Source organism: Brevundimonas sp., from assembly GCF_050729455.1.
Lineage (GTDB): Bacteria > Pseudomonadota > Alphaproteobacteria > Caulobacterales > Caulobacteraceae > Brevundimonas.
This window is the reverse complement of sequence record NZ_JBOHLI010000004.1, coordinates 53,771-109,304: the sequence shown is the minus strand read 5'-3', so window position 1 is coordinate 109,304 and position 55,534 is coordinate 53,771. Positions and strand designations below refer to the sequence as shown.

General features: G+C 68.2%; 53 protein-coding genes. 17 read left to right on the top strand and 36 right to left on the bottom strand.

Going from position 1 to position 55,534, the window contains the following annotated elements:
• Nucleotides 1-225 precede the first annotated feature (225 nt).
• Nucleotides 226-1,002 (top strand): PhoH family protein, encoded by a 777-nt coding sequence (locus ACREEF_RS02445; protein WP_431564026.1) that lies wholly within the window; start codon nt 226-228, stop codon nt 1,000-1,002.
• Nucleotides 1,003-1,061: 59 nt separating this feature from the next.
• Here the strand turns inward: ACREEF_RS02445 and ACREEF_RS02440 are convergent, their stop codons facing one another.
• The 7 genes from ACREEF_RS02440 to ACREEF_RS02410 all read right to left on the bottom strand — a co-directional run bounded on the left by ACREEF_RS02440 (nt 1,062) and on the right by ACREEF_RS02410 (nt 11,205).
• Nucleotides 1,062-2,291: a cation:proton antiporter gene (locus ACREEF_RS02440; RefSeq protein ID WP_431564022.1), complete on the bottom strand. Its 1,230-nt coding sequence runs from the start codon at nt 2,289-2,291 to the stop codon at nt 1,062-1,064.
• 1,121 nt (nt 2,292-3,412) lie between these two features.
• Nucleotides 3,413-4,861, bottom strand: a complete 1,449-nt coding sequence (locus ACREEF_RS02435; protein ID WP_431564021.1) for an ABC transporter permease — start codon at nt 4,859-4,861, stop codon at nt 3,413-3,415.
• Nucleotides 4,858-5,838, bottom strand: a complete 981-nt coding sequence (locus ACREEF_RS02430; RefSeq protein WP_431564020.1) for an ABC transporter ATP-binding protein — start codon at nt 5,836-5,838, stop codon at nt 4,858-4,860. Before ACREEF_RS02430 ends, ACREEF_RS02435 begins: the two co-directional genes overlap by 4 nt.
• A gap of 102 nt (nt 5,839-5,940) precedes the next feature.
• Nucleotides 5,941-6,534 carry a M23 family metallopeptidase gene (locus ACREEF_RS02425; protein WP_431564019.1) on the bottom strand — a complete coding sequence of 198 codons (594 nt, stop codon included), beginning with the start codon at nt 6,532-6,534 and terminating at the stop codon, nt 5,941-5,943.
• A 274-nt stretch (nt 6,535-6,808) separates the two neighbouring features.
• Nucleotides 6,809-8,611, bottom strand: coding sequence for an autotransporter domain-containing protein (locus ACREEF_RS02420; RefSeq protein WP_431564018.1), 1,803 nt, complete (start codon nt 8,609-8,611; stop codon nt 6,809-6,811).
• A 98-nt stretch (nt 8,612-8,709) separates the two neighbouring features.
• On the bottom strand, nt 8,710-10,599 hold the full coding sequence (serA, locus tag ACREEF_RS02415) for a phosphoglycerate dehydrogenase (RefSeq protein ID WP_431564017.1): 1,890 nt from the start codon (nt 10,597-10,599) through the stop codon (nt 8,710-8,712).
• An 84-nt stretch (nt 10,600-10,683) separates the two neighbouring features.
• Nucleotides 10,684-11,205 (bottom strand): hypothetical protein, encoded by a 522-nt coding sequence (locus tag ACREEF_RS02410; RefSeq protein WP_431564016.1) that lies wholly within the window; start codon nt 11,203-11,205, stop codon nt 10,684-10,686.
• A gap of 187 nt (nt 11,206-11,392) precedes the next feature.
• Here ACREEF_RS02410 and ACREEF_RS02405 point away from each other — a divergent pair, with 187 nt between their 5' ends.
• Nucleotides 11,393-12,328: an Hsp33 family molecular chaperone gene (locus tag ACREEF_RS02405; RefSeq protein ID WP_431564015.1), complete on the top strand. Its 936-nt coding sequence runs from the start codon at nt 11,393-11,395 to the stop codon at nt 12,326-12,328.
• Here the strand turns inward: ACREEF_RS02405 and ACREEF_RS02400 are convergent.
• The 7 genes from ACREEF_RS02400 to ACREEF_RS02370 all read right to left on the bottom strand — a co-directional run bounded on the left by ACREEF_RS02400 (nt 12,325) and on the right by ACREEF_RS02370 (nt 19,866).
• Complete coding sequence (locus ACREEF_RS02400; protein ID WP_431564014.1) at nt 12,325-13,044, bottom strand: CPBP family intramembrane glutamic endopeptidase, BDIM_20840 family; 720 nt, start codon at nt 13,042-13,044, stop codon at nt 12,325-12,327. The genes ACREEF_RS02405 and ACREEF_RS02400 overlap by 4 nt on opposite strands.
• 100 nt (nt 13,045-13,144) lie before the next feature.
• A complete protein-coding gene (phoB, locus tag ACREEF_RS02395; RefSeq protein WP_114817985.1) occupies nt 13,145-13,834 on the bottom strand; it encodes a phosphate regulon transcriptional regulator PhoB in 690 nt (229 codons plus the stop codon).
• A gap of 40 nt (nt 13,835-13,874) precedes the next feature.
• The gene (phoU, locus tag ACREEF_RS02390) at nt 13,875-14,624 is read right to left on the bottom strand and encodes a phosphate signaling complex protein PhoU (protein WP_431564013.1); all 750 of its coding nucleotides are present in this window, start codon (nt 14,622-14,624) and stop codon (nt 13,875-13,877) included.
• Between the two features lie 10 nt (nt 14,625-14,634).
• The gene (gene pstB / locus ACREEF_RS02385) at nt 14,635-15,507 is read right to left on the bottom strand and encodes a phosphate ABC transporter ATP-binding protein PstB (protein WP_431564012.1); all 873 of its coding nucleotides are present in this window, start codon (nt 15,505-15,507) and stop codon (nt 14,635-14,637) included.
• A gap of 5 nt (nt 15,508-15,512) precedes the next feature.
• Nucleotides 15,513-16,823, bottom strand: coding sequence for a phosphate ABC transporter permease PstA (gene pstA / locus ACREEF_RS02380; protein WP_431564011.1), 1,311 nt, complete (start codon nt 16,821-16,823; stop codon nt 15,513-15,515).
• The gene (pstC, locus tag ACREEF_RS02375; protein WP_431564010.1) at nt 16,816-18,246 is read right to left on the bottom strand and encodes a phosphate ABC transporter permease subunit PstC; all 1,431 of its coding nucleotides are present in this window, start codon (nt 18,244-18,246) and stop codon (nt 16,816-16,818) included. The genes pstA and pstC overlap by 8 nt, the downstream gene beginning before the upstream one ends.
• Before the next feature lie 123 nt (nt 18,247-18,369).
• Complete coding sequence (locus tag ACREEF_RS02370) at nt 18,370-19,866, bottom strand: sensor histidine kinase (protein ID WP_431564009.1); 1,497 nt, start codon at nt 19,864-19,866, stop codon at nt 18,370-18,372.
• 146 nt (nt 19,867-20,012) lie between these two features.
• Here ACREEF_RS02370 and ACREEF_RS02365 point away from each other — a divergent pair, with 146 nt between their 5' ends.
• Nucleotides 20,013-22,301, top strand: a complete 2,289-nt coding sequence (locus ACREEF_RS02365) for a response regulator (RefSeq protein WP_431564008.1) — start codon at nt 20,013-20,015, stop codon at nt 22,299-22,301.
• 10 nt (nt 22,302-22,311) lie between these two features.
• Here the strand turns inward: ACREEF_RS02365 and ACREEF_RS02360 are convergent, their stop codons facing one another.
• Together ACREEF_RS02360 and aceA are read right to left on the bottom strand one after the other, a co-directional pair.
• Nucleotides 22,312-22,521 (bottom strand): hypothetical protein, encoded by a 210-nt coding sequence (locus tag ACREEF_RS02360; RefSeq protein ID WP_114817991.1) that lies wholly within the window; start codon nt 22,519-22,521, stop codon nt 22,312-22,314.
• A 16-nt stretch (nt 22,522-22,537) separates the two neighbouring features.
• A complete protein-coding gene (gene aceA, locus ACREEF_RS02355; protein WP_207822746.1) occupies nt 22,538-23,815 on the bottom strand; it encodes an isocitrate lyase in 1,278 nt (425 codons plus the stop codon).
• A 155-nt stretch (nt 23,816-23,970) separates the two neighbouring features.
• Here aceA and ACREEF_RS02350 point away from each other — a divergent pair, with 155 nt between their 5' ends.
• Nucleotides 23,971-25,401, top strand: coding sequence for a helix-turn-helix domain-containing protein (locus tag ACREEF_RS02350; RefSeq protein WP_431564007.1), 1,431 nt, complete (start codon nt 23,971-23,973; stop codon nt 25,399-25,401).
• Nucleotides 25,402-25,594: 193 nt separating this feature from the next.
• Here the strand turns inward: ACREEF_RS02350 and ACREEF_RS02345 are convergent, their stop codons facing one another.
• The 3 genes from ACREEF_RS02345 to ACREEF_RS02335 form a co-directional block, all read right to left on the bottom strand.
• Nucleotides 25,595-26,428: a universal stress protein gene (locus tag ACREEF_RS02345; protein ID WP_431564006.1), complete on the bottom strand. Its 834-nt coding sequence runs from the start codon at nt 26,426-26,428 to the stop codon at nt 25,595-25,597.
• An 80-nt stretch (nt 26,429-26,508) separates the two neighbouring features.
• A complete protein-coding gene (locus tag ACREEF_RS02340; protein WP_431564005.1) occupies nt 26,509-27,978 on the bottom strand; it encodes a hypothetical protein in 1,470 nt (489 codons plus the stop codon).
• A gap of 35 nt (nt 27,979-28,013) precedes the next feature.
• Nucleotides 28,014-29,003, bottom strand: a complete 990-nt coding sequence (locus ACREEF_RS02335; protein ID WP_431564004.1) for a helix-turn-helix transcriptional regulator — start codon at nt 29,001-29,003, stop codon at nt 28,014-28,016.
• Between the two features lie 93 nt (nt 29,004-29,096).
• Here ACREEF_RS02335 and ACREEF_RS02330 point away from each other — a divergent pair, with 93 nt between their 5' ends.
• The gene (locus ACREEF_RS02330; protein WP_431564003.1) at nt 29,097-29,336 is read left to right on the top strand and encodes a hypothetical protein; all 240 of its coding nucleotides are present in this window, start codon (nt 29,097-29,099) and stop codon (nt 29,334-29,336) included.
• Nucleotides 29,337-29,408: 72 nt separating this feature from the next.
• On the top strand, nt 29,409-29,984 hold the full coding sequence (locus ACREEF_RS02325; protein ID WP_431564002.1) for an HdeD family acid-resistance protein: 576 nt from the start codon (nt 29,409-29,411) through the stop codon (nt 29,982-29,984).
• On the opposite strand, the gene ACREEF_RS02320 is transcribed toward ACREEF_RS02325, so the two are convergent.
• From ACREEF_RS02320 to ACREEF_RS02270, 11 genes are all read right to left on the bottom strand, one after another.
• Nucleotides 29,962-31,437 carry an amidohydrolase family protein gene (locus ACREEF_RS02320; RefSeq protein ID WP_431564001.1) on the bottom strand — a complete coding sequence of 492 codons (1,476 nt, stop codon included), beginning with the start codon at nt 31,435-31,437 and terminating at the stop codon, nt 29,962-29,964. The genes ACREEF_RS02325 and ACREEF_RS02320 overlap by 23 nt on opposite strands.
• Nucleotides 31,438-31,472: 35 nt before the next feature.
• A complete protein-coding gene (locus ACREEF_RS02315; RefSeq protein WP_431564000.1) occupies nt 31,473-31,886 on the bottom strand; it encodes a DUF1801 domain-containing protein in 414 nt (137 codons plus the stop codon).
• Complete coding sequence (locus ACREEF_RS02310) at nt 31,879-32,271, bottom strand: cupin domain-containing protein (protein WP_431563999.1); 393 nt, start codon at nt 32,269-32,271, stop codon at nt 31,879-31,881. The genes ACREEF_RS02315 and ACREEF_RS02310 overlap by 8 nt, the downstream gene beginning before the upstream one ends.
• Before the next feature lie 496 nt (nt 32,272-32,767).
• The gene (locus ACREEF_RS02305) at nt 32,768-34,186 is read right to left on the bottom strand and encodes an NAD(P)(+) transhydrogenase (Re/Si-specific) subunit beta (protein WP_431563998.1); all 1,419 of its coding nucleotides are present in this window, start codon (nt 34,184-34,186) and stop codon (nt 32,768-32,770) included.
• A gap of 33 nt (nt 34,187-34,219) precedes the next feature.
• The gene (locus ACREEF_RS02300) at nt 34,220-34,597 is read right to left on the bottom strand and encodes a hypothetical protein (protein ID WP_431563997.1); all 378 of its coding nucleotides are present in this window, start codon (nt 34,595-34,597) and stop codon (nt 34,220-34,222) included.
• An 11-nt stretch (nt 34,598-34,608) separates the two neighbouring features.
• Nucleotides 34,609-34,893, bottom strand: a complete 285-nt coding sequence (locus ACREEF_RS02295) for a hypothetical protein (RefSeq protein ID WP_431563996.1) — start codon at nt 34,891-34,893, stop codon at nt 34,609-34,611.
• The gene (locus tag ACREEF_RS02290) at nt 34,890-35,216 is read right to left on the bottom strand and encodes an NAD(P) transhydrogenase subunit alpha (RefSeq protein ID WP_114818003.1); all 327 of its coding nucleotides are present in this window, start codon (nt 35,214-35,216) and stop codon (nt 34,890-34,892) included. The genes ACREEF_RS02295 and ACREEF_RS02290 overlap by 4 nt, the downstream gene beginning before the upstream one ends.
• On the bottom strand, nt 35,216-35,440 hold the full coding sequence (locus tag ACREEF_RS02285) for a hypothetical protein (protein ID WP_431563995.1): 225 nt from the start codon (nt 35,438-35,440) through the stop codon (nt 35,216-35,218). Before ACREEF_RS02285 ends, ACREEF_RS02290 begins: the two co-directional genes overlap by 1 nt.
• Nucleotides 35,437-36,570: a Re/Si-specific NAD(P)(+) transhydrogenase subunit alpha gene (locus ACREEF_RS02280; protein ID WP_431563994.1), complete on the bottom strand. Its 1,134-nt coding sequence runs from the start codon at nt 36,568-36,570 to the stop codon at nt 35,437-35,439. Before ACREEF_RS02280 ends, ACREEF_RS02285 begins: the two co-directional genes overlap by 4 nt.
• Nucleotides 36,571-36,800: 230 nt before the next feature.
• Nucleotides 36,801-37,049, bottom strand: a complete 249-nt coding sequence (locus ACREEF_RS02275) for an aa3-type cytochrome c oxidase subunit IV (protein WP_431563993.1) — start codon at nt 37,047-37,049, stop codon at nt 36,801-36,803.
• Between the two features lie 94 nt (nt 37,050-37,143).
• Nucleotides 37,144-38,484, bottom strand: coding sequence for a serine hydrolase domain-containing protein (locus ACREEF_RS02270; RefSeq protein ID WP_431563992.1), 1,341 nt, complete (start codon nt 38,482-38,484; stop codon nt 37,144-37,146).
• Between the two features lie 102 nt (nt 38,485-38,586).
• On the opposite strand from ACREEF_RS02270, the gene ACREEF_RS02265 reads away from it, so the two are divergent.
• The gene (locus tag ACREEF_RS02265) at nt 38,587-39,405 is read left to right on the top strand and encodes a universal stress protein (protein WP_431563991.1); all 819 of its coding nucleotides are present in this window, start codon (nt 38,587-38,589) and stop codon (nt 39,403-39,405) included.
• A 4-nt stretch (nt 39,406-39,409) separates the two neighbouring features.
• Here ACREEF_RS02265 and ACREEF_RS02260 read toward each other — a convergent pair whose 3' ends face one another.
• Nucleotides 39,410-41,209, bottom strand: coding sequence for a M3 family oligoendopeptidase (locus ACREEF_RS02260; protein ID WP_431563990.1), 1,800 nt, complete (start codon nt 41,207-41,209; stop codon nt 39,410-39,412).
• Between the two features lie 83 nt (nt 41,210-41,292).
• Here ACREEF_RS02260 and ACREEF_RS02255 point away from each other — a divergent pair, with 83 nt between their 5' ends.
• The 4 genes from ACREEF_RS02255 to ACREEF_RS02240 all read left to right on the top strand — a co-directional run bounded on the left by ACREEF_RS02255 (nt 41,293) and on the right by ACREEF_RS02240 (nt 45,431).
• Nucleotides 41,293-41,766: a DUF1203 domain-containing protein gene (locus ACREEF_RS02255; RefSeq protein WP_431563989.1), complete on the top strand. Its 474-nt coding sequence runs from the start codon at nt 41,293-41,295 to the stop codon at nt 41,764-41,766.
• A gap of 64 nt (nt 41,767-41,830) precedes the next feature.
• Nucleotides 41,831-43,648, top strand: a complete 1,818-nt coding sequence (locus tag ACREEF_RS02250; protein ID WP_431563988.1) for a DUF4153 domain-containing protein — start codon at nt 41,831-41,833, stop codon at nt 43,646-43,648.
• Nucleotides 43,649-43,761: 113 nt separating this feature from the next.
• On the top strand, nt 43,762-45,213 hold the full coding sequence (locus tag ACREEF_RS02245; protein WP_431563987.1) for a sigma-54-dependent transcriptional regulator: 1,452 nt from the start codon (nt 43,762-43,764) through the stop codon (nt 45,211-45,213).
• Nucleotides 45,214-45,233: 20 nt separating this feature from the next.
• Nucleotides 45,234-45,431, top strand: a complete 198-nt coding sequence (locus ACREEF_RS02240; RefSeq protein WP_431563986.1) for a hypothetical protein — start codon at nt 45,234-45,236, stop codon at nt 45,429-45,431.
• A gap of 53 nt (nt 45,432-45,484) precedes the next feature.
• Here ACREEF_RS02240 and ACREEF_RS02235 read toward each other — a convergent pair whose 3' ends face one another.
• From ACREEF_RS02235 to ykgO, 4 genes are all read right to left on the bottom strand, one after another.
• Nucleotides 45,485-45,856 (bottom strand): hypothetical protein, encoded by a 372-nt coding sequence (locus ACREEF_RS02235; protein WP_431563985.1) that lies wholly within the window; start codon nt 45,854-45,856, stop codon nt 45,485-45,487.
• 209 nt (nt 45,857-46,065) lie between these two features.
• A complete protein-coding gene (locus tag ACREEF_RS02230) occupies nt 46,066-46,365 on the bottom strand; it encodes a hypothetical protein (protein ID WP_431564025.1) in 300 nt (99 codons plus the stop codon).
• A gap of 218 nt (nt 46,366-46,583) precedes the next feature.
• Nucleotides 46,584-46,859: a DUF2312 domain-containing protein gene (locus ACREEF_RS02225; protein WP_331032779.1), complete on the bottom strand. Its 276-nt coding sequence runs from the start codon at nt 46,857-46,859 to the stop codon at nt 46,584-46,586.
• A 221-nt stretch (nt 46,860-47,080) separates the two neighbouring features.
• Nucleotides 47,081-47,206, bottom strand: coding sequence for a type B 50S ribosomal protein L36 (ykgO, locus tag ACREEF_RS02220; RefSeq protein ID WP_006274063.1), 126 nt, complete (start codon nt 47,204-47,206; stop codon nt 47,081-47,083).
• Between the two features lie 299 nt (nt 47,207-47,505).
• Between ykgO and ACREEF_RS02215 the strand changes: the two genes are divergently transcribed.
• Complete coding sequence (locus ACREEF_RS02215; RefSeq protein ID WP_431563984.1) at nt 47,506-48,783, top strand: lytic murein transglycosylase; 1,278 nt, start codon at nt 47,506-47,508, stop codon at nt 48,781-48,783.
• 73 nt (nt 48,784-48,856) lie between these two features.
• Here ACREEF_RS02215 and cysS read toward each other — a convergent pair whose 3' ends face one another.
• On the bottom strand, nt 48,857-50,308 hold the full coding sequence (gene cysS, locus ACREEF_RS02210) for a cysteine--tRNA ligase (RefSeq protein ID WP_431563983.1): 1,452 nt from the start codon (nt 50,306-50,308) through the stop codon (nt 48,857-48,859).
• Nucleotides 50,309-50,436: 128 nt separating this feature from the next.
• Here cysS and folE point away from each other — a divergent pair, with 128 nt between their 5' ends.
• From folE to ACREEF_RS02185, 5 genes are all read left to right on the top strand, one after another.
• Nucleotides 50,437-51,054 carry a GTP cyclohydrolase I FolE gene (gene folE / locus ACREEF_RS02205; protein WP_431563982.1) on the top strand — a complete coding sequence of 206 codons (618 nt, stop codon included), beginning with the start codon at nt 50,437-50,439 and terminating at the stop codon, nt 51,052-51,054.
• A 199-nt stretch (nt 51,055-51,253) separates the two neighbouring features.
• On the top strand, nt 51,254-51,694 hold the full coding sequence (locus ACREEF_RS02200; protein ID WP_431563981.1) for a biopolymer transporter ExbD: 441 nt from the start codon (nt 51,254-51,256) through the stop codon (nt 51,692-51,694).
• Between the two features lie 137 nt (nt 51,695-51,831).
• On the top strand, nt 51,832-53,670 hold the full coding sequence (locus ACREEF_RS02195; protein WP_431563980.1) for a gamma-glutamyltransferase family protein: 1,839 nt from the start codon (nt 51,832-51,834) through the stop codon (nt 53,668-53,670).
• A 64-nt stretch (nt 53,671-53,734) separates the two neighbouring features.
• Nucleotides 53,735-54,601 carry an alpha/beta hydrolase family protein gene (locus ACREEF_RS02190; RefSeq protein WP_431563979.1) on the top strand — a complete coding sequence of 289 codons (867 nt, stop codon included), beginning with the start codon at nt 53,735-53,737 and terminating at the stop codon, nt 54,599-54,601.
• A 43-nt stretch (nt 54,602-54,644) separates the two neighbouring features.
• Entirely contained in the window at nt 54,645-55,502 is an 858-nt protein-coding gene (locus tag ACREEF_RS02185; RefSeq protein ID WP_431563978.1) for an aldo/keto reductase, read from the top strand.
• Nucleotides 55,503-55,534 lie beyond the last annotated feature (32 nt).

Here is a 55,534-nt window from a genome sequence, read left to right as displayed (position 1 = left end):
CGATTCGAGGTCGCCATATCGGCCCCGGATCCGAAGCCGGATCAAGCCCGGTCCGGTCAGATACTGGAGAATGCGCGTGGCGTGTTCGCGACCAGTTCCGGGACGACGCCTCTGCTGCGGCGACGACCCCGCGACCGATCCGACCGGCCGCCGCATGAATCCGGCCCCCTCCTCCCCCACCGTCGTACGAGGCGAGTCCCTGTCGGGCTCGCCTTTTTTCATGCCCTGGAGGCGTTCATGACGAAGCGTTCGGCCATCAAGCATCAAGTCCGTGAAGGCGTGCTGGATTCGCAGCAGTTCCTGCAGGACGCCAAGGTCCGGCGATTGCCGCCGCGCAACGGCTGGTCGCCCTACCCTTCGAACGACGAACGCGACCAGGGCTACCTCAAGACGCTGAAGCCCAAGTCGGACGGTCAGGCCGAACTCATGGCCGCCGTCGACCACGCCAACCTGGTCCTGGCCCTGGGCCCGGCCGGCACCGGCAAGACCTATCTGGCCGTGGCCAAGGCGGTCGAGGCGCTGGAGGCGGGCAAGGTCGGCCGCATCGTCCTGTCGCGCCCCGCCGTCGAGGCCGGGGAATCCATCGGCTTTCTGCCCGGCGATATGGAGGACAAGCTGGCCCCCTATCTGCGCCCCCTCTACGACGCCCTGTCGGACCGTCTCAGCATGAAGCGGGTCAAGGCCCTGATGGCCGAGGGGCTGATCGAGATCGCCCCCATCGGCTATATGCGCGGCCGCACGCTGAACAATGCCTTCATCGTGGTGGATGAGGCGCAGAACTGCACCTACGTCCAGTTGAAGATGCTGCTGACCCGGCTGGGCTGGCACTCGACCATGGTGGTGACCGGCGACCCGCAGCAGTCGGACCTGCTGCCCGGCGTGTCGGGCCTGTCGGACATCGCCGAGCGACTGGAGGCGGTGCCGGAGATCGCCGTGGTCCGCCTGGCCGAACGCGACATCGTGCGCCACCCCCTGGTCGCGAGCATGATCGGCGTCCTGTAAGCCCCCCTGTCAGGACGCGGATGCGGAGGCCCGGCGAACGATCGTCGGGCCTCTTTTCGTTACATGACGTCGGCCAGGGTCGCCTTGGGCTCTTCCTTCCTGGGCGGCGCGGGGGTCCGCCCGCCGAGCCGGTCGATCAGGGCGAAGACGAAGGGATTCAACGAAATCGACAGCAGGGCCGCCGCCAGGACCAGGTCGTGGGTCTCGCGGCTCATCGCGCCCAGGGACACCGAGATGGCGGCCAGAATGAAGGAGAACTCGCCGATCTGGGCCAGGGCGGCCGCAATGGTCAGGCTGGTCGCCCGGTCCAGCTTGAAGGCCGTGGTGATGGCCAGCGCCGCCAGCGACTTGCCGACGATGACGATGCCCAGAACGCCCAGCACAGCCAGAGGCTCACGCACCAGAATGGTCGGATCGAACAGCATCCCGACCGAGACGAAGAACAGCACCGCGAAGGCGTCGCGCAGCGGCAGGGACCGTTCGGCCGCATTATGCCCAAGCGGCGAGCTGTTCAGCACCAGCCCGGCCAGGAAGGCGCCCAGAGCGAAGGAATGGAACAGGTAGTAGGCCACCCAGGCGATCCCCAGCGCAATGGCCAGCACCCCTAGGGTGAACAACTCCCGCGACTTGGTGTGGGCGATCCGAACCAGCACCCAGGGCAGGACCTTGGCGCCGACCACCAGCATGACGCTGACGAAGCCAGCGACCTTGATCAGGGTCCAGCCGATGGACCTGGCCAGTTCGGCGCCGCTCAGGGTTTCGCCCGGCTGGATGATGAGCAGAGGCATCATGACCAGGGCGATGACGATCACCAGATCCTCGACGATCAGCCAGCCCATGGCGATGCGCCCGGCGTCGCTCTTCAGCTGCTTGCGCTCCTCCAACGCCCGCAGCAGCACCACGGTCGAGGCCACCGACAGGGCGAAACCCATCAGCGTCGCTTCCAGGTCGCCCAACCCCATCAACCGACCGAGGCCCCAGCCCAGCGCCGTCGCCGCCCCAATCTGAACCAGGGCGCCGGGGATCGCGACCTTGCGCACCTTCATCAGGTCCGCCGCCGAGAAATGCAGCCCGACCCCGAACATCAGCAGGATGACGCCGATCTCCGCCAGCTGCGGCGCCAACTCCGTGTCGGCGACAAAGCCGCCCGTGTAGGGGCCGACCACGATCCCCGCCACCAGATAGCCGACCAGGGGCGACAGCTTCAGCCGATTGGCCAACATGCCGAACACAAAGGCGAGGACGAAGCCTCCGACCAGGGTGATGATCAGGCTGTCGGCATGGGGCATCGGCGCTCCTGTGGCAGGCGAAGGGATTCCTTGGGGTTGGAAACCTCAATTTGGGGGCGCAAGGCCGCCACGGCAAGGCTTACCCCTTGATTTTGCCGGGATGAAACCGATTCGACCTCATCAAACCTGCGTGCGCGACGACGGGTCGCGGAAGCTGGGACGCTGCGCCAATCCCTTCTCCCCTTGCGGGAGAAGGTGACCGAGCGGAGCGAGGTCGGATGAGGGGGTGCTGAACAGAAGGTCTGGGCTCCCCTCTTCCGGTGTTGCGAGACCCCTCATCCGTCTGCCTTCGGCAGCCACCTTCTCCCGCAAGGGGAGAAGGGCATCTTGGGTGCGCTATCGCCCTTTGGGCTGCTTGAGCGCGGGCGCCCGCCTCGCGAAATCGCGGGCGGTGGAGGGCTGGGCGGGGCGCCGGGGCTTCGCCCGGAGACAGATGTGTTTTACCGTTTCGACGAAGGCCGACGCCCCGCGCGAAGAGTTGGACATGAGCTCGGGGCAGGCGCCGTTCTTTGCGGCTACCCCCGGCGCCCATGACGGGCAGGCTGCACCGGCGTGCAGTCCTGGAACGGTCCGCGTAACCCCCGCGACCCTGACCGAGACCTCTATGGCGGACGGGTCGAACGCCCCGTCTCTAGGCCCCATCGGCGTCTGTCTTTCTTGTGGTCTAGCGCGCGTTCGCGCTGCTTGAGACCACGACACGCCCCGTCCTGAGACGTGACGTGGAGAACCGCTCGCCCGATCCGTCGCCGCCTTCCGCTGGGTGCTCCCTTGCCCGGCGCGCGCGATGGAGGACCAACAGCTCGACAAGACCCCCGTTCTCTCCGCTCCCGCCGCCGCTTCGGTTCGCCGGCCGAGCGAGCCCTCCCTTGCGACGGGACGAGGGAAGGATGGGGCAGGTTGCGGGTGGGGCGAGCGTATGGGGGCGAGCGAGGCGCGATCCCTTGCGATTACAAGGATTGGGACGCGTTGATGTGAAGGCTCAGCCCCTTTCACCGCTCGTCCCGGCGAAGGCCGGGACCCAGATCATAGGACGGGACGGTCGGTTTTGAAGGCGGGGTCGCGCCTTACAATCTGGATCCCGGCCTTCGCCGGGATGAGCGGCTGGAGGGAGTGAAAACCTCTCAGCTTTCCCCGCGCACCGCGCCGAGGAAGCTCTTCCAGTTCAGCTTCACGTCCGACAGGGCGCCGGCGCGGAAGGCCCGGCCAGCAACCCAGACCATCAGGGCGGCGAACAGGAACATTCCTATCAGGGCGCCGACGATCTCGATCAGCGGCGGACCGCTGGGCGCCCGGGCGGCCATGACGAAGGGGGTGAAGGGCGGGATCAGGCTCATGACCTTGACCACCGTCGCGTCCGGGGTGCGGATCGCCATCTGCATGACCAGCAGGGGGACGAACAGCACCATCATGATCGGGCCCATCAGGGTCTGGGCGTCGCGCGGCGTCTCGCAGAAGGCGCCGATGGCGGCGAACAGCACCGCGTACATCAGATAGCCCCCCACCATGAACAGCAGGAAGTAGATCAGCAGGCCGTTGCTCATCAGCACCGAACCGATGTCGCGCGCCATGTCCGGCGCGGCGGCGACCAGTCCGATCCCGCCCAGGCCGCCCCAGGCGACCAGCACCGTCACGGTCAGCAGGGCCACGCCCAGAACCTTGCCGGTCAGAATCTCGGTCGCCGACGCCGAGGACAGCAGGACCTCCAGGATCTTGTTCGACTTCTCCTCCATGACGCTGTTCAGCAGGATGGAGGCGCCGGTGATGATCAGCGACCACAGGATGAAGCCGACCGCCAGCCCGACCACGGTCGGCAGCTTGTCGCGGAAGGAAACCTCGCCGCCCGACGCCGCCTTGGGCGAGAAGACCGAAAGGTCAGGACGGAAGCGGTCCGTCTGGGCCACCACGGCCGGGTCGATGCCGCTGGCGGCGAAGACCTGATGGCGGTTGGCCTCCTTCAGCGCGTCGCGGACGGCGTCCTCGACCGCGTCGTCGGTGGCGCGCGCGGTCCAGACGCGGGCGCCGGGCTGGCCGTCCACCTCGGTCAGGAAGACGACGGCGCTCAGCTTCTGGCCGCCCTCGGGGACGTCCTCGCCGACATAGCGGCGGGCCAGGGCGTCGCGGGCCTCGCCCGGGGGGGCGGCGGCGATCTCGGCGGGAGGCGCGACCAGGGTCAGGCTGCGCTTCGGCGTCTCGAAGGCGGCGCCGGCGCGCGGCGCCTCGCGCTTCAACGCCGCGACTCCGGCCTCGAAACCTTCAGCCTCGGCGACCTTCCGCACTCGATTCCCGCCGGCCACGCCCGCCTCAGGGATGGCGGCCATGCGCAGGGCGCTGATGTCGCGGCGCGCCTGTTCGCTGTCCAGCGCCTGACGCACGGCCGTGGCCAGACCGGAGCCGGTCGGGGCCTCGTCGATTAGGGCCACCTGCCGCGTCGGCTCGGCGTTTTTCATCATCAGGGGAATGGCCCCGCCCAGCACCCCGAACAGCGGGAAGGCCAGCAGCGACAGCCAGAAGCCGACCGTCTTGGCGTAGGCCATGAACTCGCGGCGCGCGATCAGAAGGGTGCGGTTCATCGGACGGCCTCCGCCTTGACGACGTCTCGAGCGGCGTCTCTGGCGACGCTCTGATCCTCATCGGGATGATCGCCGGTCAGGGCGATGAAGGCGTCGTGCAGGGTCGGCTCCTTGATCTGGAAGCGACGCACGTCCAGCCCGGTCAGGAAGGCGGACTTCAGCGCCTCCTGCCCGCCGGCGCCCTGCGCCAGTCCGGCGCGGAGCGTGCGCACGCCGTCGCTGTCAGTCAGGACTTCGACACCGGAAACGCCCGGCAGAGCCGAAACGGCGGCGTGGTCCAGCGCCCCCTCCAATTCCAGGAAGCGCGGCGAGGTCGCCCTCGCCTCATCCACCGTGCCCTCGAACGCCTTGTTGCCGCGCGCCAGCAGCACCACCTTGTCGCACAGCCGCTCGGCGTGCTGCATGACGTGGGTCGAGAACAGGACGGTCGCGCCGTCGGCGGCCAGGGCCCGGATCATGGCCTCCAGCCCCTGCTGGTTCATCGGGTCGAGGCCGGAAAACGGCTCGTCCAGGATCACGAACTCGGGCCGGTGCACGACCGAGGCGATCAGCTGGACCTTCTGGGCCATCCCCTTGGACAGTTCCTTCATCTTCTTCTTCTGGGCGTCGCCGAGGCCCATCTGCTCCAGCATCTCGCGGGCGCGCTTGCGGCCCTCGGACGCAGGCAGGCCCTTCAGCCCGCCGAAGAAGGCGATGGCGTCGACCGGGGTCATCTTCTTGTAGAGGCCGCGTTCTTCGGGAAGGAAGCCGATGCGGTCGCGCACCTTGCGCCCGTCGTCGGCGCCGAGGATCTCGATCCGGCCGGAGGTGGCGGGCTGCAGCCCCAGGATCATGCGCAGGGTCGAGGTCTTGCCCGCGCCGTTGGGGCCGAGGAAGCCGCAGATCGTGCCCTTCTCAACCTGGAAGCTCAGGTCGGAAACGGCCTGAAAGCCGCCGTATCTCTTGCTGATCCCGTCCAGCGTCAGCGCCGCAGCCATGCCGTTTCCCCCGTGCAACCGTCAGGGGCGAAGCCTAACGGCGCGACGGGGGTAATGGAAAGGGTATTTTACATTACGGATTGGTCATGATCCGCAAGGCGGCTACTTCGGCGCGCTGACCTTCACGTCGAAGGCCCGACCGACGATCTTGGTCGGGTTCACCTGGCCGCCGTTGCGGCGCACCTCGAAATGCAGGTGCGGGCCGGTCGAATAGCCGGTCGAGCCGACCAGGCCGATCTGCTCACCCGAGGCGACCGTCTGCCCCGTACGCACGTCGATGCGGCTGAGGTGGCCATAGACGCTGCTCAGACCGTTCGGGTGTTTGACCTCGATGAAATTGCCGTAGCCGCCCGCCTGGAAGCCCGCGCGGACCACCCGCCCCTCGGCAGTCGTGAAGACGCTGGTGCCCGTGGGCGCGGCGATATCGACGCCCTTGTGGGCGCGGGCCCTGGCCTCGATGGCCAGCTTGCGCAGGCCAAAGGCCGAGTTGATGCGATAGCCCTTCACCGGGGTCTCGAAGGCGACCTTGCGGGTGACGGGGCCGGCGGGCTTGGCCACGGCCTTGACCGGCGGGGCGGCAGGGACGGACAGAACTTCAGCCTTGTCGGACGGCGGGCTGGCGGCGCCCAGGGGAGCGCCGGCCATGGCCAGGACTGCGGTGACGGCGACGACGCCGGTTTGGCCGAAACGGATCACGAACGGCCTCACGGCCGGGGGAAAAATACGCATACTATACAAAGGCTCCGGTCTCGCTCGATGAGCGGGAGGGGGCCGTCGTGTTCACGCGGAATAGGCAGCGCGGGTGGCGAGATAGTCAGTCGCCGACGGCCGTGTGTGACCGTCTTTTGCCATCACACCGGGACGCGAATGGGGCGCACGAGGGGCGACAAGGCGTCGCACCGTGGAACCCGGAACGAAAGAGGCCGCGCGACGTGCGCCGCGCGGCCCCTCCCCTGTTTTGCCGGACGCCCTACAGCGGCAGGGTCAACTGCACCCCACCCATGTGGCTGTCGGCCTGGTCGCCGAAGCGGCCCTTGTAGCCGATCGAGACCTTGAGACGGTCCATCACCGTGCCCTCGATGCCCGCCGCCGCCAGGAACTGGCCGCCCCAGGGCTGCTCGACCTCGCGCGCCAGGATTTTCGCGGGATTGCCCGATATGCCGGTGCGCACCGCGTCGCTGTCGTCGCTGAGCGAGTCGCGATAGCCGCCCTCGGCGTAGAAGTGGAAGCGGTCGATTCCGCCCTCGGCGCGCAGGGCGATCTCGGCCGTCGTGCCCTGAACCGAGCGGTCCTGATAGGCGTACTGGGCCGCCGGTCCCTGCTCGGTGAAGCCGTCCACGTCGCTGTTGATCCAGGCCAGGGCGGCGCGCGGCGACAGGGCGATCCCGCCCATGTCGAACCACATCCCGCCCTGCAGACGCGCGCCGGTCGAGACGCCCCGAGTCGAGCCGGTGTGAACCACCGGAGCCAACGAGGTCAGGCGGCTGATGTCGTTGAAGTCGTCCTGGGCCACGCCGGCCGCCGCATTGACGAACATATCGCCCGAACGCCAGCCGCCGTAGAGGTCGAGGCCGAACGTATCCAGTTCGACGTTCACGGCGCCCGCGTCCACGTCGGCGTTGCGATAGCTGCCGGCCAGACCGACCTTCATCGTCCCATTGCCCGACTCCAGCGCGATCCGCACGCCGTAGCCGTCCGAGGTCGCCTCGCCGATGGCGCCGCGCGCATCGGTCTTGGTCCGGTCCGCCAGGGCCGCCACCGAGATCGCGGTCCCCGCTGTCCAGGCCTCGCGGCCCGACAGGCTGGCGGTCGATCCGTCCAGCGCATCCTCGCGGTGCCGCCAGGCCGTCTCGCCCAGCACGGCGCTCTGCGTCCCCAGGTCGCCATAGTAGAGGTAGTCGTTGGCCAGGCGCGCCATGACCGCATGGCCCTTGGCGGTGGGGTGGACGCCATCCCAGTAGAAATAGTCGTTCGGATTGGCGCAAACCGTGGCGCCGTTGAAGCAGGGCTGGGTGACGTTGGTCACGCCGAAGGCGCTGGGATTGGCGGCGATGACGTCGCCGATCTTGAACAGGTCCATCATGATGATGTTCGAACCCGGCCGCGCCGCCGCCGTGGTGTTCAACCCGGTCAGGAGGGCGCCGTTGAAAGTGGTCACGGCGTAGTCGGCCAGGGGCGCGGCCGTCGTGTTCCGGAACTGCGGCGTCAGGCTGAGCTTGGGCAGGTTGGTGACCAGGATGGTCCCCGCCCCCGCCTGGGCCACGCCGTTGACGATGAAGTTGATGTCGGTCGCGGCGCCCAGCGCGACGGGCGCGATGCTGGCCGTCGGATTGGGCGAGGCGCCCGCCGCCGGCAGGCCCTGGAAGATGTTGTTGGCCCCGCCCAGGACGCTGACCAGATCATTGGCTCCGAACACGCCGCCGCGCGACTGATACTGGGCCAGTTGCAACCGCATCCCCATCGGCGAGGCCTGGCTGTCGGTGCGCGCGCCGCCGAAGGCGTAGTTGATGCTGCCCGTCACCGGCCCCATGAAGTTGGAGGCGTTGAAACCCAGCCGCTCGACGAAGACCGGCCCGTTGGAGAATCGCCCCTGGAAATAGGGCGGCGAGGCCGGGGTCGTCCCGCCCGTCGCCAGAAAGACGTTGCCGTTGTCCGACAGGCTGTCGCCGAACACGACCAGCCGGTTGTAGCTCTGGGCGCTGGCGGCGTTCGCCGTCGAGACAGCCGCCAAGGTCAGCGCGGCCAGGGCCGCTCCGTGAAGAAGACGAGACATCGGTGTTCCTCCCTCGACCGTCAGTGCGCGGTCGTTGTTCGGCAGTCTGCGCCGCTTTTCAGTCAGCGCAAGATGCCCCTAGGGAAGCTGAACAACGTTCAGTGAAGTATACGGAACCGAACTGTGCCCGGAAGGTCACGCAGGACCTTCAGCACCTCGGGATCATAGTCGCGGTCCACGTCGGTGATGACGTAGCCGGTGCGCTCGTCCGTCTTCAGATGCTGGCCCAGGATGTTGAGGCCCGCCGCCGACAAGGCGCGGTTCAGCTCGGCCAGAACGCCCGGCTGGTTGCGGTGGATGTGCAGCAGACGGTGGGCGCGCGACACCTCGGCCAGCTGCACGTTCGGCAGATTGACGCAGAAGGTGGTGTCGCCCCGGTTCATGTAGCCCAGCAGGCGCTCGGCCGCGAACTCGGCGATGGCTTCCTGCGCCTCCTCGGTCGAGCCCCCGATGTGCGGCGACAGGATGACGTTCTTCAGGCCCTGCAGGGGGCTGGCGAAGGGATCGGCGTTGGTGCGCGGCTCCTCGGGGAAGACGTCCACCGCCGCGCCGGCGACTCGGCCCGACTTCACCGCCGCGGCCAGGGCGTCGACATCGACGACGTGACCGCGCGACAGGTTCAGGAACAGGACGCCCGGCTTCATCCTGGCGAACTGGGCCGCGCCGATGATGGCCGTGTTCTCCTTGCGGCCGTCGACGTGCAGGCTGACCACGTCGGCTTCGGCCAGCAGGGCGTCCAGCGAGCGCATCCGCCAGGCGTTGCCCAGGGCCAGACGCTCGGACAGGTCGTGGAAGATGACCCGCATCCCCAGCCCCTCGGCCAGGACCGACAACTGCGAACCGATAGCGCCGTAGCCGACGATGCCCAGGGTCTTGCCGCGCAGCTCGCGCGAGCCGGTGGCGGACTTGTTCCATTCCCCCCGGTGCATGGCCGCCGACTTGTCGGCCACGTCGCGCATCAGGACGATGGTCAGGCCGATGGCCAGTTCCACAACCGACCGGGTGTTGGAATAGGGGGCGTTGAAAACGGCCACGCCGTGCGCCGCCGCCGCCTCAAGGTCGATCTGGTTGGTGCCGATGCAGAAGGCGGCGATGGCCAGCAGGCGGTCGGCGTGCTCCAGCACGCGGGCGCTGACATTGGTCTTGGAGCGGATGCCCAGGACGTGCACGCCCTTGATCGCCTCGATCAGGTCGTCCTCGTCCAGCGCGCCCTTCATCGTCTCGACGGTGTAGCCCGCCTCCTCCAGCCGCTCGACGGCGGCGGGGTGGATGTTTTCGAGCAGCAGCATCCGGATGCGATTGCGCGGATAGGACCAGCGCCCGGCCACGCCCTCGGCGAACAGGACTTCGTCCAGAGAGGCGGCGGTCGCATCGGCGATGTCGATGACTTTCTGACGGCTGACGACTTCGGTGAAGGCGTAGAAGCGGTCGGCGGCGCCCTCCAGCTTGACCTCGGCGTCGGTCCAGCCGTCGCCGACCATGACCACGGGTCCGTCGAGTTTCAGCGCCTTGATGACCTCGGGCTTGCCGTTGTCTCGCGACAGGGGGTTGGCGTCGTCCACGCCCGCGACCCGGCCCTCGGCGTCATAGATCAGGTCGTTGCACAGCAGGTGATCGGCGGCGATCCCCAGCCGCGCGGCCAGGGGGGCGATGATCTCGCGGAACCCGCCCGACAGGATATAGACCCGCTCGGCGTGGCGTTCGAAGAAGTCCACGTTGCGCCGCACCGAGGCGCTGGCTTCGTCCAGGATCCGGTCGCTCAGGGCCTCGACGTGGGCGCGGGTCAGGGACAGCAGGTCCAGACGACGGCGCAGGGCCGTGCCGAAATCCACCTGCCCCGACATGGCCTGATCGGTCAGAGCGGCGATCTCGGCCTTCTTGGCCGCCGCATCGGGGGCGTCGGACAGGGCGATCTCGGCGAGCGCTTCAAGCGTCTCGATACGCACCAGGGTGGAGTCGAAGTCGAAGATGAAGACAGGCGAAGTCATGCCCCGCACCTAGCCCACCTTCGCACTTGCAGCAACGAAAAGGGACGCCGAAGCGCCCCTTTCCGCATGATTTTTCCAAAAGCGTCACAGTTTGCCGAAGCCGCGCGATCCCTCGCCCTTGCGACGGCTTTCCAGGGCCGCCGCGCCGATGGCGGCCGCGATGGTCGCCACGGCCAGCAAGGCTCCGCCCTCCCTGGCGTGGTCGCGGGCGAAGTCGCCGGCGTCCTCGACATAGCGCCGCGCCTGTTTGGCGTAGCGTTTCATCGGCTTGCGGGATTTCTTGCCCGAATGGTGCAGCCAGTGTTCGGCCTTGGCCCGCGCCTCATGGCCGAAATGGCCCGCGCGTTCGCTGGCGTAGTCGCCCAGACCGGCGGCCCGGTGGGTCAGGCCGTCGGCGCCGTGGCGCACGCCGCGCGCAATGTCATCGAAGCGATGACGCAGGGCCTCGGCGTCGAACCAGCCGCGCGGATGGGCCCGTTCGCGCGGGCCGGAGCGCTGATTCAGCAGCAGGGCGGCGATTCCCACGCCCGCCAGCACGGCGACCACGCCGGCGGCGAGGCTGGGGTGTTTGCGGACTTCGCCCAAGGCATTGAACTGTCGAACCATCGGCAACCTCTTCTCGTCAGAACTACTGTCGTCAGGGACAGGAGCGAACCGCGCCGCAAGAGGTTCCGCCACAAACGGCCAAGCTGCAAGCGGATGACGCGCCTTCCCGCCGCCTCTTACCAAGCGGGGATCGCCTCCCTATGTTGCGCCGCTTCCGAACAGTTTCGCCTTTTCCAGGATCTCAGCCGTGACCGATCACGCGCCCGCCGCACAGCCCATCGCCGCCCCGACCGACGACCTCGCCGCCGCCTTCCAGATCGAAGGCTGGCCGGTGCGCGGCCGCCTGGTGCGGCTGGGCGAGGCAGTGGACAAGATTCTGTCGGCCCACGACTATCCCGAGCCGGTCGCCGCCCTGCTGGGCGAGGCCTGCGTCCTGGCCGCCATCGTCGGCTCGGCGCTGAAGTTCGAGGGGCGTCTGATCGTCCAGGCCCAGGGCGACGGCCCGGTGCGCTATGTCGTGGCCGACTACGACACGGCCGGCACGCTGCGCGGCTTCTGCCGCTTTGACCCTGAAGAGGTCGCCAAGGCGTCGGAAGGCTTCGTCCGGCCCGGCGCGCAGACCCTGCTGGGCCAGGGCGTCTTCATCATGACCATCGACCGGGGCGAGGACTTCGAGCGCACCCAGGGCATCACCCCGATCGAGGGCGAGAGCCTGTCGCTGTGCGCCGAGCACTACTTCACCCAATCGGAGCAGGTGCCGACCAAGGTGCGTCTGGCCGTGGGTCAGGTGACGACCGACGTCGGCACGTCGTGGCGTGCGGGCGGGGCCATGATCCAGGTCATCGCCGGCGACGCAGCTCGCGGTTCGACCGAGGAGGTGTGGGAACGCACCCGCGCCCTGTTCGCCACCCTGGGCGACGACGAACTGATCGACCCGACCATCAGCGCCGAAACCCTGCTGTATCGCCTGTTCCACGAGGACGGCGTGCGGCTGGAAGGCGCCAAGGCCCTGGCCGCCGTCTGCCGCTGCTCGAAGGAGCGGATCGTCGCCGTCATGCAGTCCTTCCCGCTGGAAGACCGCGCCGAGATGATCGAGGACGACGGCAAGATCCGCGCGACCTGCGAATACTGCTCGACCGTCTATGAAATCGACCCGAGCGAGATCGAACAGCCGGCCGCCTAGACCAGCATGAAGATCGCGTTGCCGTAGTTGTGCAGGAGGATCGGCAGCAGCAGGCTGCCGGTCTTCTCGCGCAGCCAGACGAGCAGCAGGGCCGCGCCCCCCGTCGTCGCCATCAGCAGCGGCTCGAAGGTGAAACCGCCGTCGGAATAGCCAAGGGCATGGGTCAGGCCGAACGCCAGCGACGACAGCACCGCGCCCCAGCCCATCGACGCGCCCAGAATTCGCACTGGCTTGCCGAAGGCCTCGTTCAGCATCAATAGCAGCACGCCGCGATAGAACAGCTCCTCGTCCAGCCCCGGCATGGTCAGCTGGAAGGCCAGACTGTCGAGATCGAAGCCCTGTCCCGGGAAATAGACCGCCAGCCCCAGGAACAGGACGCCCAGCAAGCCGGACAGGACCAGGGCGCCCGTCAGTCCCCGTGGATCCTGCTTCAAGGTCAGGCCCGCTCGCCGCCAGCCGACGACCGGCAAACTGGCTATGGCCAGGGACAGGAGGACGGCCATCGCCTTCCCCTCCCAGTTCCAGTCGGAGGCGCCGAACGACAGGGGGATATGACCATAGCCCCGCGTCAGCACTGCGTCATAGACCGCCATCAGCAGCAGGGCGGCGATCAGCCACCCCCACCGCACGCCCCCCCTCATCAACCCAGCCGCCAGCAGACCGCCCAGGGCGACGGCGCCGACCCAACCCAGCATTGCAATGATCGCGTCAGGCATCTCGCCCTCCCCATGACCTGTCGTCATGAGGCCGAGCGTAGCCCCAGCGGATGCAGATGACCGAATTTAAACGCGCGCCGACGGCGGCCGGCGACGCCCCCTAGCTGTTGAGGTCCAGCGAGTAGCCGGCCGAACGCACGGTGCGGATCGGGTTGACCGTGCCCTCGACGTTCAGGGCCTTGCGTAGGCGGCCGACGTGGACGTCGACGGTGCGGGCCTCGACATAGACATCGGAACCCCAGACGGCGTCCAGCAGCTGTTCGCGGCTGAAGACCCGGCCCGGGTGCTTCATCAGGTGGTCCAGCAGGCGGAACTCGGTCGGGCCCAGGTGGACCTCCTTGCCCGCGCGGCGGACGCGGTGGGCGACGCGGTCGATGACGATGTCGGCGTGGTTGATGCGGTCGTCGGCCAGACCCGGACGGATACGGCGCAGCACGGCGCGGATGCGGGCCGTCAGTTCCGTCATCGAGAAGGGCTTGGTCATGTAGTCGTCGGCGCCGGTGTCCAGGCCGCGCACGCGGTCTGATTCCTCGCCGCGCGCCGTCAGCATGATGATCGGCAGATTGCGGGTCTCGGCCCGGCCGCGCAGACGGCGGCAGACCTCGATGCCCGACAGCTTGGGCAGCATCCAGTCCAGCAGCACCAGGTCCGGCAGGCGCTCGTCGACCTGAAGCAGACCCTCCTCCCCGTCGGCGGCCACGGTGACGTCATAGCCTTCCTTCTCCAGATTGTACTGGAGCAGGGTGGCCAGGGCGTCCTCGTCTTCCATCACCAGAATATAGGGTTGCACGTCAGGCTCTCCGGTCGGTCGATGTCGTCAGCAGGAAGGGTCAGTCGTCCGTCAGATCGGACGCCGGGGTCGCGATGTGCGGCGTGGGCGAAGGCTCCTCGCCGGGGCCGGGCACGGCCTTGGGCCGCTCGCCCAGCATTTCCTCGCCGGTGATCTCATAGTGGACGGTCTCGGCGATGTTGGTCGCGTGGTCGCCGATCCGCTCCAGGTTCTTGGCCATGAACAGCAGATGGGTGCAGGCCGTGATCGTGCGCGGGTCGCCCATCATGTAGGTCAGCAGCTCGCGGAACAGGGCGTTGTAGTGCTCGTCCACCTCGTCGTCGGTGCTCCACACCGACAGGGCGCGCTCGATCTCCGAGGCCGTATAGGCGTCCAGCACGTCGCGCAGGCGGGTCGAGACCAGGCGGCCCATCCGTTCGATCGAGCGGGTCAGGGGCTGCATCGGCTCGCCCTCGGCCAGGATCAGCGCCCGCTTGGCGATGTTCTTGGCCAGATCGCCGGTGCGTTCCAGATCCGAGGCCAGCTTCATGGCCCCCAGGGTGCGGCGCAGGTCCGAGGCCACCGGCTGACGCAGGGCGATCAGGCGGATGGACTTCTTCTCGATGTCGCGGTGCAGGGCGTCGAGGCGGTTGTCGCGTTCGACCACCGCCTTCGCCAGGGCCACGTCGCGGCGGGCGACGGATTCGATGGCGTCCGCGACCTGCGCCTCGGCCAGACCGCCCATGCGGACGACCTCGGCCGTCAGCTGGTTCAGTTCGTCGCCGTAAGCCTTGACCGTATGCTGGTTCATGCTCGCGCCCTTAGCCGAAGCGGCCGGTGATGTAGTCGAGCGTGCGACGCTCGCGCGGGTTGGTGAAGATCTCTTCGGTGTCGCCGGTCTCGACCAGCTTGCCCATGTGGAAGAAGGCCGTGCGCTGCGACACGCGGGCCGCCTGGGCCATCGAGTGGGTGACGATGACGATGCAGTAACGCTCGCGCAGCTCGTCGATCAGCTCCTCGATCTTGGCCGTGGCGATCGGGTCCAGCGCCGAGCAGGGCTCGTCCATCAGGATGACTTCCGGCTCGACCGCGATGGCGCGGGCGATGACCAGACGCTGCTGCTGGCCGCCCGACAGGCCGGTGCCCGGCGAGTGCAGACGGTCGGCGACCTCGTCCCACAGACCGGCGCGCTTCAGGGCCTTCTGGACGATGTCGTCCAGCTCGCCCTTGGACGAGGCCAGGCCGTGAATCTTGGGCCCATAGGCGACGTTCTCGTAGATCGTCTTGGGGAAGGGGTTGGGCTTCTGGAACACCATCCCGACCTGGGCGCGCAGCAGCACGGGGTCGATCTTGCGGTCGTTGATGTCGCCGCCGTCCATGACGATCTCGCCGGTGACACGGCAGCCGGGAATGGTGTCGTTCATGCGGTTCATGGTCCGCAGGAAGGTCGACTTGCCGCAGCCCGACGGGCCGATCAGGGCCGTGACGGTCTTGTCCGGGATGTCCAGCGAGACGCCGAACAGGGCCTGCTTCTCGCCATAGAAGACGCTGACGTCGCGCGCGGCGATCTTGATCGGGCCGAGCGGCGCCGAGGCGTGGGCGCCGACGATGGGGGCGGTAGACAGGGTCGAGGGCTCGGAACCGCCGGAACCGCTGGCTTGGCCGTCGGGGGCGCGGAAAATGTTGAACTTCATAGGATTTACCACCGGCGTTCGAACCGCCGACGCAGCAGGATCGCGGCGGCGTTCATGACGATCATGAAGGCGAGGAGCACAAGGATGGCGGCGGCGGTCCGCTCGTGGAACGCGCGCTCCGACGCGTTCTCCCAGATGTAGATCAGCGAAGGCAGGGCGCCGACCGGCTCGTCGATGGCGTGCGGCACGCCGGGGACGAAGCTGATCATGCCGATCAGCAGCAGGGGCGCCGTTTCACCGAGGGCGTGGGCCATGGCGATGATCGAGCCCGTCATGACGCCCGGCATGGCCAGGGGCAGGACGTGGCCGAACACCGTCTGGGTGCGGCTGGCGCCCATGGCCAGGGCCGCCTCGCGGATCGAGGGCGGCACGGCCTTCAGCGACGAACGCGTGGCGATGATCACCGTCGGCAGGGCCATCAGGGCCAGGACCAGACCGCCGACCAGCGGACTGGCGCGCGGCAGGTGCAGGAAGTTGATGAACAGGGCCAGACCCAGCAGGCCGTAGACGATCGACGGCACGGCGGCGAGGTTGTTGATATTGACCTCGATGATCGCCGTGATGCGGTTACGCGGCGAGTATTCCTCAAGCCAGACGGCGGCGCCGACGCCGACCGGAATGGCGATCAGAGCCGTAACCAGCAGCATCAGGGCCGAACCGACCACGGCGCCCAGCAGGCCCGCCAGTTCGGGCTGGGTCGAGTCGCCCTTGGTGAACAGGGTGGTGTTGAAGTGGGCCCGGACCGCGCCCGAGGCCTTCATCCGGTCCAGCCAGGCCATCTGTTCATTGCTGATGCGGCGCTGGTCCTCGGGCACAGCCCTGGAGATTTCGCCCTTCAGATAGAGGTCGGCGTTGTCGGCCAGAGGCGCAGAGACCGGCACGGTCTGGCCCAGCAGGCCGGGCTGACGCGCGATCATGCCCGCCGCCTGGAACTTCAGCTCCGACGAGAACAGGGCCTTCATGGCGGCGGCCTTGGAGCCTTGCGCGTCGTCCTGAATGCCGAGGCGACGCAGTTGCTGCTCGGCGACAATCTGCTCGAAATTGGCGCCCTGCGGATAGGATCGGTCGATCCGCGCCGGGTCCATGTAGACCGGCAGGGTGACGCTGTGGGCGTAGAAGGCGGTGCGGCCCTGCATGATGATGCTGCCCAGCAGGATCACCAGGAAGACCAGGGCGAAGCCGATGGCCGCGCGGCCATACCACTTGAAGCGGGTCTCGCGGGCGTAGCGGCCGCGCAGACGCGCCTGCAGACGCTGGGTGCGTGGGCTGACGCCGGTCACGGTCTGCCCCACCGGGTTTTGGGCGGCGTCAGTCATACTGTTCCCGATAGGCTTGCACGATGCGCATGGCGACGATGTTGAGCAGCAGGGTGACCACGAACAGGGTCAGGCCCAGGCCGAAGGCGGCCAGGGTTTTCGGGCTATTGAACTCCTGGTCGCCGGTCAGCAGGGTGACGATCTGCACCGTGACAGTCGTGACCGTGTCCAGCGGGTTCAGGGTCAGCTTGGCGGCCAGGCCGGCGGCCATGGTCACGATCATGGTCTCGCCGATGGCGCGCGAGATGGCCAGCAGGAAGGCCCCGGCGATGCCCGGCAGGGCGGCGGGCAGCAGCACCTTCTTGACCGTCTCGGACTTGGTGGCGCCCATGGCGTAGGAGCCGTCGCGCAGGGACTGCGGCACGGCGTTCATGATGTCGTCGGACAGGGAGCTGACGAAGGGGATCAGCATGATCCCCATGACGGCGCCGGCCACCAGGGCCATCTGGTTCTGCACCAGCAGCAGGTATTGCCCCACGCCGTCCAGCGGTCCGCCGGCCAGCCAGCCGCCGATGGTGTTGAAGAAGACGCGGAAGGCCGGCCCCACGGTCAGTGCGGCGAAGAAGCCGTAGACCACGGTCGGAACCCCGGCCAGGACCTCGAGCATCGGCTTGACCACGGCGCGGGTGCGGCGCCCGGCGTATTCCGACAGATAGATGGCCGAGAACAGGCCGATCGGTCCCGCCACCATCATGGCGATCAACATGATCAGGAAGGTGCCGGCGAACAGGGGCACGGCCCCGAAGGTGCCCGACGAGCCGATCTGGTCGGCGCGGATCGCCATCTGCGGGCTCCACTTGGTCCCGAACAGGAACTCGGTGACCGGCACCGTGGCGAAGAAGCGAAGGCTGTCCCATACCAGGGAGAAGATGATGCCCACGGTCGTCAGCACAGCCACCGCCGAACAGGCGAACAGGACTACGCTGATCCAGCTCTCCACCCGATTGCGGGCGCGCAGGTCGGGACGGATGCGAACGAAGACGAAGACCCCGCCCAGGATGGCCGCGATCAGGGCCGCGACGCCGCCGCCCCAGCTCAGGGCGGAGGAGATGCGGTGGGCGCGACGGCCCTCGGCCGGCAGTTCCTCGGCATAGGGAGCGGGCCAGATCTGCTGGGCTTCAAGACCGTCGCCGATGCGCCGAGCATCCGAGAAGAAGGCTTCGCGACGGAAGGGCTCCAGCTGGGTGACGCTGTCCGGCGCGCCGGCCGCCAGCATCTGACGCTCCAGCGGGGCGGAGAAGATCGAGGCGGCGATCAGCACGACCAGGGCCGGCACGCCGACCCAGATCAGGGCGTAGAGGCCATGTTGGCCCGGACGCGAGTGGGCTCTGACGCCCAGGCTGCGACGCGCAGCCAACCTGCGCCCGCCCAGGTAGGCGAGCACCGAGAAGGCGGTCAGCAGTAACAGGAAAATCCAGATCATCCGGGTCCGTGCACGCGTGAATCATTAACGTGCCGGGTCCGGCGCGTTTCGGCCGGGAAACTGCCTGCGATTGGCGAGCGGAATAAGACGGGCGCGTGACAGTTCTGTTACGGCGCCCATCCTTCATGTCGCAGGGCCGACCACAGACTCGACTTCCCGCGCGGGCGCCAGGGGGAAGCAGGCGGCGAAGATCGCGCCCTGGCCCAGGGCGCTGTCCACCGTCAGGCCGCCGCGGTGGCGGATGATGATGTGGCGCACGATGGCCAGACCCAGACCTGTGCCCTGGCGTTCGCCGCTCTTCTGGCCCTCGACGCGATAGAATCGCTCGGTCAGGCGCGGCAGGTGCTCGCGCGCCATGCCCGGTCCGTGGTCGCGCACGGTGACGACGGCGTATTTCTGGCCCGCCTCGCGGTCCGGGGTGGCCAGCGAGAGACGCGTGCCCTCGGGCATCCGCGCCGCCATGGCCTCGTCCAGGGTGCGGTCGCGGTCGATCGACAGTTCGACGACGCCGCCGCTGGCGGAGTATTTCAGGGCGTTGTCGACCAGGTTCTGGATCACCTGAACGATCTCGTCACGGTCGCCAGAGACGGTGGCGCCGCCCCTTCCCAGTTCAGATTGGCCCAGTTCAGATTGGCCTCGTTCAGATTGGCCCCGTTCAGATTGGCCCCGTTCAGATTGGCCCAGGTCCACCCGGATGGTCACGCCGCGTTCGCGCGCGATCACGCTGACGGCGTCGACCACGTCCGAGGCCGCTCGCGACAGGTCGACCCGGCCCTGGGGCGCGATGTGTTCGTTCAGCTCGATTCGGCTGAGCGACAGCAGGTCGGCCACCAGACGCCCCATCCGGTCGGCCTGGATCGCCATGATGTCGAGGAAGCGGTCCCGCGCCTTGGGATCGTCCTTGGCGTGGCCCTTCAGCGTCTCGATGAAGCCGGACAGCGAGGCCAGGGGCGTGCGCAGTTCGTGACTGGCGTTGGCCAGGAAGTCGACCCGCATCATCTCCATGCGGCGCACGTCGGTCTCGTCGCGCAGGCCGATCAGGGCCATCGCCCCCTCCCCCCAGGCGTGGTCGCGCGCGGGCAGCGGCCGGACGAAGGCGCGCCAATGCCGCTCCTGGGCGCCGCCGCCGACATAGTCGACCGTGCTGCTGACGCCGCCGAACAGGGCCTCGTCCACCGCTTCCAGGACCTTGGGCTCGCGGATCACCGACACCAGAAGGCCGCCGCCGACGCCGTTCAGACGAAACAGGTCGCGCGCCGCGGCGTTGGCCAGGGCGATGCGCCGCCCGGCGATGTCGTCGGCCTCGCCGCCGCTGACGATCAGGATGGGATCGTCCAGAGCCTCGAACACGTCGCCCAGCAGTGCGGCGTCGGGCGCCAGATCGACCACCCCCGCCGACTCCAGCTCCGCCTCGTCCAGCGTGACCGGCGGGGCGCGGTTCACCAGCCAGGTCGCGACAGCCACCGCCACGGCTCCCGCCGCCAGCCATCCGGCCAGTTCAGGCTTCACCACCGCCAGCGCCGCCATCACCAGAATGGCCACGCCGCCGCTGGCGCCCGCGGTCCACAGCCGTGACGAAGCGGTCGGCGCGACGGGCGAAGGCGGCTGCTCATAAGGCATAGGGATCGACGTTATCTCATTCTTTAGCGAACGGGCGATAGGCTGTCGCAACAGTTGGAGCGAGGGCGGTCACCCTCGTTGTGCATAGCGTAGTTTCTTCACCGATTTGCGGCAGTCTTTGTCAACGGCGCGGAGGGGCTTCTCACGTGAACACCATACTGAATTGCCTGATTCAGCAGCATGATTGGCGGATACTGCCGTTCGCCCTGCTTGTTTCTGTCTTCAGTCTGCTGATCGCCCTATGCCTGTTTGATCGCGCGCGCGGCGTCGCGCGGCGATCGCGCCGCGCCTATCTGATCGCCGCGCCCCTGGTGGCGGGTCTCGGCGTCTGGGCCACCCATTTCATCGCCATGCAGGCTTATGACATCGGCGCGCCCGCTCGTTATAGCGCGATGGAAACGGCCGCCTCCCTGGCCATCGTCGTCGTCGCCTTTTTCGTCGCCATGAATCTGGCCCTGGCGGAGAGCGGAAAGCGCTGGCGACTGCTGACGGCGTTGACGTGCGGGGCCGGGGTGGCGGCGATGCATTTCGTCGGCATGGCCGCGCTGCGCCTGTCCGGCGCGACCCTGACGTGGAACGCGCCCCTGGTCGCAGCCGCCGTCGGCGGCGGACTGCTGCTGGTCGGCGCGAGCGCCCTGACGCCGCCGCTTTCGGGGCTCAAGCGAATCGGCGTCACCATCCTTCTGGCCGCCTTCGGCATCTGCTGGCTGCATTTCGTCGCCATGAGCGCCGTGGTCATCACGCCCACGCCCGGCGTCCTGCTGCCCCTCGCCGCGGCGCCCGAATCGACCCTGAACCTGTGGATCGGCATCAGCGTGGTTCTTCTGGCGGTTATCGCCGCCTTCCTGACCGGCATGGTCTGGTGGTCGCGGCACAGCGCCCTGGGTCAGATTCGCGAGGCTATCGAGGCCATGCCCGACGGCCTGGGCTTCTATGATGCGGACGACCGGCTGGCGATCTGGAACCGCCGCTACGCCGAGATCAATCCCGAGGTCGCCGACACGCTGAAGGTCGGCGTCAGCTTCCAGGACATCCTTCTGACCGGGATCAAGAACGGCCTCTATCCCGCCGCCAGGGGCCGTGAACAGGCCTGGGTGGCCGAACGCATGGCCAATCGCCGTCGCCCGCAAGGGGCGATGGAGCAGGAGGTCGGGGGCCGCTGGCTGCGGGTTCAGGATCGCAAGACCGCCGAGGGCGGCACCGTCACCGTCTGCTCCGACATCTCCGACCTGAAACGCGACGCCCAAGCCCTGGCCGAGGCGCGCGACGCCGCCGACGCCGCCAACCGCGCCAAGAGCCAGTTCCTGGCCAATATGAGCCACGAAATCCGCACCCCGCTGAACGGCGTCATCGGCGTGGCCCAGGCCTTGGCGCGCACCGATCTGGACGAGCACCAGCGCGAAATGCTGGACCTGATCCATTCCTCCAGCCGCACCCTCCAGACCCTGCTCAGCGACATCCTGGACCTGGCCCGCGTCGAATCCGGCCGGCTGGAACTCAGCGACGAGCCTTTCGACCTGGCCCGTACGGTCGAGGAAGCGGCCCAGCTCTACGCCGCCGCCGCGCGCGACAAGGGCCTGCAGTTCTTCGTCGAGGTCGCGCCCGAGGCGCGCATCTGGGTGCACGGCGACACGGTGTGGCTGAAGCAGATTCTGACCAATCTGGTCTCCAACGCCGTCAAATTCACCGCTTCGGGCTTCGTCAGCCTGACGGTCGACGCCGGCCCTCAGGGCCTACGCTTCGTGGTTCAGGACACCGGCATCGGCTTCGACGCCGAGACGCGAGACCGGCTGTTCAGCCGCTTTGAACAGGCGGACGGCGACATCACCCGTCGTTTCGGCGGTTCGGGCCTGGGTCTGGCCATCAGCCAGGAACTGGCCGCCATGATGGGCGGCGGACTGGGCTGTGAGAGCGAGCCCGGCGGCGGCGCCGCCTTCATCCTGACCCTGCCCCTGCGCGTCGCCGAAGCGCCCGCCGCCCCAACGCTGACGATGGTTCCCACCGCCCAAGCCGCGCCGAGCGAGGCCACGCGCCGCCTGCGCATCCTGGTCGCCGACGACCACCCCACCAACCGGCGCGTGGTCGAGCTGATCCTGGACCAAGAAGCCGTCGATCTGGTCTCGGTCGAGGACGGAGCCCAGGCGGTCGAGGCCTGTCGCGCCGCCGCCTTCGACCTGGTGCTGATGGACATGCAGATGCCGGTCATGGACGGGCTGACCGCCACCCGCGAAATCCGCCTGCACGAAGTGGCCATGGGCGCGCCGCGCACCCCAGTCGTCATGCTGACCGCCAACGCCCTGCCCGAACACATCGCAGCGGGGCTTGAGGCCGGCGCCGACCGTCATCTGGCCAAGCCGTTCAGCGTCGAGGCCCTGCTGGCCCTGGTGCAGGACCTGACCTCGGACGCGCCTCAGGCCGCTGTTCAGGCGGCCTGAGGGTTTCTTCCTATTCGTAGCCGTGAGCGGCTTCGTTGATGACCTGCGACGGCATCGTCGAGAAGTCGATGCTGACCGGCTTCACCGCCTTGGCCTGAAACGTCTTGATGACGTGGTCCAGCCGTTTGCGGACCTCCTTCGTCGCCTCGGCGTCCGGGTCGAGACCCAGCGGCGCCAGGCAGAATTCGATGATCGCGTGGGGTCGGTTCAGAGGTTCCATTGGAGTCTTTCCCTATCTAAGCGGCGTGGAACTGGGCGGTTTCGGTCGAGTCCTTCAGGGCCGTGGTCGAGGACTGGCCGTTCGAGATGACCGTGGCGACCTGATCGAAGTAGCCGGTGCCGACTTCGCGCTGGTGACGGGTGGCGGTGTAGCCCGCCGCCTCGTTGGAGAACTCGCGCTGCTGCAGCTCGGAATAGGCCGCCATGCCGCGATCGCGGTAGCCGTCGGCCAGCTCGAACATCGAGTTGTTCAGGCTGTGGAAGCCGGCCAGGGTCACGAACTGGAACTTGTAGCCCATGGCCCCCAGCTCGCGCTGGAACTTGGCGATGGTGGCGTCGTCCAGCTTGGCCTTCCAGTTGAAGGAGGGCGAGCAGTTGTAGGCCATCAGCTTGCCCGGATGCTTCTTCTGGATCGCCTCGGCGAACTTCTTGGCGTCGTCCAGATCGGGGTGCGAGGTCTCCCACCACAGCAGGTCGGCGATGTTGGCGTAGGACAGCCCGCGCGCGATGCAGTGGTCCAGGCCGGTGCCTTCCTTCAGGCGGAAGAAGCCCTCGGGCGTGCGGTTCTCGCGGTCGATGAAGGGCTGATCGCGCTCATCGATGTCCGAGGTGATCAGTTGGGCGCTCTCGGCGTCGGTGCGGGCGACCGTGATGGTCGGGGTGCCCATGACGTCGGCGGCCAGACGGGCGGCGACCAGGTTGCGCTCATGCGCCTGGGTCGGGATCAGGACCTTGCCGCCCAGGTGGCCGCACTTCTTCTCAGAGGCCAACTGGTCCTCGAAGTGGACGCCGGCGGCGCCCGCCTCGATGAAGGCCTTCATGATCTCGAAGCTGTTCAGCGGACCGCCGAAACCGGCCTCGGCGTCGGCGACGATGGGGGCGAACCACTCGCGCTTGGCGCCGCCCTCGGCGTGTTCGATCTGGTCGGCGCGCTGCAGGGTGCGGTTGATGCGGCGGCACAGTTCCGGCGCGGCGTTGGCCGGATACAGAGACTGGTCCGGGTACATGGCCCCGGCGGTGTTGGCGTCGGCGGCGACCTGCCAGCCCGACAGATAGATGGCCTTCAGACCGGCGCGGACCATCTGCATCGCCTGATTGCCGGTGACGGCGCCCAGGGCGTTGATGAAGGGCTCGTCGTGCAGCAGCTGCCACAGACGATTGGCGCCGCGCTCGGCCAGGGTGTGGGTGATCGGCACCGAGCCGCGCAGACGCAGGACGTCCTCCGGCGTATAGGGGCGCTCGATGCCGTCGAAGCGGCCGGCGGGCGAAGGAACCAGATCGGCGAAGGTCGTCATGTTCGTCTCGGTCTCGATAAGGCGCGGCCGCAGCCGCTGTCCCGAAGACCTGAACACGTCGTCGTCACGATTGACACACGCTGGACCGCATCATTCAAGTCAAACAGTCACATCATGACACTTGCTAATCAGTCATATCGTGACATCATCGCGCCATGAACGCCGCCGCCGATCGCAAACTCTTCCTCGGCGGCCGCCTCAAGCGGCTACGACGCGACCTCGGCCTGTCGCAGACGGCGATGGCCGGCGATCTGGGCGTCTCTCCCTCCTATCTGAACCATATCGAGCGCAATCAGCGCCCCGTCTCGGCCCAGCTGCTGCTGCGTCTGGCCGAGACCTATGACGTCGACCTGAGGAACCTCGGCCAGTCCGGCGGCCCGGCGTCCGAGACGGAACTGGCCGAGGCCTTCGCCGACCCTCTGTTTCAGGGCCTGGCCGTGCCGCGCCACGAGATCGTCCAGTTGGCCGAGGATCAGCCCGCCGCCGCCGACGCCATCCTGCGCCTCTACCGCGCCTTCTCCGACCGGCGCGTGCGCGACCGGGCCGAGGCCGAGGTCGCCGGCGCCGCCTCCCCCGCCGACAGCCCGTCGGAATGGGTGCGCGAATACATCCAGAGCCGCCACAACCACGTCCCCGAGCTGGACGCCCTCGGCGAGACCCTGCACGACGCCCTGAAGGCCGAAGCGTCATCGCCCGACGAGAGCTTCGAGGCCCTGGCCCGCGCGCGGCTGTTCGCGCGCCACGGCCTGACGGTCCGCACCCTGCCCGCCGAGGTCATGGTGGAATGGACCCGTCGCTTTGACCCGCACCGGGGGCGGCTGCTGCTGTCCGATACGCTGGGGCCGTCGTCGCGCGCCTTCGCCGTCGCCTGCCAACTGGCCCTGATGGAGCATGGGGCCGAGCTTCAGGCCCTGACCGAGGCGGCCAAAGCCCCAGACGCCCCGACCCGCAACCTGCTGAAGACCTCGCTGACCAACAGCCTGGCCGCCGCCATCCTCATGCCCTACGCCGCCTTCCAGCGCACGGCGGAAGAGACCGGCTACGATCTGGCCCGGCTGCAGGCCCGCTTCGGCGTCGGCTTCGAGCAGGCGGCGCACCGGCTGACGACGCTGTCGCGACCCACGGCGCGCGGCGTGCCCTTCTTCCTGATGCGGGTGGATCAGGCGGGCAATGTGTCGAAGCGCTATGCCTCGGGCGCCTTTCCCTTTTCGCGCTTCGGCGGGGCCTGCCCGCGCTGGCGGCTGCACTCGGCCTTCCGCACGCCGGGCCGCATCGTCACCCAGATCATCGAGACGCCTGATGGCGGCCGCTGGTTCACCTTGGCCCGCACCGTCGACCGTCAGGGCCAGGACGCCTTCACCGAGGGACAGGACCTGGCCATCGGCCTGGGCTGCGAACTGAAGCACGCCCACCGCCTGATCTACGCCCGCGGTCTCGACCTGCAAAAGCCCGAGGTCACGCCCATCGGCCCGGCCTGCAGACTCTGTGAACGCCACCCCTGCGCCGAACGCGCCGCCCCGCCGGTCGGGCGAGCGCTGACGGTGGACGACTGGTCGAAGTCGGTGAGCCCCTATCCCTTCGCTTAACGCGCCTCAAAATCCGCTCATCCCGGCGAAGGCCGGGATCCAGATCATATGGCAGAGCGGCAGGCTTTTCAGGACGTGATTGCGCCATTCGAACCAGGCGGAGCGTCTTGCAATCTGGATCCCGGCCTTCGCCGGGATGAGCGGGATGAGGGAGGCAAGCGCCCTGACGAGCCGCCCTCAAGAGGAGAAAGGCCTAATGCGCCAGCAGCAGGGCCACCGGACTATCGGTCAGCAGGGTCTGGGTGACGCCGCCGAAGATCCACTGACGCATCCGGGCATGGCCCCAGGCGCCGCTGACGATGACCCCGGCCTTCATCTCGGCGGCGCAGTCCAGCAGGCGCCGACCGGACGAACGGTCGTCGTAGGCGCGGGCGTCCGCCACGGCCTTCACCCCGTGGCGCGTCAGCCAGGCGCAGACGTCGGTGGTCCGCAGCCGGGCGCCGTCCAGGTCGTCGGGATCGCACAGTTCGACCACCTGCACCGCCTCGGCCTTCTCGAGCAGCGGCAGGGCGACATGGGCCGCGTGGCGGCTCTCGCGGCTGTCGGTCCAGGCCAGCAGGACAGGCGCATCCGCGGCCGGGCGCGCCGGCGTCGGCGGCACGACCATCACCGGCCGGCCCGCGCGCATGACCAGATCAGCCGGATGCGGCGCGCGCCAGCCGCTGGCGTCGGCGGCGTCCCGCCCGACGATCAGCAGGTCGGCGGCGCGGGCGTGATGCGTCAGCAGACTGGTCGGATCGCCGACGTCGGCGCGCCATTCGCAGCGCACGCCCGCGCGGGTGGCGGCCTCGCGAAAGCGGGCCTCCGCCCCCTTCAGCGCGCTCTCGGCCCGTTCGTGCTGCACCACCAGCACCTCGCCCAGCAGGATTCCCGCACCGTAAGCGTCGGCCATCGGCGTCTCGGGCGCGCAGGCGGAGACGCCGATCAGATGGGCGTCGTGCGCGCGCGCCAGGTCGCAGGCCTGCTCGATCCGCTGGATGTTGTCGGCCTCGTCATCGACATAGACGATCAGGCTGGACCAGGTCATGGCGGCTTCCTTTCGCTCTTGAGCGATAGAACGCGCAACGCGGCCATTCGGCCTTGATTCCGATCAAATAACCGCAGCCGTCAGGACAGCAGCGTCACCTTGCCGTTTTCGAACCGATGGGGCACGCTCGTTTTGCGGAAAAGGCTGGCGATTTCTGCAGCGGGATCGGCCGCGCCCTGATCCAGCATCCGGCTGATCGTCGGCGCCAGCGACGGGTCGCCCGAGACGCGGGTCAGGGCCTCCAGCCATTCGGCGCGGGTCAGGACGCCGTCCTCGCGGTTGGCCGCCAGGACCGGGCGCAGGAAGTCGAACCAGTCGCCGCCGTCGCGCCGTTTCTGCGCGGCTTCCGCCGCCATCGCGAAGACGGCGCCGCAGGCGTAGTAGGCGCGGTGCTCGCCCCGCGCGCCCGCCTCGGCCAGCGGCTTGCCGCGGCTCAGGGCGATGCAGTCGTCCACCTCGGTCTGCAGTTCGGCCCGATCGTCATAGGCCGGGTTCAGCGCCTTCAGCGCCCGCACCGCCATCAGGTCGGCCCCGCCCTCGGTGATCCAGGCGTCGCGCGCGAATTCGTAGCGGACCGTCTGCCCCAGCCAGAAATGCGCGCTCTCGTGGCCGATGAACCAGCGCGACCGTTCCAGCATCTCCTTGTTGGGTCTCAGCACGCCGACACCCTCGAACTGCATGACGATCAGCCCGGGCAGGACGCTGCCGCCCATGCTGGACAGGCGCTCGGTCGGGCCGTTCCAGCTGACCATGACGGTCGAGGTCTCGCTGCCGACGCCGGGAGGCCCCAGCCGACGCTGGTAATAGTCGCCGACGCGCGGGGCGAAGCCGCGAATCTCCTCGCCGATCCACGACGGCAGGTTGGGGTCGATGACCGTGGTCAGCCCTTCGCCCGGCGTCACCCGCGCCTGTCCCAGCAGGACGTAGGAACGCTCGCCCGTCGTAGTCAGTTGGGCGCGGCGCTCGCCATTGATCAGCACCGGCCCGGCCGTGTCGCGCCAGGTCACGGTCGAGGGGCCGCCCTCCAGATCAACCCCGTTCAGGTCGGCGGGCATGGCCTCGGCCGCCTCGACCGACGACAGGGCGAAGACGTCGAACTGTCGCGTCGGCAGGGCCACGGCGCCGTCCGAGAAGGTCAGCGTGCCGTATTCCGCCTCCAGATCGACCGCCTTGGGCTTGATCGAGAAGCGGATGTGACGCGGCACGGGGCCGCCGTCCAGACTGCGGATCACGTCGTAGTTCCCGCGCCGTTCCATGACCACGCCCGGCGTCTCGACGGTCCACTGGCCCGGCCGCCACGGTTGGCGCCCGTCCACGACCAGGGCCGAATCCATGAAGGCCCAGACCTGCGCATCCCGGTTGAAGACATAGTCCGCCGTCCAGCGGTCGCCGTCGCGCGTGACCTCGACCACCGGCGCGGCCCGCGCGTCCCAAATCCCCGGCGGCAGCGGCGCGGCGGCGCAGGCGGTCAAGGCGGCAGCCAGAACGGTTGAGGCGGCGAGGGCTTTCAGGCGCAAGGCGACGGGCTCCATACGGTTCAGCTTCAGCATAGACGTCGCAACGCCGACGTCAGCTTACGGTTTGCTCAGGATTGCGCCCGTGCGAGGGCGCGGCCCGCGGCCGCCAGTTCCCCCGCCATCACCGCTTTCAACCGCTGCGGGGCCTCGATCGTCACCTGCTCGCCCCAGCTGAACAGGTGCCAGGCCAGTTCCCGCATCCCCGAAGCCCGGAACCGCACCACGACCGATCCGTCCGGCTGATCCTCCAGCGTCTGCGTCGGGTGCCAGCGCCAGCCCCTCGCCTCGGCCGCCCCCTCGGGCGTGATCCGCAGCACCACCTCCTCGATCTCGTCCTGATAGATGCCGAAGGACTGGCTGGCGAAGGCGGCCAGGTCGAAATCCGCCGGGGGCGTCGCCACCCCTTCGCCCGCCTCGACCGAGGTCATGCGGTCCAGACGGAAGGTCTGGATGCGCCCGCTCTCGCGGTCCGCCGCCACCAGATAGTTGGCGCGGCCGAACATGACGCCGCAGGGCGCGACGCTGCGGCTGCGCGCCTCGGCCCCCGGACGCGAATAGATGAAGCCCAGCGGCCGCCCGGCCAGAACCGCCCCGCGAATCTCAGCCAGCACCGCCTCGTCCGCCGAGGGCCGCGGCCCGGCCTGGACGGCGATGGTTTCAGCCCGAACCAGAGCCTCCAGATCAGGGGCCAGCCGGTTCAGGGTGGTCGAGCGCATCGCCGCCTTCACCTTGCGCTCCAGCCCCTCCAGCGCCGCCGCCCGGCCGGCCTCGCCCGCGCCGCGCAGGCCCGCCGCCGCCTTGGTCAGCTCCAGCATCTCGGTCGCGGTCGGCGCCTGCTCGAAGGCCGACAGGCCGCCGCGAATGCGCCAGCGCTTGGTCGGCGGATCCGACACCTCCTCGACCTGCGGGAACAACATCAGGACCGCGTCGCGCATCCGCTCGGCGGTGCGCCGCCCGACCCGCAGCTGCCCCGCCATCTCGTTCAGCGTCAGCCCCTCGGCGCTGGCGGCCATGCCGCGCGCCAGATCGATGACCATCGCCGCCTTGTCGTGCCGCAAGAAACTTCTCCACAAGTCTACGTCCGAAACTGGCGCAATGCTGTCGCATCCTCTCAACATCAGCAAGAGGCAATCGCTTCAGGAGATCACGACATGGCCTTCGCCCGCACCCCGACGGTTCAAAAGCCCGCCAAGAAGACCTTCGCCGACCGCTACATGATCGTGCCCTGCGAGGCCGAGGGCGATCTGGCCGTCATCTGGGACCGTCAGGAAGAACAGGTCGTGGACGTCATCTCGGCCTCGGCCAGCAGCCGCTATTCCGACGAAGACGCCCTGTGGGACGAGTTCCACGCCGCCCCGGCCGCCGCCCACGACTGGCGCATGGCGGCCTGAAGGAACCGGCTCAGCCTGACGGCGTTCGCCCGAGCGTGGCCGTATCAGGTCATGCCAGACGGGAAACTCCAGATGACGTCGTCCCACGCCGCCCCCTCGCTGGACAGCATCGTCCAATCGGCCCTGCACCGCTCATGGTGGCTTCTGCTGCTGCGCGGGATCATCGCCCTCGCCTTCGGCGTCGCGACCTTCGTCTGGCCGCAGATCAGCCTGCTGAGCCTGATCCTGGTCTACGGGATCTACGCCGTGGCGGATGGGGTGCTGGCGCTGATCGCCGCCGTTCGCGGAGGCGGGATCGCGCCCCGCTTGTGGCTGGCGCTGGGCGGGATCGTGAGCATTCTCGCCGGCATCCTGGCCTTCGTCTGGCCCGGCCTGACGGCTCTGGTGCTGATCTATCTGATCGGCTTCTGGTCGATCATGCGCGGCGTACTGGAGATCGTCGGCGCGATCCGTCTGAGGAAAGAGATCGCCAACGAATGGACCCTGGGCGCGGCGGGCGCCCTGTCGGTGATCTTCGGCCTGATCCTGGTCTTCGCGCCGGGCGCGGGGGCCATGGGCCTGCTGTGGCTGATCGCGGCCTGGGCCGTGCTGTTCGGCCTGCTGCTGATCTGGGTCGCCTTCCGGGTCAGGAAGCTGGCGAAGGCCTGAAGCTGGCGTTGCGCGCCGTGACGCGGGCGCGGATATCGCCGCGCATCCGCTCCAGTTCGCCTGCGTCGATCAGACGGCCGCGCAGCACCACGTCGTGGACGCCGCGCGTCGCCGCGATGTCGGCCAACGGGTCGGCGTCCAGCACCAGCAGGTCGGCCGACTTGCCCGCCGCCACGGCGCCGTAACGCGCGCCCTGGTTCAGGAAGCGCGGCCCGTCCACCACCGAACCCATCAGCGCCTCGCGCGGCGTCAGGCCCAGCTTCACATACAGCGCCAGCTCGTCGTGCAGCGAGAAGCCCGGATAGTTGAACGAGTTGAGGAAGCCGGCGTCCGTCCCGGTCAGGATGACCACGCCCGCGTCGCGCAACATGGGCAGGGTGCGGGCAGTGACGTCCTTGACGAAATGGCGGTCGGCCACCTGCTGCGGCGTGGCCCGCGCCGCCCGCTCGACGCGCCAGGCGTAGGTGGCGCGGATGCCCGGCCCGACATAGGCCAGCCCGGCGTCGTGCGAGTGATCGTCCAGATCGAGGTTCGCCAGGGTGGTCGAGCCGTAGAGGGTCGGCGACACCGCCGTGCCCAGCTCCCGCAACCGGGCATAGACCCGCCGCGCCGTCTCCACGTCGAAGGTGTCGGCGTAGCGCCGCATGGTCTGGGCGTAGGTGTACTTGCCCGCCAGATAGTCGGCGGCGATGGCCGCCTCATCCTTCGAGCCGGCCTTCATGGCGTAGTCGAGGTGCTCGATCGACGACAGGCCCGCCTCGGCCGCCTCCAGCACGGTGATGCTGGCCGGGATGTGGGCCGAGGTCTTCATGCCTCGCTTCTTCGCCTCGCGCACGGCGTAGAGGAAGAGCTCGGGCTTCAGGGTGTTGTCGGTGATCTTGACGAAGTCGACGCGCAGGGCCTGCAGCCGGTCCAGGGCCGCGTCGACGTCCGCCTCGCTGCCGGTCTCGATCACGCCCTTCCAGACGGGGGCCACGCCCTCGATCTTGGGGCCGGAGGTGAAGATGCGCGGGCTGTCGGGCGTCGGCGGGGCGTCGCGCCAGTCCAGCACCTGCTGCGCCAGATCGCCCGCCGCGTCGCGCACCGCGACCACGCCGTTCACGACATAGAGGGGCATCAGCTCGGCGTTTTCCTCGATCAGGGCCTCGCCCCCGCCGAAGTGGACGTGCATGTCCCACAGGCCCGGCATGACGTAGCGGTCGCCGAGGTCCGCCGTCCGCGTCGCGCGATAGCGGCTGGCCTGACCTTCGGGCCGGACGGCGACGATGTCGCCGCCGCGCACGGCCACCAGTTGATCGGGCGTCGTCGTCCCCTTCTCGACATCGACCACCGTGGCCGAGGTCAGCAGCAGGTCGACCGTCTCGACCGGGGTTTCAACGGCCCTCAGCGGCGCCATGGCGCAGGCGGACAGCAGGGCGGCGGCGGCGACGATCAGGAAGGTGCGCATGAGCATCCGCTATACGCCGGTGCGCGCGCGCCGCAAGCCGATCAGGGATAGCGGCGGTTCATCTCGTCCCGGCTGGCGACGCACAGGTCGCGCAACACCCCCATGTCCACCTGATCCAGCCGCTTGATGTAGAGGCAGGCCACGCTGGTGGTGTGCGGCCCCAGCCGCGCCAGCATCGCCTTCGTCTCGGGCGTCGAGGCCAGATAGAGGGTCAGGGCCGACTTGCGCGGCGAAAAGCCCATGCGCGGCCAGTCGGCGCTCTTGCCGTTGGCGGTGACGTTGGCGTAGCGGCCGAAGCCGACGATGGACGGCCCCCACATGACCGGCGCCTCGCCCGTGATCTCATGCATCAGGGCGCAGAGGATGCGGCCTTCCTCGCGTCGCCGCGCTGGCTCGACGGCGGCCAGAAAATCCTCAACCGGAACCTCTGTCGGTTGCGTTTTCAGCTCAGACACGGGGCGCCTCCACCGCTTCGATCGCCAGCCCCGGCGCCGTCGAGCAGGCGGCCAGGGTCCAGTCGCCCTGACTGCGCATCCGCCGCCAGGTCCCGGCGGGGGCCGCGATCTGCCGCTGATCGGGGCCCAGCACCAGGGGCCTCAGCCCCTGATCCGTGACGATCTCCAGCGTCAGCGGCGCCCCCATGTAGAAGGCCCAGATTTCGGTCGCCTCGACCGGACACCAGTCGTCCGCGTCGTCCGCCGTCAGCAGCCGATACTCGGTCGCCGCCTCGGACCCGCAGGCCGCCAGCCCCGGATCGCGCGTCATGGCCCGAAAATGCCCGCCCTCGGGATGGGGGATCAGCGAGAGGTTGGCGATGACTTCGTCGGCGCTGAACTCCATCTCCCCCTCCTCTGCCATGGCCATCCCGCTGCTAGTGCTCGGGTCTTGATGGCGCTGTTTGCGGCGGGACTCAACGCCGCAGCTCTCTCACCCAATTACTCGAGGGGTCGCCACTTCCCACGCACATAGACCACTTCCACGTGTCCTATTCCGCCGTCCCCTCGGGCTGAAAGTCGGTAGGCTACCCCCGCAGCCAAGGGCCGAGCCGGATTAACCGTCACAAACCCTTCCGGCTCCTGCCCATATACGACCTCTTGAAGCGCCATGCAGGACGCCCCGTCGGCGGCTCGAACGCTCCAGAGAGGCGTATCGTCGGCCGTGCTGGAGACATGAAGGCTGCGGACGCACGGCTGGAATGTACGCACCCAACCGACGCGCTTCACGCGAACGACCGGCGCCTCAAGCCCGCCCTCCAGGAACATTGGAATGCTGTAAGTGCATCCCGTCGCGCCGATCGAGCAGACTATGATTGCCGCCAGCGTCCAGCTTTTCATGCTCACAGCGCTTTCACGATCCCTTCGACCATCTTCTTGGCGTCGGCGAACAACATCATGGTGTTGTCGCGGAAGAAGAGCTCGTTCTCGACGCCGGCATAGCCCGCCGCCATGCCGCGCTTGATGAAGAGGACGGTCCCCGCCTTCTCCACGTCCAGCACCGGCATCCCATAGATGGGCGACTGCGGATCGGTCTTGGCGGCGGGGTTGGTCACGTCGTTGGCGCCAATGACGAAGGCCACGTCGGCGGAGCTGAACTCGGAGTTGATGTCCTCCAGCTCGAACACCTCGTCATAGGGGACGTTGGCCTCGGCCAGCAGGACGTTCATGTGACCGGGCATCCGGCCCGCGACGGGGTGGATGGCGTATTTCACCTCGACGCCTTCCGCCTTCAGCAGGTCGGCCATTTCGCGCAGGGCGTGCTGGGCCTGGGCCACGGCCATGCCGTAGCCGGGGACGATGATGACCTTGGAGGCGTTCTTCATGATGAAGGCGGCGTCCTCGGCCGAGCCCTGCTTGACCGGGCGCGTCTCGACCACGCCGCCGCCCGCCGCCGCCGCATCCCCGCCGCCGAAGTCGCCCAGGATGACGCTGATAAAGCTGCGGTTCATGCCCTTGCACATGATGTAGCTGAGGATGGCGCCCGACGACCCGACCAGGGCGCCGGTGATGATCAGGGCGATGTTCTCCAGTGTGAAACCGAGCGCCGCCGCCGCCCAGCCGGAATAGGAGTTCAGCATCGACACCACGACGGGCATATCTGCGCCGCCGATGGGGATGATCAGGGTCGCGCCCAGGATCAGGCTGAGGGCGAAGACGCCCCAGAAGGCCCAGATGGCCGTGCCGCCGGTGCCGATCAGCACCCCGATCAGGAAGACCAGACCCAGGGCCAGGCCGATGTTGATCAGGTGCCGCGCCGGCAGCAGGATCGGCGAGCCGCTCATCCGCCCGTCCAGCTTGGCGAAGGCGATGACCGATCCGGTGAAGGTGATGGCCCCGATGGCCACGCCGAGGCTCAGCTCGACGATCGACAGGGTCTTGATGCCGCCGCTGACCGTCATGATGCCGAAGGCGTCGGGCGCATAGACGGCGCCCACCGCCACCAGACAGGCGGCCAGACCGACCAGAGAGTGGAAGGCCGCGACCAGCTGCGGCATGGCCGTCATCGGCACGCGCCTGGCGATCAGAGCCCCCGCCCCGCCGCCGACCACGACCCCGCCGCCGATCAGGGCCAGGGTCAGCAGGTCCAGCGCGCCCGAGGTTCCCAGCGTCAGCAGGGTCACGCCGACGGCCAGCCCCATGCCGATCATGCCCAGCGTATTGCCGCGCCGGCTGGTCTCCGGGCTGGACAGGCCCCTGAGGGAGAGGATGAACAGGACCCCCGCGGCCAGATAGGCCAGCGCGGCAATGGATGCGTTCATCGGATCCCCTCCCCCAGGGTTCAGTTCAGCGTGTCAGAAGACGTTGATGACGGCCGGCTTGGCCGGGTCGTTGGTGCCGGCGGCGGTCGCCGCGCCGTTCTTGACGATGGCGACGCCCACGCCGCCTTCGCCGCCCGTCTTGGTCAGGCGGCAGCTGCCGTTGTCGCCTGGCAGACGCCCGGCCATGCGCCCCGTGCCCGTGTGATTGATGCGGTTCATGTGAATGCCGCGCACGGTCACCGGTGCGAACTGGCACTGCAGCGCCCAGCTGGCGCCCTCGGGCGCGGCGACGGACCAGTGCAGGCCGCCGTAAGGGTTCTGGCCGACTTCTTCCGTTTTCTGGGCCGAGGCGGCGCCGGAAACGGCGACGGCGGCGGTCAGGACGGCGGCGAAAATCAGGGTGGTCTTCATCACGGTTACTCTTAGCGTTTGGTCAGACTTTGGGTGCGGGTCAGCCGCCATAGGGCGGCGGCGATGAACAGCGGCCCCAGTATAAACATGGCCCAGTCGAAGACGGTCATCTCGCGGTCCTGGATGACGATCCGCGTCATCACGGCGGCGAAGACCAGCACCACGCCGCAGTCCTGGAACCGCAGCCTGGCGATGGGGTCTTTCACCCGCACCCAGCTCCAGATCCACAGGGCCACGCCCAGGCCGGTGACGGCCCAGGAGACGTAGAAGGCGAACAGGACAGGCGAGAAGATCACGAGGCCTTGGGCCTTTCCTTCTTCTTGTACATGGCCAGCATCCGCCGCGTGACCATGAAGCCGCCGAAGATGTTGACGCTGGCCAGGGTCACGGCCGCCACGCCCGCGCCCTTGGCGATCCAGGCGTTCGGGCCCGCGGCCTCGGGGCTGAGCGCCGCCGCGGCGATCAGGCCGCCGACGATAATGACGCTGGAAATGGCGTTGGTCACGGCCATCAGCGGCGTATGCAGGGCGGGCGTCACGCTCCACACCACATAATAGCCGACGAAGATCGCCAGCACGAAGATGGCCAGCCGGAAAACGGTGGGATCGACGTGTTCCATCAGCCTCGAGCCTCCAATCTCGCGTCTATGCTTGCCAGCAGTCTTAGAATTCCGCCGCTCAAAATTGAGAGGAAGAAGAACTTGAGGACGTTTCCGACTGCGGCTCCCGACCCGCTGCCGTCCACGGCGAGCACGATGACGCCCACGACCGCTACGATTGGACCGCCGATCATCACCAGCATGGCGAAGGCGGCCAGCGCGTCCCTTAGCCTGGATGAAATCATCCCTTCACGCCCTCATGCACCACGGCCCCGCCGTGCGTCACGACAGCGGCCTTGAGGATTTCGTCTTCCAGATCCAGCGTCACGACGCCGTCATTCAGCATCAATCCGACAAAGGCCGTCAGGTTGCGGGCGTAAAGGGCGCTGGCGTCGGCGGCGATGCGGCCCGGCAGGTTAGTGTAGCCGACGATGGACACGCCGCCCGCCGTGGTCACGACCTCGCCCGCCTTGGCGCCCGCGACATTGCCGCCCGCCTCGACCGCCAGATCGATCAGGACCGAGCCGGGCTTCATCGAGGCCACCTGTTCGGCGCTGACCAGCACCGGCGCCGCGCGGCCGGGGATCAGGGCAGTCGTGATGACGATGTCCTGCTTCCTGATGTGTTCGCCGGTCAGAACGGCCTGCTTGGCCTGATACTCAGGTGACATGGGCTTGGCGTAGCCGCCCGCCGTCTGGGCGTTCTTGAACTCTTCGTCCTCGACGGCCAGGAATTTGGCGCCCAGGCTCTCGACCTGTTCCTTGGTGGCCGGGCGCACGTCGGTGGCGGTGACCACCGCGCCCAGACGCCGGGCCGTGGCGATGGCCTGTAGCCCCGCCACGCCGACGCCCATGACGAAGACCTTGGCCGGGGCGACCGTGCCCGCCGCCGTCATCATCATCGGGAAACCCTTGCCAAAGGCGTAGGCCGCCTCGATCACCGCGCGATAGCCCGCCAGATTGGCCTGGGACGACAGCACGTCCATGACCTGGGCGCGGGTGATGCGCGGCACGAATTCCATGGCGAAGGCGGTGGCGTTCGCGCCCTTAAGCGCCTCGACCGTATCCTTCTCACGATAGGCGTCCAGCATGGCGATGACGATGGCGCCGGGCTTCAGCGCGGCGGTCTCCTGCGCGGTCGGACCGCGCACCTTCAGCACGATGTCGGCGCCGTCCAGCACGGCGCGGGTGTCCGGCTTCACGGCCGCCCCGGCCTCGGCGTAGTCGGCGTCGGGAATGGACGAGCCGAGCCCCGTCCCGGCCTCGACCGAGACGGTCGCGCCCAGGGCGATCAGCTTCTTCACCGTCTCCGGCGTTACGGCGCAGCGCGTTTCGCCTTCACGGCGCTCGCGGGTCACGGCGATGGCGACAGCCAAGCGAATCCCTCCCTTATCCCCCAGCCCTGGGACGTTAGGACGAAGCGGAAGGGCGCGTCAAAGCTGAAATTGCTGCAACTGCGTAATTTCCTTGCGCGTCACGCCGACACGGCGACAACAAAAGGTCAAATCATGCCGCATCGCCGCGCAATCTCAAAAAGAAAAGCCCGCCGAACGCGAGGTTCGACGGGCTTTCCGGATTTCGCAACGCCGCAAGCGCGGCGCGAAACTCAGTGGGCGGGCTTGGAGCGCAGCACGAGGAAACCGACCACGAACAGGGCCACGCCGCTGATCAGGCCGGCGACGAAGCCCGCGCCGACGGCGAACCAGACGGTCAGGAACAGCAGGAGGGCGGCGGTCAGCAGCGAACCCCATTTCGCCAGGAAGACGAACAGGTGCCAGGTCGAGACCTGTTCCGAAATTTCCATCTCGCCGTGGACGTAGTCGTGTTCGGCGGTGTCTGCGTGCTGGTCGGCCATCGGGATCATCCAGAAGGAGTCGATATTTGGCGCTCTTATAGCGGCCGCCACGGCTGGCTCAAGGGGCGGCGGCCGCGTCGTCCGATTTCGGTCTTCAGTCGAGCGCCGACAAAACGTCGCGGGCGAAGGCGGCGACGTCGAAACCCTTGCCCGCCGGGTCCTCGCCGCGCCGCACGATGACGACCCGACGGCTGGGCACGATCACCACATACTGGCCGCGATTGCCGAAGGCCGCGAAGGCGTCAGCGGGCACGCCTTCCGACCGGTTCATCACCCAGAAGGTCGCGCCGTAGCCGAAAGCGCCGGTGGGCGGCTGCGGTCCCGACGGCGTCGAGACGAAGGTGCGCCAGTTCTCGGACAGGATGCGCTCGCCCTCCCACACCCCGTCCTGAACATAGAGCTGGCCGAAGCGAGCCAGGTCGCGCGCCGTGGTCCAGACCTGGCTCGACAGGATGTAGTTCCCGCGCCAGTCCGTCTCGGCGAAGGTGTGGGTCATGCCCAACTTGTCGAACAACTCGGCGGGCGGATGGGCCTCGAACGTCGGGGCGATCGCCATGACCGCCAGCAGGGTGTCGTTGTTGGCGTAGCGATAGGTCGAGCCGACCGGCGCCAGCAGCGGCCAGCCCGGCGCCTGCTCGTCAACGGCGGTTCCGCCGAAATAGAGGCCGTCGGTGCGGTTGCCCGCCGTGTCGCTGGTCAGGCCCGACGACATCCGCATCAGGCTCTCCAGCGTGATCGCGCCGCGCGGGTCGCCCTGCCCTCGCCAGTTGTCGATGGCGGCCGGGGCCTTCACATCGACCTCGCCGCGCTGGACCGCCGCCCCGATCAGGGTTCCGGCCAGGCTCTTGGCCACGGACCAGGTGCGCTGCGGGACGTTGGGGCCGAAGTCAGGGGCGTATTTCTCGGCCACGATGCGGCCGCCCTGCAGCACGACCACGCCTGTGGTGTTGGTTCCTGCCCCGAAACCCTCGGCGAAGGCGCGGTCGACGGCGCCGTTCAGGGCGCTCGCATTCCCCTGCGGCGTGGCGGTCGGGAGTTCAGGCGTCGAGGTCCGACGAACCAGGGGCGCGCGCGCCGCCCCTCGTCCGACGATCTGGCCCATGGGTTCGATCACGCAACCGCGCCCCGGCGTGTAGGTGGCGATGCGCGGCGGCGCGGCGTCGTCCCAGGCGACGGAAACGATATTCCCCGCCATCTCGACCGGCATGGCGCCGATCAGGGGCTGAAAGATTCCGACCAACTCGTTCGCCTCGACGCTGGCCGGAGCGCGCGTCGCACCCGCCTCGCGCGCCGTATGGACGGCGCTGCACGTCGTCAGGGCCTTGTAGCCCGCGGCCAGGGCGCGGTGGTTGGCCGTGGGCGGCGTCTGGGCGAGGGCGGCGGTCGGCAGGGCCAAAGCGGCCGCGACCGCCACGAAACGGAACAGGGTGATCATGCCCCCAGCTTCGCAGCCCGCGACGACCTGTCAACGCGTTGACGCGAACGTATCAACGTTCATGATGCGACTGCGAACGTCCCGCCGGATCAAGGAGCCTTCATGCCCGCCCCGACCGTTCTCGTCGCCACCGACCTGACCGCCCGCAGCGACCGACCGCTGGACCGCGCCGCCCTGCTGGCCGATCAGATCGGCGCCGGCGTCACCGTCGCCCACGTCATCGAAGGCCCCGGCTTCGACCGCGAACAGGACGAGGAGATCCTGCGCGCTGTTCGCGCCTCGCTGCCGCCGGCTCTGACCAAGGCCGCCGTGGTGTCGGATCACGGCGCCGCACCCAAGGTCCTGGCCGAGTTCGCGCAGAACGAGAAGGCGGACGTCATCGTCACCGGCACGGGCCGCTACAACGGCCTGAGCGACTTCTTCCTGGGCACCGCCGTCGACCATCTGGTCCGCCACGCCGACCAGCCGGTGCTGGTGGTCAAGCGGCGCGCGACCGCCCCCTATCGCTCCATCCTGCTGGCCACCGACTACTCCGACGGGGCGCTGCAGGCCTTCCAGACCGCGCTGCGGCTGTTCCCCGAGGCGAACTTCGAGGTCGTCAACGCCTATAGCGTGCCGTTCGAGGCGCGCACGCCCTCGGCCGACATCGCCGAGGCCGCCCGCGAGGAGGCCGAGGCCGAGATGGCCGCCTTCGTCGCCCGCGCCGCGCCGCCTCGCCCCGGCGCCGTGCGCACCCTCGTGCTCAAGGGCGATGTGGAGACGGTGGTGGAGCAGCGCGTGGTCAAGGACGCGCCCGATCTGGTCGTCATCGGTTCGCACGGCCGCAGCGGCTGGGTGCAGGCGACGCTCGGCGGACAGGCGTCGACCCTGCTGAAACGCCTGCCGTCCGACGTGCTGGTGGTGCGGCAGGCCAGGGCCTAGCGACCTAGGCCAGCGCCTCGAACTGATCGACCAGACGTTCCAGCCGCTTCGTACCGATGGTCCAGAAGGCCGGGTCGCGTGGGTTGAGGCCGAAGGGTTTCAGCGCCTCGACATAGGTGTGCGCCCCGCCGCCCGACAGCAACTCGCGATAGAGGGGCGTGAAGGCCGCCGGGTCCTTGGCCCGCGTCTCCATCAGGGCCGCGACCAGCAGGTCGCCGAAGGCGTAGGCGTAGACATAGAAGGGCGAGTGGACGAAGTGGCTGACATAGGCCCACCAGTTCTCATAGCCGGGGTTCAGCGTCACCGCCGGGCCGAGGCTGGCGCCCAGTTCCTCCATCCAGATTTCGCCGAGACGCTCGACCGAGACCTCGCCCGCCGCGCGTTCGTCGTGGAAGCGGGTCTCGAAGCGGTGGAAGGCGATCTGGCGCACGACCGTGTTCAGGCCGTCCTCGATGCGACCCGCCAGAAGGGCGCGCTGGTCCTGCGGCGTCGCATCGGCCAGCAGGCGGTCGAAGGTCAGCCCCTCGGCGAAGATGGAGGCGGTCTCGGCCAGGGTCAGCGGCGTATCGGCCAGCAGCGAGCCCTGCGCCGCCGCCAGGGTCTGGTGCACCCCATGACCCAACTCATGGGCCAGGGTCAGCAGGTCGCGCCGCTCGCCCATCCAGTTGAGGAAGACATAGGGATGGCGGTCGGCGGTCACCGGGTGAGCATAGGCGCCCGACTGCTTGCCCGGCCGCGCCCTGGCGTCGATCCACGGGCGGTCGAAGAACCAGCCCGCACGCTCGGCGAAGTCGCCGCCGAGATCATTGAAGCTTGCCAGCACCACCTCGCGCGCCTGTTTCCAGTCATAGGTGCGCGGCGGCGTCACCTCGATGGGGGCGTTGCGATCCCAGTGGTCCAGCGCCGTCTTGCCCATGGCCTTGGCCTTGAGCGCGTAATAGCGGTGCGAGATGCGCGGATAGGCCTCGGCCACGGCCTCGGCCATGGCGTCGACGCTCTCGCCGTCCACCTCGTTGCCCAGGTGGCGGCTGTCGGCGGGCCGTTTGAAGCCGCGCCACTTGTCCTCCAGCGCCTTGTCGGCGGCAACGGTGTTCATGACCATGGCCATGGTCTGGGCCTTGTCGGCGAAGGCTTTCGACAGGCCCTCGGCGGCCGATTGGCGCTGGGCGGCGTCCGCGTCGCTGAGGCGGTTCAGGGCTTCCGACAGGGTCAGGCTTTCGCCGTCCGCCTCGGCCCGCAGCGCCGCCAGGGTCTCGTCGAACAGGCGCGGCCACTGGGCCTGAATGGGGCCGCGTTCGGCGATGAAGGTCTCCAACTCGGTCGACAACTCGTGCGGCTTCATCGCCCGCACCCGACGCAGCCACGGCGACCAGCGCGCGGCGGCCGGATGGGCGGCCATCGCCGCCGCGATCTCGGCCTCGTCCAGTTGGTTGATCTCCAGCGTCAGCCAGACGGTCGGGGTGGCGATGACCGTCATCTTCTCGCGGATATTGGCCTCGAAGCCCTGCGCGCCCGCGTCGTCGCGCGCTGTGGACGCCGCCAGGAAGGCGTAGGCGCCCAGCCCGCCCATGACATCCGCCGCCTGTTCGTACAGGGCGATGGTCTGATCCAGCGCCGCCCCCAGCGCCGCCGCGTAGCCGCGCTGACCGACCAGTTGCCCTTGGAAGGCGTTCATCCGGTCCACCAGCGCCTTGGCCCGTTCAAGGTCGGCGCTGATGCGCGCATCCTCGCGCGAGGCGTAGAGGTCGGACAGGTCCCACAAAGGGGCGTCGGCGAAGTCGGTCGTCTTGGCGGGAGCGTTCATGCCTCTGTTGTGGGGACCGCAAGCCGGAGACGCAACGTCCGAAAGACGCCAGACATCGGCGGCTGCCCGGGCGATGACGCCGCATGACCTATTGCATCACGCCCCTGTCGCTCTCGCCCTTCCAGCCCCTCTTCGTCCTCGACGACGCCGCACTTACGGCGCGCGGGGCCCGCCGCATGATCGCCGAGACGCCGAACAGCGCGCCGTGCCGCGTCTCCCTGATCGACGCCGAACCGGGCGAACGGCTGATTCTGCTCAACCACGCCCATCTGACGGAGGCCGCCTCTCCCTATCGGGCGGCCGGACCGATCTTCGTGCGGGAAGCCGCCGTCGAGGCGACGCCCGTCGCCAACGCCCTGCCCGCCATTCTGGCCAACCGTCTGCTGTCCCTGCACGCCTATGATCGCGACTGGATGATGGTGGACGCCGAGGTGGCGCAAGGCGAGGCCGTCGAAATGTGGCTCAGCGAGCGACTGGCTGATCCCTTGATCGAAACCGTTCACATCCATACCGCCCGACGCGGCTGCTACATGGCCGCAGCCTCGCGACCAGCCTAGCGGTCAGGCTTCCCATCGGGCGCGTCCCGGTCCAACCTGCCTGCAAAGCTCAGGGGGCCACGTCATGACCGACCCGTTCCACGACCAGACCGGCCGCGTCTCGCTGGACGGCGCGCGGGGACTGGCCCCCGTTCGCCTCGGCATCGGCCTGATCCAGGGGCTGCTGCTCTATGGCCTCTATCGCAGCATGGCGACGCACGACGCCCTGACCTGGCCCGCGACCCACCCGCCGCTGTTCGCGGCCCTGGTTCTGGCCTGCGGCTTTACGCCCGTCATGCTGCTGGCGGGGGTCGGGCGGCTGTCGATCAAGACGCTGGCGCTCTGGGGCGTGGTCGCCGCCGCGGTTCTGGCCCTGCTGGGCTGGCACGACGCCGCGCAACAGGCCCAGGACTATTTCCGGCCGCCCTATCTGCGCTTCCCGGTCACAGCCTTCGCCGCCGCCGCCCTGTTCATCGCCCACCACCTGATCGTCCCGGCGGTCGCACCTGCAAATGGGGCCCGCCGCTGGATCGCCGACTTCGACGACTATTTCGACACGGCGTGGAAGGCCGGGGTGCAGTTGGTCCTGTCGCTGGGCTTCACCGGGGCCTTCTGGCTGCTGCTGCTTCTCGGCGCGGCCCTGTTCCAGGTCATCGGCCTCAGCTTCCTGTCCGACCTGATCGGCGAGGAATGGTTCGCCATTCCCGTCACCTGTCTGGTGTTCGCCGTCGCGGTCCAGTTGACCGACGTGCGCGCCGGCCTGATCCGGGGCGTGCGGACCGTGGCCCTGATGCTGCTGTCCTGGCTGCTGCTGGTCATCACGGTGCTGGTGGCGGGCTTCCTGCTGGCCCTGCCCTTCACCGGGCTGGACGGCCTGTGGGAGACGGGCAGCGCCACGGCTCTGGTGCTGTCGGCCGCCGCCGCCCTGATCATCCTGATCAACACCGCTTATCAGGACGGACGCGAAGACAACCTGCCGCCGGTGGTGCTGCGTGTGGCCGTGCGGATCGCCGCCGTCTTGCTGACGCCGCTGATCCTGATCGCCTTCTGGGGCCTCGCCCTTCGCATCGGCCAGCACGGCCTGACGCCGGACCGGATCATCGCCTCGGCCTGCGCCCTGGTCGGGGTGGTCTATGCCGCGGGCTACGGCTGGGCCGCGCTGTCGCCCTTCTGGAAGCGCACGGCATGGATGAAGCCGCTGGAGCGGACCAACGTCGCCGCCGCCGTCCTGACCGTCGGCGTCATCCTGGCCCTGTTCAGCCCCCTGCTGGACCCCGCCCGCCTGTCGGTCGGCGATCAAATGGCCCGGCTGAAGCGGGGCGACGTCAGCGCGGCCCAGTTCGACTACAGCTTTCTGCGTTTTAACGCTGGCAAGGCAGGCCGTCTCGCCTTGGCCGATCTGGCCAAGTCCTCCAACGCCGAGATCGCGCGGCGAGCCAAACAGGCTCAGGTCGCCAACGCGCGCTATGATGTAGAGCGAGCGACCATTCCATTCCGCACGCCGAGCATTGAAGTCTGGCCTTCTGGCGCGCCCCTTCCTGCCGGCTTCATGTCCCCGGTGCAGCCCGGCGATCCTCGTTACAACTGTGAGGATGCTGGAGGTTGCGTGGCAACGGCCCGCGATCTGAACGGCGACAACAAGACCGAGGTGCTGATGGCCGACCGCTTCCGCATCGCACTTTTCGCGCAAGGGGCCGACGGAACCTGGACCCACCAGGGCGACTATCGAGTCTCCTTCTGCGATTTGGGGCCAAACTCCGCCCCCGGAGACCTACGCGAGACATTGAAAGCGCCCCAGACCGCACCGGTCGCCTCGCCTTGGCCTGACCTTTTCACCCCGCGTGGCGAAGCCCGTTTCCAGCCGAACGACGCCTGCCCGATCCCCTTCGGCGTTAACCCCTGACTCAGTTCTCCGAAACCCGATCTTCACCCCCTGCCTGCTAAGGCTTGTCTCGAAACGAGCCGATCCCGAGCAACGAGGACGGCCGTGACGGTGATGATTTAGGGTGTGTTCACATGGCCAAGACCGTTCTGGTCGTCGACGATGATCCCACGCAGCGCCGCCTGATTCAGGCGGTGCTCGACCGCGAAGGCTATGCCGTCGTCCACGCCGAGAGCGGGGGCGAGGCCATCGACCGCCTGACCAAGGGCGGCGGCGCCGACGTGGTGCTGCTGGACCTGGTCATGCCGGGCCTGTCGGGGCTGGAGACGCTGGCGGAGATCCGCACGGCGGGCGTGGCCGTGCCGGTCATCGTCCTGACGGCGAACGGCGGCATCGAGACCGTGGTCAAGGCCATGCAGGCCGGGGCGCAGGACTTCTTCGTCAAGCCGGTCGGGCCGGAACGCCTGCTGATCGGCGTGCGCAACGCCCTGCAACTGACGCAGCTGTCGGCCGAGATCGGCCGCCTGAAGAAGCACGTCTCGGGCCGCACCTCGTTCGACGACATCGTCGGCGACAGCCCGCCGATGCGCATGGTCAAGGCCCTGGGCGTCCGCGCCGCCAAGTCCGGCATCCCGGTGCTGATCACCGGCGAGAGCGGCGTGGGTAAAGAGGTCATCGCCCGCGCCCTGCACGGCGCCTCGGACCGGGCCGGCAAGCCCTTCGTGGCCGTCAACTGCGGCGCCCTGCCCGCAAATCTGGTCGAGTCCATCCTGTTCGGCCACGAGAAGGGCAGCTTCACCGGCGCCACCGACAAGCACGCCGGCAAGTTCATGGAGGCCAACGGCGGCACCCTGTTCCTCGACGAGATCGGCGAGCTGCCGCTGGACATGCAGGTCAAGCTGCTGCGCGCCCTGCAGGAAGGCGAGATCGACCCGGTCGGATCGAAGCGCGCGGTCAAGGTCGATGTCCGCATCGTCTCGGCCACCAATCGCGACCCGGCCCAGCAGGTCAAGGAAGGCGCCTTCCGCGAGGACCTCTTCTATCGCCTGAACGTCTTCCCGATCGAGGCCCCGGCCCTGCGCGAACGGCGCGAGGACATCCCGGCCCTGGTCGAGCACTTCATCGCCCGCTTCAACGTCGAGGAAGGCAAGCGCGTCGCCGGTTGCGCCGTCGAGACCATGGCCCTGCTGCAGGGCTACGACTGGCCCGGCAACGTGCGCCAGCTGGAGAACTCGATCTATCGCGCCCTGGTCCTGGCCGATTCGCCCCTGTTGCAGCCGCACGACTTCCCGGCCATCTCGGGCGTCGCCATGCCCTTGAACCCGGTCGTCTCGCACGAGCGCGCCGAGGCGCCCGCCAGCGACGCGGACGCCGAGGCCCAGCCCGACAGCCCGGTGCGCATCATCGACGCCCGCGGCCACCTGCGCACGCTGGAAGAGATCGAACGCGACCTGATCCAGCACGCCATCGAGGTCTATTCCGGCCATATGTCCGAGATCGCCCGCCGCCTCGGCATCGGCCGCTCGACCCTCTACCGCAAGGTCCGCGAACAGGGGCTGGAAGAGCAACTGAAGGAAGCGGGCTGAAGGCGTGCTAGGTTGTCGTCATGAGCGACCGTAGCGACGACCAGCCCCTCTCCGCCCCGGCGGAAGCCGCGCCGACGGAAACCCCGATCCAGCGCGCCCTGCGTGAAAAGCAGGAAGCCATCGCCGCCCGCCCCAAGCCCCCGCGCGGCGGCCGCTTCCAGCGCGAACAGGCCGCCCGGATCAAGAGCGGGGCGGCGCGGCCGTGGAGCAGCAAGTAGGGCTAGCGGCGAAGCGGACGGGCTGAATGTCGGCTCAGGGTGGGAAGCGGACGTTACGTCGCCGGTGCAACTGCCCCGAGCAACCGAACCTCTTCACACGATGCGACGATCTCTTCGCCATCAAAGGTCCGCAAACCGTAGATCGGTTCTCCAGTGGGATCGGACACATGCTTCTCAGCTTGGACCACGAAAACCGGATGGGTTGAGCCATCCTCATCCTGCCAAAGCGCATACTGAGGAATAGCGATCGGGCAGGGCTCGACCTTTAGGCCATCGTTAGTCGCCTGAGAAAAAACGGCATCGCCTAGATCGATGTCTGCCGCCGTCGCCGCCCGGCCGAGCATAAAGCCGCTCGTGGGTAATGACGGCCAAGCACTGCTTACAGCTTCATGCGGCGCGCGCTTTTTAAGCCAGTTCTTGAACATGGCGGGACCTTCGCGCAGCCCACCAACGTCCGCAATGGGTAGTGAACAGCCATTGCTCGGTCCACCACAAACCGCCACCCCGGACGGCCAGAAGGGGCGATCCGGGGCCTAGGCGCTGGATCCGACGGCCCGGGCGGTGACGCGTCGGGCGTTTGGGTTCCGGGTTCGCTGCGCGCCCCGGAATGACGGCGGAAAGGTCGCGCTGCCCCCTACTCCTGCGCCTTTTTCGCCTTGCGTATCCAGGGGCGGGTTTCCTCGCCGTTGGCCTTGGCGGTGATTTCCTTGAGCTTGCGGCCCTGCATGGTCGAGAAGGCCTGACCGGGGGCGCCCTTTTCAGGGTCGGCGAAGGCGCGGCCGTGGGTCTGGATGCGCTCGCCGACCGAATCGAGGAAGTCGCCCTCCCATTCGGACAGCGAAACGCCCGCCTTCTCTGCCGAGCGACGGGCGCGTTTCAGGGCGTTGAGCGCGGACCGCTTGGCCGCCTCCTTCTGCTGCTCCCAGGGAGACAGCGAAGGCTTCTTTTTGGGGGCGCTATCGCCCTTCGGGCTACTTGAGCGCGCTTGGAGTGCGGCCCCGTCCTTCGGGCTGCCTGAGCGCAGGCTTGAGGCGCCGCTGCTCTTGAAGCCGCTGGAGCGCAGCTTGGATGCGTCGCCGCCCTTCAGGCTGCTGGAGCGTGAAGGGCGGTCGCTGGGGGGCTTGAAGGGCGTGCGCTTCAGGCCCGCCTCCCTCAGATCTCGCCGAGGGCCGACAGGTAGAGGTCCAGAATCGCTTCTTCTTCCTGACGCTTGGCCTTGTCCTGCTTGCGCAGGCGCAGGACCTTGCGCAGGACCTTGACGTCATAGCCCTCGCCCTTGGCCTCGGCGAAGACCTCCTTCATGTCGACCATGACGGCCTGCTTGTCCTCTTCGAGGCGCTCCAGGCGTTCGATGATCGAGCGCAGACGGCCCTGGGCCGTGGCGGTCAGGACATCGGGATTGTCGAAGGCGGGGGCGTCGTCGGCCATGAAGGAAGCTCCGAAACTTGAATTGGCCGGCGGGCGACCGTGAGACCACTCTCAAGCAGACCCGGGGCCGACAGGGCAAGAAAGGAATCGCCCGAACGGCCTTCAAGGCCGAATCGCGCCTGATCCCGCAGCCTGACGTCCAGACACGAAAAAGGCCGCGGACAATGTCCGCAGCCTTGAATATCGCAACCGCGGCGCCGTTGCAGGCGCCGACGCGGTTCTTAGCCTTGCTTGGCCTTGAAGCGCGGATCGGTCTTGTTGATCACATAGACCACGCCCTTGCGGCGAACGATCTTGCAGTCGCGGTGGCGACCCTTGAGCGACTTGAGCGAGCTGCGGACCTTCATGGTCGGACGTCCCGAAGATTGGAGGCCCGTGAGGGCGGACAAAAACAAATGCGCGAAACCCTGTGAACAGGACCTTGCGGCGGAGCGGTGCGTATAGAGAGGCCTCCGCCTTTCGTCAACATTCCGCGCCGGGATTCAGCTGAAGGCCCAGCCGCGGCACGCACGCCAGACGCATTTGCGCCCTCGCATCCGTCAATTCAACGCATGGTTAGCGCCGCCTTCATCCTTTTCACGGAAACAGATCCCGGCTTCGCGCGCTTGTGATTGGTCGTGGAATTCGGGGGCGTTAGCCTGTGGTCATGCGTTTCGCTTATCGTCTTCTGCTTATCGGTTCCGTCGCGGCCTGCGCGCCCATGGTCCCGCCGCCGCCGCAACCGCAGCCGATCCCGCCGGCCGTGGTGACCCCCGCCCCCGCCACGCCCGCGACCACCCCGCCCGTCGACCTGTCGGACGCCTATGATCAGGCCGGGTTCGAGGCCTGGAAACAGGGCTTCCTCAACCGCCTCGGCGGCGCGCGGAAGTGGGAGTATTCGCGCGAACTGAACGGCGTCACCCCGAACGCCAGCGTCATCCGCCTGGACCGCAACCAGCCCGAATTCTCGCGCCCGGCCGGCGCCTATATCCAGAGCGCCACCGCCCCGACCCGAATCGCCATGGCCCGCCAGCGCGTCGACCGCGTGCCGTGGGACGTGACCCAGCGATTCGGCGTGCCCACCGAGATCCTGCTGGGCGTCTGGGCCCAGGAAAGCGCCTTCGGCCAGGTCCAGGGCGACTTCGACGTCATCCGCTCGCTGGCGACCCTGGCCTATGACGGCCGCCGTCGCGCCTGGGCCGAGGACCAGCTGAAGAACGCCCTCGACATCGTCATCGACGGCAAGCGCGCGCGCAGCGGCCTGAAGGGCAGCTGGGCCGGGGCCATGGGCCAGACCCAGTTCATGCCCGACAACTACCTGAAGCTGGGCGTGGATCAGAACGGCGACGGCCAGGTGGATATCTGGGGCTCGGACGCCGACGCCCTGGCCTCGGCCGCCAACCTGCTGGCCCAGGCCGGCTGGAAACGCGGTCAGGGCTGGGCCTATGAGGTCATCCTGCCCGCCGGCTTCGACTACAGCGAAGCCGAGGGGCCGAAGCATCCGTGGGCCTTCTGGGCCGCGCGCGGCGTGCGCCTGGCCAACGGCTCGGCGCCGAACAGCGAGGAAGCCGCCGAGGGGGCGACCCTCCTGCTGCCGCAAGGCGCCAAGGGACCGGCCTTCCTGGCCCTGCCCAACCACTATGTGATCCGGCGCTACAACAACTCGGTCAGCTATGCGCTGGCCATCGGCCTGATCGCCGACGGGGTGCAGGGCAAGCCGCCCCTCACCGCGACCTGGCCCAACGACGGCCCCCTGACCCGCGAACAGCGCGTCGGCGCCCAGCAGGCCCTGACGCGCATGGGCTTCGACACGCAAGGGGTGGACGGGGTCATCGGCTCCAACACCCGCGCGGCCCTGCGCCGCTGGCAGCAGGCCAATGGACGGGTGGCGGACGGCTATCTGACCGACGTGCTGGCGGACGAGTTGATCCGAAGGGCGCGGTAGGCTTCCCCCCTTCAGCAAAGAGCCCCGCTGTCGCCAGCGGGGCTTTTTTCATTTCCGGACTATCGCTGAGGGATCAGCCCTTCACCCGCCAGGTCGCGCCTTGCGGGCCGTCCATGACGACGACGTTCAGTTCGTTGAGACGGTCGCGGATGCGGTCGGCCTCGCCCCAGTTCTTTTCAGCACGGGCGGCGGCGCGTTGCTCCAGCAGGGCCTCGACCTCGGCCTTCAGGGCCGGATCGCCGCCCTCGAACCAGGCGTCCGGCGTCAGGGCCAGCACGCCCAGCAGGCCGGCGGCTTCCTGCAGCGTCCAGCGGGCCATGGCCACATCATTGATGTCGGCCTCGGCGTCGTTCAGCAGATCGCGCAGGGTGTTGCCCAGCCCGAACAGCTGGGCGATGGCCCCCGGCGTGTTCAGGTCGTCCTCGAGAGCGTCCAGCACCGGATCGAGTGCGTTCTCGGCCAGCTCCATCTCGGCCTCTTCCAGCGTGGCGATATCGAAATCGCCCAGCTTGGCGTCGGCGTCGCGCAGGACGCCGTAGAGACGGTCCAGATTCTTGCGCGACTGGTCCAGCAGGGTCTGGTTCCAGTCAAGCGGCTGACGATAGTGGGCGCTCAGCAGGGCCCAGCGCACCACCTCGCCCGGCATGGCCTTCACCAGATCATGCAGCAGCAGGACGTTGCCGATCGACTTGGACATCTTCTCGGCGTCCACGGTCAGGAAGCCGTTGTGCATCCAGTAGCGGGCGTATTCGTCGTGCGCCTGACCCCCATGCGCATGGCCGTGGGCGCAGACGCCCTGGGCGATCTCGTTCTCATGGTGGGGGAAGACCAAGTCGATGCCGCCCCCGTGGATGTCGATGGGCAGAGCGAGCGTCTTCTCGATCATGGCCGAGCATTCGATGTGCCAGCCGGGGCGCCCCTCGCCCCACGGCGACGGCCAGGACGGCTCGTCCGCCTTGGACGGTTTCCACAGGACGAAATCGTGGGGGTTCTTCTTGTACGGCGCGACCTCGACGCGGGCCCCGGCGATCATGTCGTCCAGATTGCGGCCCGACAGCGCCCCGTAGGACGGGTAGGACGACACGTCGAACAGGACATGACCTTCGGCGGCGTAGGCGCTGCCCGCGTCGATGATGGCCTGAATCTGGGCGGTGATGGCGTCGATGTAGTCGGTGACGTGCGGGGCGATGTCGGGCGGCGACACGTTCAGCAGGCCCATGTCGACCAGATAGGCGGCTTCATAGCGCGCCGTGATCTCGCCGATCGGCACGCCTTCCCTGGCCGCCTTGGCGTTGATCTTGTCGTCCACGTCAGTGACGTTGCGAGCGTAGATCACCTGATCCGCGCCATAGGTCCGGCGCAGCAGCCGCACCAGGACGTCGAACACCACCGGCGGGCGCGCATTGCCGATATGGGCGTAGTCATAGACCGTCGGACCGCAGACATAGAGCGTCACCCGGTTCGGATCGCGCGGCTCAAAAGCGCGCTTTTCACGGCGAAGGGTGTCGTGGATGTGCAACGGCATGGGAGATGGTCTTTGCGAGTTTTCTTGCGGGACGGACGACGTGTCCCATATAGCGGCCTGATACACAGTCATATGTGAATGGTAAAAGGTAGCCTTGGCGGCTCGTCCCCGCCGCGCTGGATCAGTTCATGAGCACTTCGCCCGCCAAGCCCGTTCTCGTCGCCAACGAGGAAGCCCCCAAGCGCCCCAGCCGCGAGCAGGCGCTGGAGGCTGTGCGCACCCTGATCGCCTGGGCGGGCGACAATCCCGAGCGTCCCGGCCTGATCGACACGCCCAAGCGCGTGGTCGACGCCTATGGCGAATGGTTCGACGGCTATGACGCCGACGCGGGCAAGGAGCTGTCGCGCACCTTCGAGGACGTGACCGGCTACGACGACATGGTCATTTTGCGCGACATCGAGATCGAGAGCCACTGCGAGCACCACATGGCCCCCTTCCTCGGCAAGGCCTATGTCGCCTACCTGCCGGGCGAGAAGGTCGTGGGCATCTCCAAGCTGGCGCGCGTGGTCGAGATCTACGCCCGTCGCCTGCAGAACCAGGAGACCCTGACCAACGACATCATCGAGGCCATCGAATCGAACCTGCAGCCGCGCGGCGTGGCCGTGCTGGTTGACGCCGCCCACCAGTGCATGACCACGCGCGGCGTGCATCACCGCCACGTCACGACCATCACCACCCGCTTCACCGGCGCCTTCAAGAACGACCAGGCCCTGACCGACCGCTTCCTCAAGCTGGCCAGGGGCTAAGGACAAGGGGCTGAGAGCAAAGGGTTTGAACCTGTCGTCTCGCACCTGCGAAACGGCCGGTTAGGCAATCTTATTGCCCTCTGACGCGAATTCGTCACGCAAGACGGCTTTACAAGCCCGGCGCGGGACGCCAAGAGACGATCCATACCTTTGAGTGCTGCTCGCCGAAGAATGCGAGCTGTGATGGAGACGACGGCGTATGGGCTCTAAACTTTCCGGTCCCGCGGGCCAGGGTGGCAAAACGATCGAACAGAACGCGGACATCAACGTCACGCCGTTCGTCGACATCATGCTGGTGCTGCTGATCATCTTCATGGTCGCCGCGCCGCTGGCCACCGTGTCGATCAAGCTGGACCTGCCGCCGGCGGTTCCGAACCCGTCCACCGAGAAGCCCAAGGAACCCGTGTACATCACGATCCAGGAATCGGGCAGCATCTACATCGCCGAGAAAGAAACCTCGATCGCGACCCTGCCGGCCGACGTCTGCTCGGCTCAGGCCGTGGCCACGGACTGCCGCGAGGAGCGCGTCTTCGTTCGCGCCCAGGCCGAAGTGAAGTACAACCAGTTCATGGAAGTCATGAACAAGCTTCAGGAAAACGGCTTCTACAAGGTCGGCCTCCTGAACGAAGACATCGAGTAGGACTTACATCCTCTCTCATGAATCAGGGCCGTTCCTCCGGGAGCGGCCCTTTTTCTTTGCCTGAACGTCATAGCGCGCTTGCCCCAGATGCAAGGCCGGTCCTTGATGCGGTCCGTCAGTTTTCGGGGAATTTCGCCATGCGTCGCCGCACCTTCCTGTCCACCCTGCCCGCGAGCGCCCTTCTGGCCGGAGCCGGATCGGTCGCCGCACAGACGACGAGCCAGCCGACAGCGCAAGCGCCCGCCGCCCCCTCGCCTCGCCCGGCCGATCCTTATGCAGGCGTCGGCATCGGCGACCGGGTGACAGGACCGAAGTTCGTCGGCCGCTCGACGGTCTGGGGCGCGAACGGCGCCGCCGCGACCGCCCACCCCGCCGCCACCCTGATCGGCCTGGACACCCTGCGGCGCGGCGGCTCGGCCATCGACGCCGCCATCGCCATCAACGCCGCCCTGGGCTTCCTGGAGCCGACCGCCAACGGCATCGGCGGCGACGCCTTCTGCCTGATGTGGGACCCGGCGCAGAAAAAGGTCGTGGGTTTCAACGGCTCGGGGAACAGCCCACGCGGCCTGTCGCTGGCCACCGCCCGGTCCAAGGCCGGCCCCGACGGCTACCTGCCCAAATACGGCGCCGTGACCGTCAACGTGCCCGGCACGGTCGACGCCTGGTGGAGCGCCCACCAGCGCTACGGCAAGCTGCCGTGGAAGGAGGTCCTGCTGCCGGTCGCTGAGCTGTGCGAACAGGGCGTGCCCGTGCCCTCGGTCATCGCCTGGTATCTGGAACGCAACATGGCCGGCTTCGACCGCGCCAGCGCCCAGATCGAGGAGAATGACAACCGCAAGAAGGTGTACCGCCCCCACGGCCGGACGCCGAAGACGGGCGAGGTCTTCGCCAACCCCGACCTGGGCCGCACCTACCGGATGATCGCCGAGGGCGGCCGCGACGCCTTCTATGACGGCGCCATCGCCGACCATATTGAACGCTATTTCAAGCGTATCGGCGGCTGGATGACCCGCGCCGACCTGGCCGTCCACCGCACCGAATGGGTCGAGCCGCTGATGACCACCTATCGCGGGGTCGAGGTCTATTCGTTGGGGCCGAACACCCAGGGCCTGTCGACCAACCAGATCCTGAACATCTGCGAGCAGTTCGACCTGAAGGCCATGGGCTTCCAGTCCGCCGCCTCGATCCACGTCCAGGCCGAGGCCAAGCGCTTGGCCTTCGAGGACCGCGCCCGCTACTTCGCCGACGAGCGCTTCGCCAAGGCCCCGACCACCTGGCTGAACTCCAAGGCCTACGCCGCCGAGCGGGCGAAATTGATCAACCCGAGCCGCGTCATGGACCGCGTCTTCCCCGGCGACGCCCCGACCCAGGGCGACACCACCTATTTCAGCGTGGCCGACAAGGACGGGATGATGGTCAGTTGGATCCAGTCCAACTATCGCGGCATGGGCTCGGGCCTGACGCCCGACGGCCCGGACGGCGGCACCCTGGGCTTCATGTTCCAGGACCGGGGCGAGCTGTTCTCGCTCACCGACGGCCACCCCAACGTCTATGCGCCGGGCAAGCGGCCCTTCCACACCATCATCCCCGGCTTCGCCTGCAAGGACGGCGAGCCGTGGATGGCTTACGGCGTCATGGGCGGGGGGATGCAGCCGCAGGGCCAGGCCCAGATCATCATCAACATGGTCGACTACGGCCTGGACCCGCAGGAGGCCGGCGACAGCCCGCGCTGGCAGCACTACGGCTCGTCCGAACCGACCGGCCAGCCCGCCGAGGGCGTCGGCAAGCTGCACCTGGAATCCGGCGTGCCCGAGGCCACCCAGCAGCAACTGACCGCCATGGGCTGGGACCTCGGCCCGCCCGACGGCGGCTTCGGCGGCTATCAGAACGTCATGAAGCAGATCAACGAACAGGGCCGCTGGACCTACGGCGCGGCCACCGAGATGCGGAAAGACGGCAACGCCCTGGCCTATTGATCCGGCCTCTTGACCTGACGCCGCGTCAATCGCCTAGAGTTCGTTTCCAAACAGGACGGACTCTATGAGCGACCTCATCACGCGCGACATCACCGCCCCGGCCGCTGACGGCTATCCGCTGTCGATGCGGCTGGTGTCGGCAGCGGAGCCGCGCGTGGCGGTGCTGGTGTCGTCGGGCACCGGCTTTCCCAAGGGCTTCTACGAGCGGTTCGCCCGGCATATGGCGGAGCGGGGCGCGGCGGTGCTGACCTATGACTTCCGGGGCATAGCCGGGTCGCGGCCCGACGACCTGAAGGCCATGGCGATGGACTATCCCGACTGGGGCCGGCTGGACATGCCCGCCGCCCTGGACGCCCTGATCGCGGCGGCGCCGGGCCTGCGTGTCGTCCATGTCGGCCACAGCGTCGGCGGGCACTTCCTGGGCTTCATGCACAATCAGGACCGCATCGACCGCCACGCCTTCGTCTCGGTCGGGACCGGATGGTGGGGCGGGCACCATCGCAGCTACAATCCGCTGGAGCTCTTCTTCTGGCTGGGCTTCGGGCCGTTCAGCCTGATGCGGCACGGCTACATCAAGGGCGGCGGGCTGTGGGGCGGGACCGACCTGCCGCGCGGGGTCTTCACCACCTGGCGGCGCTGGTGCCTGAAGCGGGAATACTTCTCGCGCGAACTGGAGACGACGCTGCGGCCCCACCACTATGAGGCCGTGACCGCGCCGATCCGCTCGTGGATCTTCACCGACGATCCCATCGCCACGCCGAACACAGCGCGCGACCTGCTGACGGTTTACACCAAGGCCCCGTCCGAGATCAGCGTCCACGCTCCGTCAGATTTCGGCGCTCGGCGCATCGGCCACGAAGGCGCCTTCCGCAAGGGGATGGAGCCCCTGTGGGACCGGATTTTCCACTGGCTGGACAATGGCGACGCCTGATCGGGTGCCTATATCGAGCGCTCCTGAACGCGCGGAGCCTCCCATGCCCTATTCTGATCAGCCGACCGCCATCGCATCTGGCGTCGAGATTCCGCTTCTGGGCTTCGGCACCTGGCAGCTGGAGGCCGGGGACGCGCGGCGCATGGTGCATGAGGCCCTGCGCATCGGCTATCGCCACATCGATACGGCCTGGATCTACAAAAACGAGAAGGCCGTGGGCGACGGTATCGCCGACGCCGTGGCCGAGGGAATCGTGGCCCGCGAGGAGGTCTTCGTCACCACCAAGATCTGGGTCGAGCATTTCCATCGCGACGCCCTGCTGCGTCAGGCCGAGGAGTCCGCCATCAGCCTGGGCCTGACGCCCGACCTGCTGCTGCTGCACTGGCCCAAGCCGACGCCGACGCTGGCCGAAACCATCGGCGCCCTGAACGAGGCGCAGGAGAAGGGCTTCACGAAGCATATCGGCCTGTCGAACTTCCCGTCGGCGCAGTTCCGCCAGGCGGCGGCCCTGTCCCAGGCGCCGCTGATCACCAACCAGGTCGAACACCACCCCTATCTGTCGCAGAAGACCCTGATCGAGACGGCGCGCGAACTGGGTTCCTCCATCACCGCCTGGTCGCCGCTGGCCCAGGGCAAGATCGCCGACGACGCCGTGATCGGCCAGATCGCTAGGGCCCACGGCAAGACCCACGGCCAGGTCACCCTGCGCTGGTTCATCCAGCAGGGCGTCATCGCCATTCCGCGCACCACCAAGGTCGAGCGCGCCCGCGAGAGCTTCGACATCTTCGACTTCGAGCTGTCAGCGGACGACATGGCGCGCATCCACGCCCTGGCCCGTCCCGACGGCCGCCTCGGCGACTGGCTGGACGCGGCCTTCCAATGGGATCAGGATGCCGTCTGACGGCAAAGCCTGATCAGGGCGTCGGGAGGCGA

Excerpts from the sequence above, each read along its gene's own strand:
- ACREEF_RS02270 (WP_431563992.1), bottom strand. The coding sequence starts at position 38,484 with ATGATCACCCTGTTCCGTTTCGTGGCGGTCGCGGCCGCTTTGGCCCTG.
- serA (WP_431564017.1), bottom strand. The coding sequence starts at position 10,599 with ATGACTTCGCCTGTCTTCATCTTCGACTTCGACTCCACCCTGGTGCGT.
- ACREEF_RS02265 (WP_431563991.1), top strand. The coding sequence starts at position 38,587 with ATGCCCGCCCCGACCGTTCTCGTCGCCACCGACCTGACCGCCCGCAGC.
- ACREEF_RS02290 (WP_114818003.1), bottom strand. The coding sequence starts at position 35,216 with ATGGAACACGTCGATCCCACCGTTTTCCGGCTGGCCATCTTCGTGCTG.
- ACREEF_RS02320 (WP_431564001.1), bottom strand. The coding sequence starts at position 31,437 with ATGCTCATGCGCACCTTCCTGATCGTCGCCGCCGCCGCCCTGCTGTCC.
- ACREEF_RS02200 (WP_431563981.1), top strand. The coding sequence starts at position 51,254 with ATGGGCTCTAAACTTTCCGGTCCCGCGGGCCAGGGTGGCAAAACGATC.
- ACREEF_RS02370 (WP_431564009.1), bottom strand. The coding sequence starts at position 19,866 with ATGCCTTATGAGCAGCCGCCTTCGCCCGTCGCGCCGACCGCTTCGTCA.
- pstA (WP_431564011.1), bottom strand. The coding sequence starts at position 16,823 with ATGACTGACGCCGCCCAAAACCCGGTGGGGCAGACCGTGACCGGCGTC.
- ACREEF_RS02340 (WP_431564005.1), bottom strand. The coding sequence starts at position 27,978 with ATGCTGAAGCTGAACCGTATGGAGCCCGTCGCCTTGCGCCTGAAAGCC.
- ACREEF_RS02310 (WP_431563999.1), bottom strand. The coding sequence starts at position 32,271 with ATGGAGTTCAGCGCCGACGAAGTCATCGCCAACCTCTCGCTGATCCCC.
- ACREEF_RS02330 (WP_431564003.1), top strand. The coding sequence starts at position 29,097 with ATGGCCTTCGCCCGCACCCCGACGGTTCAAAAGCCCGCCAAGAAGACC.
- ACREEF_RS02275 (WP_431563993.1), bottom strand. The coding sequence starts at position 37,049 with ATGGCCGACCAGCACGCAGACACCGCCGAACACGACTACGTCCACGGC.
- ACREEF_RS02285 (WP_431563995.1), bottom strand. The coding sequence starts at position 35,440 with ATGATTTCATCCAGGCTAAGGGACGCGCTGGCCGCCTTCGCCATGCTG.
- ACREEF_RS02255 (WP_431563989.1), top strand. The coding sequence starts at position 41,293 with ATGACCTATTGCATCACGCCCCTGTCGCTCTCGCCCTTCCAGCCCCTC.
- ACREEF_RS02440 (WP_431564022.1), bottom strand. The coding sequence starts at position 2,291 with ATGCCCCATGCCGACAGCCTGATCATCACCCTGGTCGGAGGCTTCGTC.
- ACREEF_RS02215 (WP_431563984.1), top strand. The coding sequence starts at position 47,506 with ATGCGTTTCGCTTATCGTCTTCTGCTTATCGGTTCCGTCGCGGCCTGC.
- ACREEF_RS02345 (WP_431564006.1), bottom strand. The coding sequence starts at position 26,428 with ATGACCTGGTCCAGCCTGATCGTCTATGTCGATGACGAGGCCGACAAC.
- pstC (WP_431564010.1), bottom strand. The coding sequence starts at position 18,246 with ATGATCTGGATTTTCCTGTTACTGCTGACCGCCTTCTCGGTGCTCGCC.
- aceA (WP_207822746.1), bottom strand. The coding sequence starts at position 23,815 with ATGACGACCTTCGCCGATCTGGTTCCTTCGCCCGCCGGCCGCTTCGAC.
- ACREEF_RS02350 (WP_431564007.1), top strand. The coding sequence starts at position 23,971 with ATGAACGCCGCCGCCGATCGCAAACTCTTCCTCGGCGGCCGCCTCAAG.
- ACREEF_RS02190 (WP_431563979.1), top strand. The coding sequence starts at position 53,735 with ATGAGCGACCTCATCACGCGCGACATCACCGCCCCGGCCGCTGACGGC.
- folE (WP_431563982.1), top strand. The coding sequence starts at position 50,437 with ATGAGCACTTCGCCCGCCAAGCCCGTTCTCGTCGCCAACGAGGAAGCC.
- ACREEF_RS02300 (WP_431563997.1), bottom strand. The coding sequence starts at position 34,597 with ATGAAGACCACCCTGATTTTCGCCGCCGTCCTGACCGCCGCCGTCGCC.
- ACREEF_RS02430 (WP_431564020.1), bottom strand. The coding sequence starts at position 5,838 with ATGGCTGCGGCGCTGACGCTGGACGGGATCAGCAAGAGATACGGCGGC.
- ACREEF_RS02410 (WP_431564016.1), bottom strand. The coding sequence starts at position 11,205 with ATGGTTCGACAGTTCAATGCCTTGGGCGAAGTCCGCAAACACCCCAGC.
- ACREEF_RS02360 (WP_114817991.1), bottom strand. The coding sequence starts at position 22,521 with ATGGAACCTCTGAACCGACCCCACGCGATCATCGAATTCTGCCTGGCG.
- ACREEF_RS02325 (WP_431564002.1), top strand. The coding sequence starts at position 29,409 with ATGACGTCGTCCCACGCCGCCCCCTCGCTGGACAGCATCGTCCAATCG.
- ACREEF_RS02195 (WP_431563980.1), top strand. The coding sequence starts at position 51,832 with ATGCGTCGCCGCACCTTCCTGTCCACCCTGCCCGCGAGCGCCCTTCTG.
- ACREEF_RS02400 (WP_431564014.1), bottom strand. The coding sequence starts at position 13,044 with ATGCCTGACGCGATCATTGCAATGCTGGGTTGGGTCGGCGCCGTCGCC.
- ACREEF_RS02420 (WP_431564018.1), bottom strand. The coding sequence starts at position 8,611 with ATGTCTCGTCTTCTTCACGGAGCGGCCCTGGCCGCGCTGACCTTGGCG.
- ACREEF_RS02185 (WP_431563978.1), top strand. The coding sequence starts at position 54,645 with ATGCCCTATTCTGATCAGCCGACCGCCATCGCATCTGGCGTCGAGATT.
- ACREEF_RS02250 (WP_431563988.1), top strand. The coding sequence starts at position 41,831 with ATGACCGACCCGTTCCACGACCAGACCGGCCGCGTCTCGCTGGACGGC.
- ACREEF_RS02245 (WP_431563987.1), top strand. The coding sequence starts at position 43,762 with ATGGCCAAGACCGTTCTGGTCGTCGACGATGATCCCACGCAGCGCCGC.
- ACREEF_RS02225 (WP_331032779.1), bottom strand. The coding sequence starts at position 46,859 with ATGGCCGACGACGCCCCCGCCTTCGACAATCCCGATGTCCTGACCGCC.
- ACREEF_RS02240 (WP_431563986.1), top strand. The coding sequence starts at position 45,234 with ATGAGCGACCGTAGCGACGACCAGCCCCTCTCCGCCCCGGCGGAAGCC.
- pstB (WP_431564012.1), bottom strand. The coding sequence starts at position 15,507 with ATGAAGTTCAACATTTTCCGCGCCCCCGACGGCCAAGCCAGCGGTTCC.
- cysS (WP_431563983.1), bottom strand. The coding sequence starts at position 50,308 with ATGCCGTTGCACATCCACGACACCCTTCGCCGTGAAAAGCGCGCTTTT.
- ACREEF_RS02305 (WP_431563998.1), bottom strand. The coding sequence starts at position 34,186 with ATGAACGCATCCATTGCCGCGCTGGCCTATCTGGCCGCGGGGGTCCTG.
- phoU (WP_431564013.1), bottom strand. The coding sequence starts at position 14,624 with ATGAACCAGCATACGGTCAAGGCTTACGGCGACGAACTGAACCAGCTG.
- ACREEF_RS02260 (WP_431563990.1), bottom strand. The coding sequence starts at position 41,209 with ATGAACGCTCCCGCCAAGACGACCGACTTCGCCGACGCCCCTTTGTGG.
- ACREEF_RS02235 (WP_431563985.1), bottom strand. The coding sequence starts at position 45,856 with ATGTTCAAGAACTGGCTTAAAAAGCGCGCGCCGCATGAAGCTGTAAGC.
- ACREEF_RS02435 (WP_431564021.1), bottom strand. The coding sequence starts at position 4,861 with ATGAACCGCACCCTTCTGATCGCGCGCCGCGAGTTCATGGCCTACGCC.
- ykgO (WP_006274063.1), bottom strand. The coding sequence starts at position 47,206 with ATGAAGGTCCGCAGCTCGCTCAAGTCGCTCAAGGGTCGCCACCGCGAC.